This is a genomic window from Mesorhizobium sp. M1295 (assembly GCF_040318135.1).
Lineage (GTDB): Bacteria > Pseudomonadota > Alphaproteobacteria > Rhizobiales > Rhizobiaceae > Mesorhizobium.
The window spans coordinates 113,957-171,627 of the sequence record NZ_JAMYLU010000001.1 but is presented as its reverse complement, the minus strand read 5'-3'; the positions used below and the strand labels follow the sequence as shown (position 1 = coordinate 171,627).

The following is a 57,671-nucleotide window of genomic DNA, read 5'->3' as shown; positions in this document are numbered from 1 at the left end:
CCCAAAACGCCAGCCGCGCCAGCGCGCCGCCCGTCATGCCACTCATCGCCGCCCCCTATGAATGATGCCCCCGGGATCATACCATCCCCGGTGCAAAGCGACAGTCGCGTACGGCCTGTTTACTGGAACCCGACGGCATCGACCGCGCCCTTCGGGCAGCCAGCCTTGGCTGTCGGCGCCGAGGCAAGCAGCAGGGCACCGAGCGAAGCGTTCGAAGCGATCGGGCCGGTCAGGCCGAGCGTCAGCTCGTCGATCAGCCGCCTGCCGCTCGAGGGATCGACCACGCAGGATACGCGGACCCGGTCGCCCGCGCCTTTGCCGAAGGCACTGTCGAAGGTGCTGCGGATCTGATCGGACGTGAGCTGCTTGCCGACGCTCTTGGTGAAGAGATCGCGCACCGGCGAAGCGTTCACCGCGTGCATCAGGTTCAACGCGTCGGCGAAATACTCCTGCTGGCTCTTGCCGTAGCAGGTGCCGTGCTTGATCCATTCATGCCTTTCGAGGGCGGATGCGGTGCCCGGCATCACCTGGTCGAGTTCCGCTCGCGTTTTCGGGTCCAGCGTGACCGGCGGCAAGTCTCGCCAGTGCGCCGGATCGTCGTTCGCCTTGTCGCTTGCGGCGACCTGGCAATAGAAATTTCCGTTCGGCTGCGGCCACAACCCATGCAAGGTGAAGTGGGTCGCATCGAAACCGGCGGCGGTCTGCGCCCGGCATTCGGTCTTGCTGGATTTGGTCTCACAGAAAGCCGGCTGCCAGCTCAGCGCGAAGACATATTCCGGCTTTCCGGACGCCGATGGCTTGTTCGGCTCGGCAGGCGCCGGTGCAGCCGGTATCGTCGACGCGCTGCCGCCCGAAACGTGACCGCAGCTGATCTTAACCCAGCGGCGCTCCGGATCGGCGCCCGGAACGCGGATGAGATAGTGCGTGGGCGCGTCCTTGTTGCCGGCCAGCAGATCGTAACTCTGGCCAGCCGCGGTCGAGACGTTGCGGGGATTCTTGCCGCTCTTGATCGCCTGCGTTGCCGGACAGGCGGCATCGGCGACGAAAGAGCCGGTCATCTTCACATCGGCCCGCGCCGCGCTTGCGCCAGCAAACGCAAGAAACACCGCCCCCCATATCGCCCAAATCCGCATTCCGGCACTCCTCGTATTCACGCCGCAAGCTAGAACTTGCGACATGTCAGAATTACGATTTCTTTCGTCGGCCGTAAAAACAATCGCCAGCGCATTGAGACGGTTCCCGTGTGGTCGATCAGGATCCGCCCGCCTCCACGCGTTCTGTCAAGGTGCGCAGCAGATCAAGCGAGGCTTTTAGCGCGTCGGCGTCCATACCCTCCGAAACGCGGTTCGCCCAAACATGCTGGCGTGTGCCGATATTCTTGACCGCTGCCCGGCCGGCATCGGTTATCGACAACAGCTTGGCGCGGCGATGCGCTGGGTTGTCGGCATAGGCGGCAAGCCCCTCCGCAGCCAGTATGTCGGCCAGCCGCTGTACGCTCTGACGGGCGAGACCCATGTCGCGGGCGACGTCGGCCACGGATTTCGGCTCCTTCAAAACCGCACCCAAAACCTGCCAGCGCGCTGCCGTCAGCCCGGTTGGAGCGGCCAGCCGGTCGGCCGCATCCAGAAAACTGCCGTTCATCCTGAACACGGCAAGCACGAGTTCCGTGAACACATTTGCCGCTTCGGTCCTGGTCGTCATTTCTGGCCGGCCTCGATGGTCGCGACGAAATTATTGACGGCTTCGGCTACGACCTCGGGCTTGTCAAGCATCACCCAATGGCCGCTGCCCGCCACGATCTGGCGCGGAATGTCCGTGCGCAGCCGGTAGAGCGCGGCTGGAGTGTCACTGGCCTCGGTAGCCAATACGAACATAGGCCCGCGATACGCATTGAGTGCCGGCTCCGGGTTCCATTCGGCCAGTGCCTTGCCGACACCTGCCCTCGCCGCCGGATCGACCACTGCCACATCGGCCAGAACACGCTGGCGAACAGCCGCGTTAGGGCCGGCAATCGACGTGTAATAGGCGTTCAGGACATCGCGGCCTTGCGGACCGGCCAGATCGCGGACAAAGCCGTCGCGAATCGCCTGCGGCAGCGCACGAGGATTGGTCGCCGGGTCGACGAGCAAGACACCTGCGACCCGGTCGGCATGGCTGGCGGCATAAGCGAGCGCCACACCACCGCCGCCGCTGTGCGCGACAATGAGAAACCGCTTCAGGCCAAACGCGTCGGCCACGGCACCGACATCCATTGCACGGCCGTCATAGCCATAGTCACCGTCCTGCGCCGGCGCGGAGGCGCCATGGCCGCGAAAATCGAAGGCTACCGCCTCGCGGCCTTCGACGGAGAGCTGCATCACCCGGTCCCAGTGGGAAGCGCGGCTGCAATCTCCATGCAGGAACAGGATCGGCAGGCCATTGCCGGCGTTGATCCTATAAGTGGCAAGCTGGCCTTGCGGGCCTGGAACGGTGGACGTCATCATGGGTCATCTCCCTGGTTTCCTGACTGAACCGCAGCAATCCCTGGCAACAGGGTGGCCGTCGTGAAGGCGAAGCCCGCCAGCAAGATTGCACGCCGCGAAATGGCCCCGGTGGTTTTCATAGTTATACCCCCAATCTGCTACTGACCAATTGACAGTAAGCTGTCATGTAATCATATTGACAGCATACTGTCAACTAGCGTCGAATGGGTACCCTACGTCTCTTGACGTCGATCGCTGCGTCGCCCAACAGTCGCCGAGGGGAGCGAGACATGCCATTTGACAAGCAGAGGATGCTGGCATCGCCGACCGGCGCCGAGCTCAACCTTTATGTGAAACACGCCACAGGCCAGCCGCGCGCCATTGTCCAGATCAATCACGGGTTGGCCGAGCACGCGGCGCGCTATGCCCGCTTCGCCGATTTCCTCGGCGCGCGCGGCTACCAGGTCTACGCGCACGACCACCGTGGCCACGGCGTCACCAAGGCGCCCGACGCGCCACCTGGCAGGTTCGCCGATGCGGATGGAAGTGCCAAGGTCATCGCCGATGTCGCTGCCGTCCATGATCTGATCGCCAGGGAACAGCCCGGCCTGCCGGTCATCGCCTTCGGTCACTCCTTGGGCGCGTCGGTCGCGCTGAACTTTGTCCTCCGCAACTCGGCGCGCATCCATGCCGCCGCGATCTGGAACGGCAATTTCTCTGCCGGACTGCTCGGCCAAATCGCGCTGGGCATGCTTGCCTGGGAAAAGTTCCGGCTTGGCTCAGACGTGCCGTCGCGCATGCTGCCCCGGCTGACGTTCCGGGCTTGGGGCAAGGCAGTGCCCGATCGCCGGACGCCCTTCGACTGGCTGTCGCGCGATGCCGCCGAAGTCGAGAAATACATCGCCGACCCGCTCTGCGGCTGGGACGCATCGGTGTCGATGTGGCAGGACATCGTCAAGATGACGCTGCATTGCGGCCGCGACCGCAATTTTTCCGGCGTGCGGCGCGACCTGTTCGTCAATCTGGTCGGAGGCGAGCAGGATCCGGCCTCGGACGGCGGCAAGGCGGTCAGCCATCTTGCCGTCCGGATGCACATGATGGGCTTTTCGAATCTCGTTTCAAAGGTTTACGCCGAAACCCGCCACGAAAGCCTGAACGAGATCAACCGAGACATCATAATGGAGGATTTTGCCGCCTGGGCCGACCGCGTGCTGAGGGTGCCGTAACGGTTGGCCCATCGCAAGGGCCGTGACAGCGGCGCGCGGGGTTGATAGAGGCTGCGCTTTCGATCAACCAGGTGATCCATGACTGAGCCTCCGCTCAAAGGCATCCGCGTCATCGAACTCGCACGCATCCTTGCCGGGCCATGGGCCGGGCAGTTGCTTGCCGACCTCGGCGCCGACGTGATCAAGGTCGAGAGCCCGGACGGCGGCGACGACACCCGCAAATGGGGACCGCCCTTCGTCATCGGCCATGACGGCGAGAACCTTTCGGCCGCTTATTACCATTCCTGCAACCGCGGCAAGCGCTCCATCGCCATCGATTTCTCGACGCCCGAGGGCGCCGAGACGGTGCGCCGGCTGGTCGCGACATCGGATGTGCTGATCGAAAACTTCAAGGTCGGCGGGCTTAAGAAATACGGCCTCGACTATGACAGCCTGAGGAAAATCAACCCACGGCTGATCTATTGCTCGATCACCGGTTTTGGCCAGTCGGGACCGTATGCGCCGCGCGCCGGTTATGATTTCATCATCCAGGGCATGGCCGGCATGATGTCGATCACCGGCGAAGCCGGCCGCGAACCGCAGAAGGCGGGCGTGGCTATTTCAGATGTCTTCACCGGGCTTTATTCGGTCGTTGCCATCCAGGCGGCACTTCGCCACGCCGAGAAGACCGGCGAAGGCCAGCATATCGACATGGCGCTCTACGACACCCAGATCTCAACGCTCGGCAACCAGAACCTCAACTATCTCGTCTCCGGACAATCGCCGGTGCAGATGGGCAATGCGCATATGAACATCGCGCCCTACGAGGTGGTGCCGGTGAAAGATGGCCACATCATCCTGGCGGTCGGCAATGACGGCCAATTCGCAAAGTTTTGCGCTGCCGTCGGCCTCGATGAGCTGGCTTCGAACCCTGACTTCGCCACCAATCCCGCCCGCGTCGCCAACCGGGCAAAGCTGCGCGAGCACATGGTCGAGGCGCTGAAGGTCTTCGATCGCGACCCGCTGCTGGCCAAGCTGGAGACAGCCGGCGTGCCGGCCAGCCCGATCAACAATATCGGCCAGATGTTTGCCGACCCGCAGACCATCGCGCGCGGCATGCGGCTCGACCTCGATGACGGCCATGGCAATCTCTTGCCCTCGGTGCGCGCGCCGATGGTCATGTCCGGCACGCCGCTGGTCTATGAACGGCCGTCGCCGCGTCTCGGCGAACACACCGAAGAAATCCTTGCCGAACTGGAGAGGTCAGGAAAATGAAGACTGGCGGACAACTCATCGTCGATGCGCTCGAAGCCAACGGAACGGACCGTATCTATTGCGTGCCCGGCGAATCCTATCTGGCGGTGCTCGACGCGCTGCATGATTCGCCAATCCGCACCATCGTCTGCCGCCAGGAGGGCGGTGCCGCAATGATGGCCGACTGCCATGGCCGCCTGACCGGCAGGCCCGGCATCTGCTTCGTCACCCGCGGCCCAGGCGCCACCAATGCCTCGGCCGGCATCCACATCGCCATGCAGGATTCGGTCCCCCTCATCCTGTTCATCGGCCAGGTCGCCAGCCACGCCAAGGGGCGCGAGGCCTTCCAGGAGGTCGACTATGTCAGGTTCTTCGGCGATATCGCCAAATGGGTGGTCGAGATCGACGACGCCGCGCGCATCCCCGAATTCGTCACACGGGCATTTGCAGTGGCGACGTCCGGCCGCCCGGGCCCGGTCGTCATCTCGCTGCCCGAGGACATGCTGACCAGCCTTGCCGAGGCACCGGAAGCCCGGCATTACACCCCTGTCGAGACGCGGCCTGGCGAAGCCGAGCTCGACGCGCTGGACGAGCTGCTCAACAAGGCAAAGCGGCCGTTCGTCATCCTTGGCGGTACGCGCTGGGATGCGCAGGCCGTTGCACGGATGCGGACGATAGCCGAAGCCTGGTCGCTGCCGGTCGGCTGCTCCTTCCGCCGCCAGATGCTGTTCGACCATCTCCACGCGAACTATGCCGGCGATGTCGGCATCGGCATCAATCCCAAAGTGGCAACCGCCATCAAGCAGGCCGACCTTGTGCTGCTGATCGGCGGCCGCATGGGCGAGATGCCGTCATCCGACTACACGCTGCTGAAGAGCCCCTACCCCGACCAGACGCTGGTCCATATCCATGCCGACGCCGGCGAGCTCGGCCGCGTCTACCGGCCGGCGCTGGCGATCAATACCTCGCCTGCCGCTTTCGTCGAAGCCTTTGCCAAACGCAAGCCGGCCGCAACGCCGGTGTGGGCGGCGGAGGCAGCGAAGCTGCACACCGCCTATCTCGACTGGTCGACGCCTCCGGAGAGCGGCCCCGGCGCCGTGCAGATGGGGCCGATCATGAATTATCTCGAAACGATGCTGCCGGACGACGCCATCCTCACCAATGGCGCCGGCAACTACGCCACCTGGGTGCATCGCTACCATCGCTTCCGGCGTTTCGGCACGCAGGCAGCACCCACATCCGGCTCGATGGGCTACGGCACGCCGGCGGCGGTCGCCGCCAAACAGCTTTTCCCCGACCGCGACGTGATCGCCTTCGCCGGCGACGGCTGTTTCCTGATGAACGGGCAGGAATTCGCCACCGCCGTACAATACGGATTGCCGATCATCGTCATCGTAGTCAACAACGGCATTTATGGCACCATCCGCATGCATCAGGAGCGCGAATATCCCGGCCGTGTCGTCGCCACCGATCTGAAAAACCCCGACTTTGCTGCTTTGGCCCGTGCCTATGGCGGCCATGGCGAGACGGTGGAAAAGACCGCCGACTTCGCGGCGGCCTTCGAGCGCGCGCGTGCTAGCGGCAAGCCGTCGATCGTCGAGATCAGGCTCGACCCCGAAGCCATCACGCCGACCCGCACGATGACCCAGATTCGCGACAAGGCCTGACAAACAGGGTGGTTGCCCTGTTTTGTCGTCTTGATCTGCCTATTTGACCTTTTCGATCTGGCCGCGGATCTCGCCGTCGGCGTGGGCCGCGGTGTGGATGTTGACGTAATATTTGCCCGCCTCAAGATCGGTCGCCTGGGCATCGGTCAATGTCGCCGAACCCTTGATCGGGCTCTTCAGCTTGCCTTCGAACGGCACCACTGGATCGGCGTTTTGACCCTCTGCCGCCGGGCCGTGAATGTGCCCGGCCTTCGCCAGCCCGCTGAGGCCGGAATATCTCACCGTCCAGCTGAGTTTCTTGGTGGCGGTGTTGAATCTGAGCGTGGCGGTACCCTTGCCCTTCGTGGTGACGGGCGGGCTCTGCTGAGCACCATCGAGCGTCGCGGTCATCTTTACGGTTTCGGCCAGAGCCGGTGACACCGAGAAGATGGCGGCAGAAATGGCCAGCGCCGAAAGCATCGGCGTGAAGGACTGGATGCGCATGGAAACCTCCGTTGTGGCACCCTTGAGTTGGATGCATCGGCACAACGATTTTGCGAGCGGATGTTTCCGCGGGTAACGTTCATTTTACATCCCACTAAAAAGGGGCGGTCGCCCGCCCCTTTTCGTCTTCCAACAGAGCCTGCTTGATAGCTCTATTTGATCGCCTTGTCGGTGATCGCGGTCGTGTAGGCGCCGGTCGGCTCCTTGGTGATGATCTTCTGGTCGAGCAGCGCCTTGGCGGTGCGCTCGTAGGTCGCCGGATCGAGCTTGCCGTCGGCATTGTCGATCAGCTTGGCGACTTCGCCCATCATCCGCTTCTGGTGGTTCTCGTCCTGGCCGCCATTGTCCATGACGATGCCGGCCGCCTCGTCGGAATTGTCGACGGCGTATTTCCAACCCTTCATCGAAGCGCGCACGAAACGCACCATCTTGTCCTCGAAGGCCGGATCCTTGAGCTTGTCCTCCAATGCATAGAGCCCGTCTTCGAGCAGATCGTTGCCCATGGCGGAATAGTTGAAGACGGTCAGCTCTTCCGGCTTGTAGCCGGCGTCGATGAGCTGCCAGTATTCGTTATAGGTCATGACCGAAATGCAATCCGCCTGCTTCTGGATCAGCGGCTGCACGTCAAAGCTCTGCTTGAGCACGGTGACGCCGTCCGGCCCGCCGTCGGTCTTGAGGCCAAGCTTGTTCATCCAGGCATAGAACGGATACTCGTTGCCGAAGAACCAGACGCCGAGCGTGTGGCCCTTGAAGTCGGCTTCCGTCTTGATCGGGCCGTCCTTCGGGCAGACCAGCTCCATGCCGGCCTTCTTGAACGGCTGGGCGATGTTGACCAGCGGCACGCCCTTTTCGCGTGCAGCCAGCGCGCCGCCCATCCAATCGACGATGACGTCGGCGCCGCCGCCGGCAATGACCTGCTCGGGTGCGATGTCCGGGCCGCCGGGCTTGATGTCGACGTCGAGGCCTTCGGCGTCATAGAAGCCCTTGGCCTTGGCGACATAATAGCCGGCGAACTGTGCCTGCGTGACCCATTTCAGCTGCAGCGTCACCTTATCCGCGGCCATCGCCTGAAACGCGGCAAGCGACATCGCGCCGGCCAGCATCGAAACAACAAGTCTTTTCATGTTTTTACCCTCTGAAGTTAGCGCCCTAAACCCACCGCCCCTATCCACCACGGACAGAGGGATGCCAAAACGTGATTGCTCTCTCGAAAAGAGCGACCACGCCATAAAAGACCGAACCCGCAAGTGCTGCAACTGCGATTTCGGCCCACACCATGTCGATGTTCATCCGCCCGACTTCCGTCGAAATGCGGAATCCCATGCCGACCACCGGCGTGCCGAAGAACTCGGCGACGATGGCGCCGATCAGCGCCAGCGTCGAATTGATCTTCAACGCATTGAAGATGAACGGTGCCGCCGCCGGCAGCCGCAGCTTGAACAGCGTCTGCCAGTAGCTCGAGGCATAGGTGCGCATCAGGTCGCGCTCCATATGGCCGGAGGCGGTAAGCCCGGCGACGGTGTTCACCAGCATCGGGAAGAAGGTCATGATTATGACCACGGCTGCCTTGGATTGCCAGTCGAAGCCGAACCACATGACCATGATCGGCGCGACGCCGATGATCGGCAGCGCCGACACCATATTGCCGATCGGCAAAAGCCCGCGCCGCAGGAACGGCACACGGTCGGCGGCGATGGCAACGAGGAAGCCGGCGCTGCTGCCCACGACATAGCCGAAGATCACCGCCTTGAAGATGGTCTGCCTGACATCGGCCCCCAGCACCGGCAGCGAGCCGACGATGCGTGCACCGATGGCGCTTGGCGGCGGCAACAGGATGAAGGGAATGCCGGCGCCACGCGTCACCGCCTCCCAGATGATCAGGATCCAAGCGCCGAAGATGGCTGGAATGATCAGGCGCAAGGCGGTTGACGCCCAGCGCGACGTCGGGCGAACCGACGACAAGACCGTTACGCAGCGCCAGGCCAAAAACCACGCCGCGACGAGCAGCAGATAGAAGGAGCCACGAGCGCTGCCCTCATTGCCGGTTATGCCGGCGAGCAACATCCACGCCGCGCCGTGCGCGCCAAGGAACAGCAACACCACCCCGATCATCGGTGGAAAGTTGTCGGCCTCGATTGCCATGAGCAGCAAAATGAAAATCAAAACCGTAGTCGCCATGCCGTAACCGGGCGTAGCACTGACGAGCGGCCAAAGAAGCAGCGCGCCGACAAGCAGGATAAGCGCGGCATATCCTTGCCAGGATCGGGGGGTGATTGAGGAAAGGCTCAGGAGCGAGCTCATGCCGGCCTCCCGCCCATGGCGCGGTCGACAAGGCGCCCAGCAATGCCGACCAGCATAACCAGCAGCGCCGCCACCACCGAGCCGGCGACCAGCGCCGACCAGATGTCGATCGTCTGGCTGTAGTAGGCGCCGGCGAGCAATTTGGCCCCGATGCCGGCGACGGCGCCGGTCGGCAGCTCGCCGACAATGGCGCCGACCAGGCTGGCGGCCACCGCCACCTTCATCGAGGTGAACAGGAACGGCACCGAGGCCGGCACCCGCAATTTCCAGAAGGTCTGCGAGGGACTGGCATTATAGGTATGCATCAGGTCGAGATGGGTGAGCTCGGGCGAGCGAAGCCCCTTCACCATGCCAACCGCCACCGGGAAGAACGACAGATAGGTCGAGATCAGCGCTTTCGGGATCAGCCCGGTGATGCCGACCGCCGCCAGCACGACAATGATCATCGGCGCCACCGCCAGGATCGGAATGGTCTGCGAGGCGATGATCCACGGCATCATGCTGCGGTCGAGCGTCGTCACATGCACGATGCCGACGGCGATGACGATGCCGAGCGCCGTGCCGAAGGCAAAGCCGAGCAGCGTCGACGACAGCGTCACCCAGGCATTGTAGACAAGGCTGCGGTTCGAGGTGATGCTGCGCAAAAAGGTGTTTTCGAAAAAATTCACCGCCACCTGGTGTGGCGCCGGTAGCGTCGGCTTCGGTTGTGCCAGCGTCTTACCGATGAATTCCACAATGCCCGGTGTCAGATTGGCGCGGCGGTCGAGATCGCGCTGGAACGGCGCGTTGAGGACAACGGCCATGACGTACCAGACGACGACCACGCCCAGGAGGATCGAGGTCACGGGAACGATCTTGTCGCGAAACGAGTCCATCTAGCGATCCTCGGGCGCTTGGCGCCCTCCTCTCCCCAACGGGGAGAGGGTGGCCGGAGCGAAGCGGAGGCCGGGTGAGGGGGTAGAAATCTTTCCGTCGAGGCAAGCCAATATCGTATCAAGGACCGCTCGACGTTCGGCCAGAACTTCATGGTTCCAGAACCGAAGAACGGAATAGCCATAGCCATTCAGCCAAGCAGTTCTCGCCGTATCGGTTGGAGAATCCGCATGCTGACTGCCGTCGACTTCAACAATCAGACCCTTCTCGCGACAAACGAAGTCCGCGATGAAAAGGCCAAGCGGCACCTGCCTCACAAATTTGTAGCCGTTGAGATGACGTCCTCTCAGTTCCCCCCAAAGCCGGTACTCAGCCTCGGTCTCGTCAAACCGGAGCTTTCGGGCACGAGCGGTTGCCCCAACATTTCTTTTAGTTGGATCTGTCGGCGCCGCCCCCTCACCCGACCTCCGCTTCGCTCCGGCCACCCTCTCCCCGTCGGGGAGAGGAGGACCCTCATCCCGCTCAATCATCATAGCTGTGCCCTGCCCTCAGCCCGTCGCGCACCCGTGCCGCGATGGCCAGGAACTCCGGCGTCTCGCGGATATCGAGCGGCCGCTTCTTCGGCAGCGTCGATTCTATGACATCGCTGACACGCCCCGGGCGCGGCGACATGACGATGATGCGCGTCGACAGATAGACCGCCTCGGGGATCGAATGGGTGACGAAGCAGATGGTCTTGTTGGTCCGCTCCCAAAGCTCCAGCAGTTGTTCGTTGAGGTGGTCGCGCACGATCTCGTCCAGCGCGCCGAACGGTTCGTCCATCAACAAAAGGTCGGCATCGAAGGCGAGCGCCCGTGCGATCGAGGCGCGCTGCTGCATGCCGCCCGAAAGCTGCCAGGGGTATTTCTTCTCGAAGCCGCTGAGGTTGACGAGGTCGAGGGTTCGCTTGATGCGCGCCGCCTGCTCCGCCCTGGACAGGCCCATGATCTCCAGCGGCAGCGCCACATTGCGCTCGATCGTGCGCCACGGATAAAGTGCGGCCGCCTGGAAGACATAGCCATAGGCGCGGCGCTGGCGCGCCTGCTCGGGCGTCATGCCGTTGACGGAAATGGCTCCCGATGTCGGCTTCTCCAGATCGGCGATGACGCGCAGCAAGGTCGTCTTGCCGCAGCCGGAGGGCCCGATGAAGGACACGAATTCGCCCTTGCCGATGGTCAGGTCGACATTCGACAGCGCCTGCACCGGACCGTCGTTGGTCTGGAAGGTCAGGCCAAGCTTGCTTGCCGAAACAACGGCTGGCGATGCTCCCGTCATCGGCCGTAGCCTGTCGCTTCCGGCCACTGCGCCACCGGCCGGAATCCGATTGATTTTACCCCGATGTTGCTTTCCACTCGCCCAGTCCTACTCGCGCCAGTTCTACGCGCCCCAGTTCTACGTGCCCTTGTCCCATCAGATAGACGCCCGGAGTTGCCCCGATGTCGCCCAAACCGACGTGCCATCTTATCCGCCCTGAAAGCTCTTATGAAGGCAAGCAGGGCCTGAGCTATTTCGCCGGTATCGCCGCCGAAACAGTCGGCTCCTCCGGTATCTGCATGCATCTGCTGACCATGCCTCCGGGCGCCCGCGCCAAGGCGCATATGCACGAAAACCATGAAACCGCGATCTATGTGCTCTCCGGCGAAGTCCATACCTGGTATGGCGACCGGCTCGAACAGCATATCGTGGTCAAGGCCGGCGATCTTTTCTATATTCCCCCCGGTGTGCCGCATCTGCCGGCCAATCTGAGCGACAGCCCCGCCTCGGCGGTTATTGCCCGCACCGATCCCAACGAACAGGAAAGCGTCGTCCTGCTGCCGGAACTGGACGGGTTGGTCGCCTGAGGACTGGGTCGAGGCGGCGGCCGTCATCGGCACCGTCACGAACATGATTTCAGCGGCCCTATCTCCTCAAGGCCGGGAATGGTCACGAAGAAACCGTCCCCTCCTTTGTTGATGACCTTGACGACATCTGTGGTCGTCCCCTCCTCGCCCTCGGCGAAACAGGTGGAGCTCAACAACTGGGTGCCAGGCGTCGTCGTCAATGGCTGTGCGAACTCGCAGCCGCTGCCATAGGTTTCGACGCCCTCGGCGGTCAGCACGACATAATCGTCGCGGTCCTGATAACCGAGCCGTACACCAGCGCAACCGACCTCATTGCCAAAGGAGCCGGCAAGGACGTCCGCCGCCGGCCCGGCGGCAAGGATCACCGCGGCCATTGAGATGATCGCTCCGTGGCTCGCCAAGCTCAAACGCCCGTCGCCGGGATGCCTGTACGCTCCACCTTGCGCGGCGCGGAAATTTCCTTCCAGGTCGACAGTGCCCGGTTGACCGCCGCGTTCGGCTCGCGAGCGACGAACTCGCCATGGCCGGGCTTTGCCTTAACCTCGTTTTCCTCGATCGACAGTTCGCCGCGCGAGAAGACGTAGCGTGGCAGGCCGGTCACCTCGAAACCTTCGAAGACGTTGTAGTCGATGACCGACTGCTGCTTCTTGGCCGTGATTTTCTTCTTGCGCTTCGGGTCCCAGACAAGGATGTCGGCGTCCGCGCCTTCGACGATGGCGCCCTTCTTCGGGTACATGTTGAGGATCTTGGCGATGTTGGTCGAGGTCACCGCGACGAACTCGTTCATCGTCAGCCGGCCGGTGTTGACGCCGGTCGTCCACAGCACCGGCAAACGATCCTCGAGCCCGCCCGTGCCATTCGGGATCTTGGTGAAGTCGCCGACGCCGTTGCGCTTCTGCTTGGTGGTGAAGGCACAATGGTCGGTCGCCACCACTTGCAGTGACCCAGCCTGCAGGCCGGCCCACAGCGAATCCTGATGCCATTTGTTGCGGAAGGGCGGGCTCATAACGCGCCGCGCCGCATGGTCCCAGTCCTTGTTGAAATATTCGCTCTCGTCCAGCGTCAGGTGCTGGACCAGCGGCTCGCCGAATACCCGCATGCCTTTCTGGCGCGCCCGGCGGATGGCCTCGTGGGCCTGCTCGCAGGAGACATGCACGACATAGAGCGGCACGCCGGCCATGTCGGCGATCATGATGGCACGATTGGTCGCCTCGCCTTCGACTTCCGGCGGGCGCGAATAGGCGTGTCCCTCCGGACCACTATTGCCCGCCGCCAGCAGCTTCTGCGACAGTGCCGCCACCACGTCGCCATTCTCGGCATGGACCAGCGGCAGCGCGCCGAGATCGGCACAGCGCTGGAACGACGAATACAGCTCGTCGTCATCGACCATCAGCGCACCCTTGTAGGCCATGAAATGCTTGAACGAGGTGATGCCCCTGTCGACGACGGTGGCCATCTCGTCGAACACCTGCTTGCCCCACCAGGTGATCGCCATGTGGAAGGAATAATCGCAGGAAGCCTTCGAAGTCTTGTTGTCCCACATCTGCAAGGCCTCGAGCAGCGACTGCTGCGGCGCGGGCAGGCAGAAATCGACGACCATCGTCGTGCCGCCGGCGAGCGCGGCGCGGGTGCCGCTCTCGAAATCATCGGCCGAATAGGTGCCCATGAACGGCATTTCGAGGTGGGTATGCGGGTCGATGCCGCCCGGCATGACATAGCAGCCGCTGGCGTCGAACTCATGGTCGCCATGCAGATCCGGCCCGATGCCGACGATCTTGCCGTGCCTGAACAGCACATCGGCCTTCCATGTCCGGTCCGCGGTGACGATGGTGCCATTCTTGATGACTTTGGACATTTTCTTGTTCCCTTATTCTTTTCGCGCTTCTTGCGAGCGGCGTTGCGAGGTGGCAGCTATCCCATCATTCGACAATCACCGCCGTATCGACCACCGCGTGGAACAGCACGTCGGCGCCGGCCGTTGCCCATTCCTTGGTGATCTCCTCGGCCTCGTTGTGGCTGAGCCCGTCGACGCAGGGACACATCACCATCGCCGTCGGTGCGACGCGGTTGATCCAGCAGGCGTCGTGGCCGGCGCCGGAGACGATGTTGCGATGCGTATATCCCAGGCGCTCCGCCGCATCCCGCACCGCCTTGACGCAGCCCGCGTCGAAAGTGACCGGATCGAAATGGCCGACCTGCTCGATTTGATATTTAATGTCGAGCGCCTCGCAGATCGTGTCGATGCCTTCCCGGATGCGGCCGTCCATGGCGTCCAGCACTTCCTTTTCCGGTGAGCGGATGTCGATGGTGAAGACGGTGCGACCGGCGATGATGTTGCGCGAGTTCGGATAGACCTCCATATGGCCGACCGCGCCAACGGCGTCCGGCTGGTAGTCCATGGCGATCTCGTGCACCAACTCGATCACCCGCGCCATGCCGAGCCCGGCATTGCGCCGCTTCGGCATCGGCGTCGAGCCGGTATGCGCCTCCCTGCCGGTCAGCGTCACCTGCAGCCATTTCAGTCCCTGGCCATGGGTGACGACGCCAATGTCGATGCCCTCGTCCTCGAGGATCGGGCCCTGCTCGATATGCAATTCGAAGAAGGCGTGGATCTTGCGCTCACCGACTTTCTCGGTGCCCTTCCAGCCGATCCGTTCGAGCTCCTCGCCGAATTTCTTGCCGTCCTTGTCGACATGCGAATAGATTTCGGCCTGATCGAGCACGCCGGCGAATACCCCGGACGCCATCATCGCCGGCGCAAAGCGCGCGCCTTCCTCGTTGGTCCAGTTGGTGACGACGATCGGGTGCTTGGTCTTGATGCCGAGATCGTCGAGCGAGCGCACAACCTCCAGGCCGCCGAGCACGCCGAGCACGCCGTCATACTTGCCGCCGGTCGGCTGCGTATCGAGATGGCTGCCGACATACACCGGCGGCAGGCTGGGATCGGTGCCTTCGCGACGGGCAAACATCGTGCCCATCTCGTCGACGCCCATTTCGAGCCCCGCCTCATCGCACCAGCGCTTGAACAGATGCCGCCCTTCGCCATCCTCGTCGGTAACGGTCTGGCGATTATTGCCGCCGGCAATGCCGGGGCCGATCTTCGCCATCTCCATTATCGAATCCCACAAACGGTCTGAATTGATTCGCAGATTCTCGCCGGGGGCGGCCATTCAAGTTCCTCTCATTTACTCACATTAGGACGACGGTTCCCGTCGTCGCCCTACATGTTGGGGAGCATCTAGTCCACCGCCCTCAGCACTTCGCGCACATGGTCGATCAATTCGTTGATCTGGCCCTTGGTAATGATGAGCGGTGGCGACAGAGCGATGATGTCGCCGGTGGTGCGGATCAGCGCACCGCGCTCGAACGCCTTGACGAAAGCCGAGAAGGCGCGCTTCGTCGGCTGGCCTGCGATCGGCGCCAGCTCGATCGCGCCGATCAGGCCGATGTTGCGGATGTCGATGACGTTCGGTTCGCCCTTCAGCGAGTGCAGCGCGTCCTCCCAGTACGGCGCCAGTTCCTCGCCGCGCGTCAGCAGCCCCTCTTCCTTGTAGGTGTCGAGTGTGCCCAGCGCCGCCGCGCAGGCGATCGGATTGCCCGAATAGGTGTAGCCGTGGAAGAACTCAATCATATGCTCGGGCCCGGTCATGAAGGCGTCGTGGATTTCCTTCTTGACGAACACCGCGCCCATCGGGATGACGCCATTGGAGACGCCCTTGGCCGTCGTCATGATATCCGGGGTGACACCGAAATAGTCGGCGGCAAACGGCGTGCCGAGGCGGCCAAAACCGGTGATGACCTCGTCGAAGATCAGCAAGATGCCGTGCTTGGTGCAGATCTCGCGCAGCTTCTGCAGATAGCCCTTCGGCGGCAGGATGACGCCGGTGGAACCGGCAACCGGTTCGACGATGACTGCGGCGATGGTCGACGCGTCGTGCAAGGCGACGATGCGTTCCAGCTCGTTGGCCAGTTCCGCGCCATGCTCGGGCACGCCTTTCGTGAAGGAGTTCCTTTCCGGCAAATGCGTGTGTGGCATGTGATCTACGCCGCCGAGCAGCGTGCCAAACATCTTGCGGTTGGTGACGATGCCGCCGACCGAGATGCCGCCGAAATTGACGCCGTGATAGCCGCGCTCGCGGCCGATCAGCCGGGTGCGCGAGCCCTCGCCTTTTACGCGGTGATAGGCGATCGCCATCTTCAGCGCCGTCTCGACTGATTCCGAGCCGGAATTGGTGAAGAACACATGGTCCATGCCCTTCGGGGCGATGTCGACCAGGCGATTGGCCAGCTCGAACACGATCGGGTGGCCCATCTGGAAGGCCGGCGCATAGTCGAGCTCTGCCGCTTGGCTCTGGATCGCCTCGGTGATCTTCGGGCGGCAGTGGCCGGCATTGACGCACCACAGGCCGGCGGTGCCGTCGAGAACCTTGCGCCCGTCGCTGGTCGTGTAATGCATGTCCTTGGCCGACACCATCATGCGCGGCGCCTGCTTGAACTGCCGGTTTGCCGTGAACGGCATCCAGAATGCGCTGAGATCGTTCGGCGTGACTTTCAGCCGGTTGGACATGACCAAGACTTCCCCTTGTAACCTGTTTCGGTGCGGCTAACGCTTGGTCTTTCCAACACTTGGTCTTTGCTGCGTTTTCGTGCTACGCAAATTTTTGACCGGTTGGACAAACGTTAGCACCGCCTTATCAGCGGTCAAGGGATTACTAGCGGAAATGCGGCTTTCGAAGTGCGCTCCACAGGGCGGGGAAAAACTGGTCCAGAGAATTGGTCCAGACGCTCCTCACAGCGAAGGTTGTTCGAGGTGACGGGGGCGGTCGAAAGCTCCGCTCCACGCCGCACCCGCATCCAGCTGGAAAAGCGCGAGCTCATTCTGGAGGCGGCGCTCGAAGTCTTCTCCACCAACGGTTTTCGCGGTTCGACCATCGACCAGATCGCCGAAGCCGCCGGCATGTCGAAGCCGAACCTGCTCTATTATTTCCGCCGCAAGGAGGACATCCACGAGACGCTGATGCAACGGCTTCTCGACACCTGGCTGGCGCCGCTGCGCGAACTCGACGACATTGGCGATCCGCTGACCGAACTGCGCAACTACATCAGGCGCAAGCTCGAAATGGCGCGCGATTTCCCGCGCGAGAGCCGGCTATTCGCTAATGAGATCCTGCAGGGCGCGCCGCGCATCATGCCGATGCTGGAAGGTGAGTTGAAGACGCTGGTCGACGAGAAAGCCAACGTCATCAAGGGCTGGATGCGCGCCGGCAAGATTGCCCGCACCGACCCCTGGCACCTGATCTTCTCGATCTGGGCGACGACGCAGCATTATGCCGATTTCGACGTCCAGGTCCGCGCCGTGCTCGGCCCCGACCGCGGCGGCGACGGCCGCTTCGAGGATGCCGCAAGGTTTCTCGAGCAACTGTTCATCGACGGGCTGAAGCCGAAAGACTAGCCTTGATGGTTCACGCGCTGCGCCGCGCGGCCGGCAGCGCATCGAGCAGCTTCTGCAGCTTGGCGATCGAATTCTGCTCGGCGAGCGGCGTGTAGACGATCAGCTTCATGTCCGAGCCGTCGTCGATCGACAGGCTCATATGTTCGAACGCCATGGCGCCCGCTATCGGATGCCTGACATGCTTCACACCCGATAGGTTGCGGGCCACATCGCGCAGCGGCCACCAGGCGCGGAACTCCGGGCTTGAACGCGTCATCAGCGCAATCAACCGCTCGAAATCCGGATCGCCGACATACTTCGCGCTTTCCGCCCGGAATGACGCCAGCACGGCGCGCGCCAGTTCCTCCCAGTCGGCGAGCAGGCGCCGATGCTGCGGGCTGGTGAAAACCATATGGACGATGTTGCGGGCATCGCCCTCCAGCAGGCCATAATCGCCGAACACGGCTGCCGCCGCCGGGTTCCAGGCCAGCACATCCCAGCGCCGCCCGACGACATAGGCCGGCTGCAGGACCAGGCTCTGCAGCATGTGCAGCAAGGGGCCGTCGATCTTTTCCGGCGCGTCGACGCGACGCTCCGGCTGCGGCCGGCCGGCGAGAATAAACAGATGCCGTTGCTCAGCCGCGTCCAGGCGCAGCGCCTGGCTGAGTGCGGTCAGCACTTCCACCGACGGCCGAACGTCGCGGCCCTGCTCCAGCCAGGTGTACCAGGTCGTGCCGACGCCGGCGATCATCGCCACCTCCTCGCGCCGCAGCCCGGGCGTGCGCCGGCGTAAGCCGGTCGAGATGCCGGTGGCCGAAGGCGTCAGCCTTTCGCGCCGCGAACGCAGGAAGGCGCCGAGCTCGCGGCGGCGGCTGTCTTCGGCGGAATGCGCGGTGGAATCCATGGCCGCTATTATAGCAGTACCGATACCAGGATAAAGTTTGAACTGTTTGGCAAGTGGCTGGTGCCCCATCTTTCCGCTCAGAGCGATGAGATGGAGGCTCTGAACATGGAACTGAAAGACAAGACAATCCTCATCACCGGTTCGACCGACGGCGTCGGCCGCGTCGTCGCGCAAAGGCTCGGCGCCGGCGGCGCCCGCATCCTGGTGCATGGCCGCGACGCGACCAGGGGCAAGGCGATCGTGGCCGAGATCGAAGCCGCCGGCGGCAAAGCCGAGTTGCTCGTGGCCGATCTCTCCTCCCTGGCCGAGGTCCGCCGCCTCGCCGAGGCTGTTCGCGCCCGCACGGGCCGACTCGATGTCCTCATCAACAATGCCGGCGTCGGCACCGCCGGCCCCAACGCCAAACGACAGGTCAGCGCCGACAGCTACGAACTGCGCTTTGCCGTCAACTATCTCGCCGGTTTCCTGCTCACCACGGAGCTGCTGCCGCTGCTCAAGGCCAGCGCGCCGGCGCGCATTGTCAACGTCGCCTCGGCCGGCCAGCAGGCGATCGATTTCGACGACGTCATGCTGACCCGCTCCTATGACGGCGTCCGTGCCTACTGCCAGAGCAAGCTGGCGCAGATCATGTTCACCATCGATCTGGCGGAGCAGCTGAACGGCATCGGCGTCACGGTCAACAGCCTGCATCCGGCAAGCTACATGAACACCACGATGGTGCGGCAGGCGGGCGTCACACCCTGGAGCTCGGTCGAAACCGGCGCCGAAGCCATCATCAACCTCGCCGCATCGCCGGCCCTGGAAGGGCGGAGCGGCCTCTATTTCGACGGCCAAAAAGAATCCCGCGCCGATGCGCAAGCCTATGACGCTAAGACACGACGTCGATTGCGGGAATTGAGCCTCGGTCTTGTCGGGCTCGCACCGGCTTCCGCAACATCGAAGAGAGAAAATTCATGATCGAGAAAGCGCAACACACTGTGGTCGTCGGCGGCTCCTCCGGCATCGGCCTCGCCACCGCGAAAAAACTGCTTGGCCCGGGCATGAAGGTGACGATCACCGGGCGCAGCCGGGAACGGCTCGACAACGCATGGCAAAGCCTTGGCGGTGCCGTCGGAAAAGCTGCCTTCGATGCCGCGAAGCCGGACGAGGTTCGCCGGTTTTTCAGCGATCTCGGCCCTTTCGATCACCTGGTGCTGGCCGCGAGCGGCGGCAAGGGGCTCGGCCCGTTCGAAACGCTTGACCTGACCGACATCGGCGGCGGCGTCGACGAGAAGGTCCGGCCGCAGCTCTCCTGCCTGCAGGCCGCCTTGCCGACGCTGAACAAGAGCGGCTCGGTGACTTTCATCTCGGCGGTGTCGGCGCAATTGTCGGCGCCGGGTGTCGCCGGCATCGCCGCCGTCAACGGCATGCTGCTGACCGTAGTGCCGATCCTGGCAATGGAGCTGAAGCCGTTACGCGTCAATGTCGTGGCGCCGGGCGTCATTGACACGCCCTGGTGGGATTTTTTGCCTGATGAACAGCGCCATGCGGTGTTTGCCGATTATGCAGGCAAGACGCCGGTCGGCCGCATCGGCCGCGCCGAGGACGTTGCTGAGGCGATCGCGTTCCTGGTTTCGAACAGCTTCGTCACCGGCCAGATCCTGACCTGCGACGGCGGCTTGCGGTATGCGGCGTAACGCGGCTACATCTACGCGGCAATCGCTTTCAAAGCGACTGCGCGATCAGCGCCAGAAATCCTCCGGTCAGCGCGACGTTGCCGACAAAGCCATTGATGCGGGACGCGCGCTCGGGACCCTGATGATCCCAGAAATTATGGAACATCGGCGTAGCAACGACAAGGAACAACACCAGGCACAGAGCGGCGGCAGCGGTCCAGATGCCCGCGATCACCAGTGCTCCGGTGACGGTCTGCAGGACGATCCCCAGCCAGAGCACCAGCCGCGCCTGCGGCACGCCGCGCGTCGTCATCAATTGGGTCAGGAACGCCGCGTTTTGGATGTTGCGCAGGCCGGCAAAGACAAAGGCGCCGCCGAGCAGCAGGCGGGCCGCGAATAGAATCTCACTATCAAAGCTTGAAAACATGCTGTTGGTCCTTGGGCAGAAAAGAGGCGCGCGACGCAGGCCGCGCGCCTGGTCCATGCTCAAGCGGCCATGACCGCCGGCATCGGATGGATTGCATGGAACGGAACGCAAAGTCGGTTCCAGGTGTTGATCATGCCGAGTGCAACCGACAGCTTGACCAACTCCTGCTCCGAAAAATGCTCGAGCGTCCTTGCGTAGAGTTCGTCCGAAACACCGTTGTCGGCGATCCTGGTCAGCGCGTCGGTCCAGGCAAAGGCTGCGCGTTCGCGCTCTGAAAATAGCGGCGATTCCTTCCAGGCGGAGACGAGATAGAGCCGCTGCTCGCTCTCGCCGTCGTGGCGCGCCTCGCGGCTGTGCATCTCGACGCAATACGAGCAGCCGTTGATCTGCGACGCCCTGAGCTTGATCAGATGCAACAGGCTTTTTTCGAGCCCGCATTCGTCGACTGCCTTGTTGAGCACCGACACCGCCTTCATGATCTCCGGCGCCGCGCCGAAAAATTGCAGCCTCTCTTTCATCGTTTTTAGCCTTTCATGCTTGCTTGGTTGAACTTGATTTCTGCGGACGCTGACGGCGCTCGACGAAGGCGCAGTTGGCGGCGACCGAACGGGGATCGGCATCGGCCGTGTATTCTGCAACGATGTCGGACAGCCGGGCGTCGGCGAGCGCTGCGCGGTAGGCACGCTCGGCCTTCAGCATCGCCACCTTGATGCCGCAGGGTTTGACATAAACCGAGGCATCGAGCCTGGCGGGGCCGCGCTGGCGGATTTCGGCGCAGCGAAAGGCCGGTTCTCGCCCTTCGACGGCCAACACGATATCGAGCAGCGTAATGCGTTCCGCCGGCCGCGCCAGCCGGTAGCCGCCGGACGGCCCCGGAACCGATTCCAGAATGCCCGACACCGTCAGCATGTTGAGATGCTTGAGGAGATAGCTCGGCGACAGCCCGAACGCTTCCGCCATGGCAGCACCCGGCATGGTCGCGGCGCCATCAACGCCAGCAAGCATCGCGGCGCAGTGGATGGCCGCTTCGACGCCCTCACCCAGCTTCATTTCGCTCTCCTAGTCATGGATATAGATTATCGTGGATAATCTTTGTCCGCAATAGGGAAATTAAAAAAGCGGCGCCCGTGAACGCCGCTTTTTTTTCGCAATGCTATTCCGCCGCCACCTTGGCCATCGGGTTGTTCGGATGCGTCGTCCAGTTGGCGTAGATCGGTGACACCGGCTTGCCGGTGCGCTGGTCCATCACGCCGACCGCCAGCGGCTCCATGGTGATGCAGTTCTCGACCGGGCAGACATTGACGCAGAGATTGCAGCCGACGCATTCGGCCTCGATCACCTCGAAATGCCTGACGCCGTCCACCATGCTGGTGATCGCCTGGTGCGAGGTGTCCTCGCAGGCGATGTGGCAGCGGCCGCATTTGATACAGGCGTCCTGGTCGATATGCGCCTTGGCGATATAGTTGAGGTTGAGATACTGCCAGTCGGTGACGTTGGGCGTGGCGCGGCCGACGATGTCGTCGAGCGAGGCATGGCCCTTCTCGTCCATCCAGTTTTCCAGGCCGGCGATCATCTCCTGCACGATCTTGAAGCCATAGGTCATTGCCGCCGTGCACACCTGCACATTGCCGGCGCCGAGCGCCATGAACTCGGCGGCGTCGCGCCAGGTGGTGATGCCGCCGATACCGGAGATCGGCAGGCCATGCGTTTCCGGGTCGCGCGCGATCTCGGCCACCATGTTCATCGCGATCGGCTTCACCGCCGGACCGCAATAGCCGCCATGCGAACCCTTACCGTCGATCGTCGGCTCCGGTGCGAAATTGTCGAGATTGACGCCGGTGATCGAATTGATGGTGTTGATCAGCGACACCGCGTCGGTGCCGCCGGCAAGGGCAGCGCGTGCCGGCTTGCGTATGTCGGTGATGTTGGGCGTCAGCTTGGTGATGACCGGCATGCGGGTGTTGGCCTTGCACCAGCGCACCACCATTTCGATGTATTCCGGCACCTGGCCGACCGCCGCACCCATGCCGCGTTCCGACATGCCGTGCGGGCAGCCGAAATTGAGCTCGATACCATCAGCGCCGGTCTCCTCGACCACCGGCAGGATAGCCTTCCAGGCATGCTCCTCGCACGGCACCATCAGCGAGACGACGATCGCCCGGTCGGGCCAATCCATCTTGACCTGCTTGATCTCGCGCAAATTGACCTGCAGGTCACGATCGGTGATCAGCTCGATATTGTTCAGGCCAAGCAGGCGACGATCGGCGCCCCAGATCGCGCCGTAGCGCGGGCCATTAACGTTGACCACCGGCGGACCCTCTTCGCCGAGCGTCTTCCAGACAACGCCGCCCCAGCCCGCCTTGAAGGCGCGGATGACGTTGTAGGCCTTGTCGGTCGGCGGCGCCGAGGCCAGCCAGAACGGGTTCGGCGATTTGATGCCGACGAAATTATTGCGGATGTCTGCCATGCTCATGCCCTCCCGTTCGAGGCAAGTGCCCGATGAATGCTTTCCGCCGCGTCGCGGCCTTGCGCGACGGCCGAGACGGTCAGGTCGTCGCCGCCAAAGATGCAGTCGCCGCCGGCCCAGACGTTTGGCAGCGAGGTGCGGCCTTCGGCGTCGACCTTGATGCGGCCGGCTTCCAGGTCAAGCAAAGCCCCGCTGCCGTTGAGCGCAGCCGGGACAAAACTCTGGCCGATCGCCTTGAACACCTGGTCGGCGGTCAGTGTCAGCCGCTCGCCGGTGCCGACGAGCCGGTCGCCGTCCATCGCGGTGTATTCGAGCTCGATCGCCGACACCTTGCCGCCATCGGCAATGACCCGCTTCGGCTGCAGCCAGTGCCGGATGATGACGCCGTTGGCAGCGGCCAGGTCCTGCTCGAATTCGGAGGCGTTCATGTGCTCCGGGCCGCGCCGATAGCAGATCGTCACCTCTTCGGCCCCGAGCAGCTTCGATTGCACCGCCGCGTCGATCGCCGTCATGCCGCCGCCGATGACGACAACACGCCGGCCGACCGGCAGGCTGGCCAGATCACTGGCCTGACGGAGCTCGGCAATGAACTCGACAGCATTGGTGACGCCTTGCGCCTCCTCGCCATCCGCTCGCAAGGCATTGACGCCGGCAAGCCCCATGCCGAGGAACACCGCGTCGTAATTCCGGGTCAGGTCCGACAGCTGGTAATCACGGCCGAGCGCCTTGCCGTTCTGGATGTCAATGCCGCCGATCGACGTGACATAGTCCACCTCGGCTTGGGCGAAATTGTCGACGCTCTTATAGGCCGCGATACCGTATTCATTAAGGCCGCCGGCCTTCGGGCGGGCTTCCAGGATGGTCACGTCGTGGCCGTAGCGGGCGAGCCGATGCGCGGCCGCTAGCCCGGCCGGACCGGCGCCGACCACGGCGACGGTCTTGCCGGTCGGTTCGGGGCGCTTGTAGAACTGCTTGTTTTCGGCCATGGCGACATCGGTGGCGTAGCGCTGCAGGCGACCAATCTGCACCGGCTTGCCTTCGGCCACTTCGCGCACGCAGACCTCTTCGCACAGCGTCTCGGTCGGGCAGACGCGGGCGCACATGCCGCCCAAGATGTTCTGGTCGAAAATCGTCTTGGCTGAGCCGATCGGATTGCCCGTCGAAATCTGGCGGATGAACAGCGGGATGTCGATCGAGGTCGGGCATGCATTCATGCACGGCGCGTCATAGCAGAAGTAGCAGCGGTCGGACTCGACCAGCGCCTCGTGGTGATCGAGCGGCGGATGCAGGTCGGCGAAATTATCGGCGTATTGTTCCGGCGAAAGCCGCCCGCCGGCAATGCCTTGCTTGAACTGGCCTTCTGCCATCGTCAGTTCCCCATGTTCTTGTTTTGGGGAAGGCTAGCACGTTTTATTTTTTTATCAATTGGTCAATTTTCGGCGCAAGCGACTGAAAAGCTTCAACAAACATGACTGTAATAATCATGTTTTTCCAAACGGCCATATACGTCACGAAGCAGGTACGGAACCGCATTCAGGAGCGTTGCCATGGATCAACCTGATCTCGTCGCACAGCGCGACAAGTTCGGAAGTGAGCGACATCCGGCGCATGGATCAACAACCCCTCGTTGACTGCAAGCAAAGTCGAAAACCACAGGGCGCGCAACCCGGTAACATTTCCGGTTTGCCGTCATCTTTTTTGGTTGGCTGTCGGATTTTCGTCGTGAAGATCGTCCTAGAATGGATCGCGCATGATCGAAAAACCGCAAGGAGCACGACAATGCCACAGTCCCCCATGCCCTTCTTCTGGTACGAGCTGATGACCACCGATCTCGACGCCGCCGAGGCGTTCTACACCGCCGTGGTAGGCTGGCGGGGGCAGCCTTTCGACGGGGCGCCGGGCATGCCGCGCTATATCGTCATGAATGTCGGCGAGCGCGGCGTCGGCGGGCTGATGACGCTGCCCGATGACGCGCGCAAGATGGGAATGCCGCCGGCCTGGATCGGTTATATCCTCACCAGGGATGTCGATGCCGCAACGGCCTCCCTCAAGAAGGCTGGTGGCGCGGTTCACCGCGAGCCAGACGACATTCCGGGCGTTGGCCGCTTCGCCGTCGTTGCCGATCCGCAAGGCGCGATGTTCAACTTCCTGCAGCCCAGCGGTCCCGACCAGCCGCCGCTACCATTGGCGACACCCGGCAACATCGGCTGGCATGAGCTCTACACATCAGACTGGAAGGCGGCGTCCGATTTCTATTCCAGTCAGTTCGGCTGGGAGAAGGGCGACGCCATGGATATGGGTCCGATGGGCGTCTACCAGCTTTTCGCCTTCGGCGGCGAGCCCGTTGGCGGCATAATGAACAAGCCCGAGCAGATCCCGATGCCGGTCTGGCAGTTCTATTTCAACGTGCCCGGCATCGACGCGGCAGCCAAGCGCGTCACCGACAATGGCGGCAAGATCCTGATGGGTCCGATGGAGGTCCCCGGCGGCAGCTGGATCGTGCAGTGCACAGACCCGCAAGGCGCCCATTTCGCGCTAATGGCACCGGTGCGGTAGCAACGTCGCGTCGCGATTGGCGAAACCGGCAGCAAAAACCGATCTCCCCCCTCGTGGGGGAGATGTCCGGCAGGACAGAGAGGGGCGCTGTCCCTCCAACCTTACGCTCTTTGAGAACTATTCCGGCGTCAGCACGGAAACTTTGAGATCGGGCTTCTTGGCGCCGCTGAGCTGGATGGTCGCCGGGCCGGCGGCTAGCTTGAAGCGCACGCTCTTGCGGATCCCCGGACAGGTTTTTATACCACTGAAAGCCGCCGACTTCACGGCTTTACCGTCCTGAACGACATCGATCCAAGCCTCATCAGACAGGCTGATCTGGAGCTCTCCCTCCGGGGGCACGGCCACGCTCGCCATCGCGCCGAATGTACCGGCTGCCGGCGCGCGTTCCGGCGGAACGGTGAAGCTGATCGTGCCGACCGGCGCCAACGCCACATCTGCAGCCTCGCCGACCGAAAGGTCAGCGCCGGACTGCGCGGCGGGCGCCGCCGCAAACAGGGCCTCCTCGCGCGTCACCGGCCATTTGAAGGCAGCACAGCCGGCATCGTCGGCCGTGGCGACGCTGGTGCCTGCAAGGATGGCGAATAGGCTGACGACGACTTTTCTCATGGCAAACGGAACCCACATGGTTTGGAGTGTCTGGATATCACTACAACTATAGCATTTAAAATACAACCCTGGAGAGAAAAATATTAAAAGAACGAGGAACATTTCCAATCACTGATTGTGGCTGGCGGGCCATGCGAAGTGAATGGTCCCCTGTCGGGCGATGATCTATGGCCGGTTCGGGGGTAAAATGGAGTCTTAGATGAAGCTTTTCGACGGTCTTGTCAGATATCAGCTGCAGGCTCTGGCCGCATTGCGCTTCGTGACGGCACTGCAATTCATCGAACATGGTACGCAAAAGCTGTTCAATTTCCCCGTCGGCGACCATGCCGGCGCCCTGAGCGGGCTATCGCTGACCGCGGCCATCCTGGAATTCGCCGGTGGCATCCTGCTGGTATTGGGGCTTTTCACTAGGCCGGTGGCATTCCTTCTCAGCGGTGAGATGGCGATCGCCTATTTCATGGCGCACATGCCGCGCGACTTCTTCCCGGTCAACAATGGTGGCGATGCGGCAATATCGTTCTGCTTCATCTTCCTCTATCTGGTATTCGCCGGCGCCGGCGCATTGGCGCTGGATAACCGCCGCAGCGCCTGAAACCTCACCCACGCATCCGCTCGAAGTTCGCGTCGAACAGTGGGACCGGCTGCATGCGCGCAACATGGCGTTTGCCCAGAAGCTCGATCTCAAAACCGTCGACTTCGTCGGCAATCTCTTTCGGCACATAGCCGATAGCGACGGATTTTTTCGAATGATGCGCATAGCCGCCCGACGTGACCCAGCCGCGCACGGTGCCGCCATGCCAGATTGGTTCGTCGCCGATGACGTCGGCATCGACAGCATCGACGACAAAGGCCCGCAGCCGCAGTCTGCCGCCTTGCTTGCGCTCTGCCAGCGCCGCCTGCTTGCCGATGAAATCGGCCTCCTTGGCATAGGCGACGAAGCGATCGAGGCCGGCCTCCAGCGGCCCATAGATCGGCCGGTATTCGCGCGCCCATGAGCCGTAATTCTTTTCCAGCCGCAATGCGTTGAGCGCTCGCGAGCCGAACAGGCCGATGCCGAATTCTTCGCCCGCCGCCATCAGCGCCTGATAGGCGGCGCGCTGATATTCCGGCGCCACCCAGATCTCGTAGCCGAGATCGCCGGTGTAGCTGACACGCCCGACCAGACACGGCGCCATGCCGATGTCCATCTTGCTGATGGCCATGAACGGAAAGGCCGTATTCGACACATCAGATCGTGTGACCTTTTCAAGAAGGTTCCGCGTGCTCGGCCCGGCGATCGATAAGCCGGTGAGTTTTGCTCCCAGCGCTTCGATACTGACCGAGCCGTCCTTCGGCAGATGCGCTTCGAACCACCGCATATGGTACTGCTCGGCGACGCCGGAGCCGGCCAGGAACCAGCCGTCCCTTTCCGAATTTGGGCTGCTGAGATTGGCTAGCGTGAAATCGCCAATCAGCCTGCCGTCTTCCTTCAGCATCGGCGCCAGCGTCATGCGGCCGGGCCTTGGCAGCTTGCAGGCAAGCAGGCGGTCGAGCCAGGCTGCAGCGCCCTCGCCCGTCACCTTGTATTTGGCGAAGCTCGAAATCTCCGACAGGCCAACGCCTTCTCGAACGGTCTTGACCTCATTTGCGACATGCTCGAAATCGCTCGAGCGCCGCCACGAGAACTCGTCCCTCACGCCTTCCGGCGCATACCATAGCGGCACTTCCAGCCCATAGGCGACGCCCCATTGCGCGCCTTTGGCCGACAGGAGATCATAGACCGGTGTGGTCTTGAGCGGCCGTCCAGCGGGCAGTTCCTCGTTGGGGAAGCGGATCGAAAACCGCCGCGAATAGTTTTCGCGCACCTTGGCGTTGGTATAGGCCATCGTGGCCCAGTCACCGTAGCGCGACACATCCATCGCCCAGATGTCGGCGCCGGGATCGCCCTCGATCATCCAGTTCGACAGCGCCAGCCCGACGCCGCCCCCCTGTGAGAACCCGGCCATGACACCACAGGCCACCCAGAACCCCGGCAGGCCGCGCACCGGCCCGACCAGCGGATTGCCGTCCGGCGCGAAGGTGAAGGGCCCGTTGATGATCTGCTTGATACCGGTGTTCTGGAAGGCCGGGAAATGCCGGAAGCCGACCTCCAGCGATGGCGCGATGCGGTCGATGTCGGGCTCGAGCAACTCGTGGCCGAAGTTCCACGGCGTCTGGAACTCGGACCATGGCTTGTTGGCCTTTTCGTAAGTACCCATCAGCATGCCGCCGCGCTCCTGACGCAGATAGAGCTCGCCATCAAAGTCGACTGCATGGATGATTTCCGTGCCGGTCTTCTGGTTCCAGGCGGCGACTTCCGGCATGTCCTCGGTGATCAGGTACATGTGCTCCATCGCCAGCACCGGCAGCTCCAGCCCGACCATGCGGCCGACCTCGCGCGCCCACAGGCCGCCGGCGTTGACGACATGCTCGGCCACCACCTCGCCCTTGTTGGTAATGACGCGCCACAGCCCGTCGGCGCGCCGCACGATGTCCTCGACCTTGGTGAAGCGCTCAACCTCGGCCCCAAGCTTCCTCGCGGCCTTGGCGTAGGCGTGGGTAACGCCGGATGGATCGAGATGGCCATCCTCCTTGTTGCGGACGGCACCGACGAACTGCTTGGGATCGAGCAGAGGCATCAGTTCGGCGGCTTCGGCCGGCGATATCTCCTCGAGCTCGATGCCGAGATAGCGGCCCTTGGCGACAACGCCGCGCAGCCAGTCGAGCCGCGCCTCGGTCGCCGCCAGCAGCACACCGCCGGTCAGATGCACGCCGGTCGCCTGGCCGGACAGTTCCTCAATCTCCTTGTAGAGCGAGATCGTGTATTTCTGCAGCTTGGCGACATTGGGATCGCCGTTGATCGTGTGCATGCCGCCGGCCGCGTGCCAGGTCGAGCCGGAGGTCAATTCATCGCGCTCCAGGAGCACGATGTCGGTCCAGCCGTGCCGGGCCAGATGGAACAGCACGGAGCACCCGACGACGCCACCGCCAATAACCACGACCTTTGCATGTGATTTCATGGGATTCTCGTCATTTCAAAGAGTTGGATGGGTTTCATGATTCTGGAAGAGAAGAAGATGAATCCGAGAAGAGTGGTGCTTAAGGCTCGCTCTGCCCGATCGCTTCCTTGCGCTTGGCTAGGTACGCCTCCAGCGCCTCGCGCCTGGAGATTTCCATCACCGGCTCGGCGTAGTCCTCCAGCGCCTTCTTCCACAGCCTGGTCGCACGCGACGTGGCGTCGAGCCCACCGGCCTCCTGCCAGGCCTCGTAGTTCTGCCAGTTGGACAGTATCGGCTGGTAGAAGGCCGTGGCGTAGCGCTCCAGCGTGTGTGGCTCGCCGAAGAAGTGGCCGCCGGTCGGAACCGCACCCAGAGCCTCGACGGCAAGCTCGGCCTCGTTGACTTCGATCGGGCGCAAAAACTCCATCATGTGCTGGATCATCTCGACGTCGATGATGAACTTTTCGAACGATGCAGTTAGTCCGCCCTCCTGCCAGCCGGCGGCGTGATAGACGAGGTTGCCGTGGCCTAGCACCGCGCCCCACAGCGCCATCAGCGTCTCATAGGCGCCTTGCGCGTCGGCGGCATTGGAGGCTGAGCCCGGTGTCGTGCGATAAGGCAGCTTGTAACGCCGCGCCAACTGTCCGGACGCGATGTTCGCCTTGGTATTTTCAGGCGTGCCGAAGGCCGGCGCGCCCGATTTCATATCGACATTGGAGGTGAAGGCGCCATACATCACCGGCGCGCCGCGACGGACGAGCTGCGTCAGCACAACGCCAAACAGCGCCTCGGCATTCTGCTGGGCGAGCGCGCCGGCAAGCGTCACCGGGCTCATCGCTCCCATCAGCGTGAACGGCGTCACCGCCACCGACTGGCCGAACTCGGCCATCGTCATCAGCCCCTCGGCCATCATCTCGTCGAAGCGGCGCGGCGAGTTGACCGAAATGATCGTGGTGACCCCGGGATCGTCGCGCATCTCGTCAAGCGTCAGTCCGCGCGCGATTGCCATCATCTTGATGCCGTCGAGCGCCCTGCCACGGCCGATGGCCGAGACGTGAAAGCTTTTGTCCGTCAGCGTCAGATTGGCGAAATAGGTGTCGAGATGACGGGAATTCGCCGGCAATTCCACCGGCGCGCAGACCTGGTTGCCGAGCATGTGGATGCAGTTGAAATGCTGCGCCAGGCGGACGAGATCGGAATAATCGCGCAAATTGCCGGCACGGCGGCCGCGCTCCATGTCGTGCACATTGGGCGGCCCGGCGACGAGCGTGAAGTTGATGGTATTGCCGCCGAGGTGGACGGCATGGGCGGGATTGCGCGGCGTCAGAGTGTAGCTGGACTGTGTCGTCTTCAGCGCTTCCTCGATCATGCCGCGATCGATGCGGACGTTCATCGAGGCATGATCGACCTTGGCCCCGGCCTTCTCGAACAGCGACAGCGCCCGCGGGCTCATCACCTCGATGCCGAAATTCTCCAGGATATGCATAGAGGCTTCATGGATCGCCTCGATCTGGTCGGCCGAGAGCATCGCCATCGGCGGATAAGGGTTTGTCACCCGCCTGAGCGGCAGTTGCGGGATGGCGGTCGGTCCCCTGTTGCTCGTTCGCTCGGCGCCGCGCTTGCGTCTTGGTTCGCTCATGCGGCGCATCAAAGCGCCGGCACGAGGATCGAGCTGTCAAGAATCCGCCACCTGCGGGCGTGATTTTAGCCAAGGCGCCATTCCGGGAATTGCATATCGGTAAAAGCGACAACAAACGTCGGAATCTTCATACTTCCTCAGCGCCTGCCAAAGCGGCCGACGAGCCGTTAAGGAACGCCGCAAGATTCCTTTTATGTTTTCGGCCTAATGCTCTTCCAATGCGTAGGTCGAGTTTTAGTAAAATTGTAGCGATTGCCGTGCCGCTGACGCTTTCGGCATGCGCGACGCCGCCGAACCACATCAACGATGTCTGCGCCGTTTTCGACCAGAACGATGGCTGGTTCGACAACTGGCAGGCGGCGGCACAGCGCGCCGAGCAGAAATATGGGGTGCCGGTCCCCGTGCTGATGGCGACGGTGCGCAAGGAATCCGGCTTCAAGAGCAACGCCAGGCCGCCGCGCACCAAGCTGCTGGGCTTCATTCCCTGGAAACATATCTCCAGTGCCACCGGCTTCTCGCAGGCGCTCGACGGCACCTGGGCGCAATACCAGAACGAGACCGGCAGTTGGGCGGCGCGCCGCACCAGGTTTGCCGATGCCGTCGATTTTGTCGGCTGGTATCATTCCAAGACCGCCGACACGCTCGGCGTCGCCCGCAACGACACCTACAATCTGTATCTCGCCTACTATCTTGGCTGGAATGCCTATAAGCGCGGCAATCGCGGCGGCGCCGACGTGCAGCGCTATGCGCACGCCACCGAACAGATGGCGCAGGACTACGCCGCGCAGCTACGGCAATGCGCGCCCTAGCATATCAACGGTATTTCAGCCGCCCTTGGGTTTGCGCGGCTTGCGCGTGGCGTTCTCAGCTTGGCGGCCGTCGCCGACTGTCGGCGGCGTGATTGGTGCCACCGCGCTATCGGCAGAGCTTGAGATGCCGCCGGTCTCTGAAACCTCGTCGCGAACCTCGTGACGGCGGGCTTTGGCGACCGCTTCGGCATTCTCCGCTGCCTGACCCTCGGCATCGGCTTCAACGCTGCCAGTCTTGCCATGCGGGCGCTTGGGCGGATCTCCAGCAAAGCCCGGGCCAACACCGTGGTTTGCATCATCCGGCACGCCCTCATTCGCCGCGTGTTCCTTGTCGAATTTAATCACCGGCTCCATTTTTGCCAGCACGTCGTCGGCCAGCCAGCACAGGCTCATATGACCGTCGCCGAGATTTTTGACCGGCGGCACCGTAGTTTCGCAAAGATTGTCCGGCACAAGTTTCTTGTAGCCGCAGCGCGTCTGGAACGGGCAGCCCGAGGGCGGGTTCATCGCCGACGGAATGTCGCCTTCGAGCACGATATGCCTTTTCACCACGCTGGTATCGGCAATCGGGATCGCCGACAGCAGCGCCTCGGTATAGGGGTGATAGGGCGGCGAAAATATCTGGTCGGTCGTGCCTTGCTCGACGATATAGCCGAGATACATGACGACGACGCGGTCGGCGATGTAGCGCACCACCGACAGATCGTGGCTGATGAACAGCATCGTGGTCTTGTTCTTGCGCTGGATGTCCATCAAGAGTTCGGTCACCGCCGCCTGGACGGACACATCCAGCGCCGAGACCGGCTCGTCGGCCACCACCACCTTGGCGTCGCCGGCAAAGGCCCGCGCCACGCCGATGCGCTGTTTCTGGCCACCTGAAAGCTGGCGCGGCTTGCGCGTCTCGAATGCCCTTGGCAGCTTCACCAGATCGAGCAGTTCCAGCATCCGCTTGCGGCGGTCGGCCACCGTGTCGCCGACATTGAACTTTTCCAGCGTACGGATGATCTGCGAACCGACCGAATGGCTGGGATTGAGTGTGTCGAACGGATTTTGGAACACCATCTGGATCGACGACACGGTGTCGACGCTGCGCTTCTCGATCCCGGTCGACTGGATTTCCTTGTTGCCCAGCTTCACGCGGCCGGAGCTTGCCGTTTCGAGGCCGAGCAACACCTTGGCCAGGGTCGATTTTCCGCAGCCGGATTCGCCAACGATAGCGACGGTCTCGGATTCGCGCGCCATGAAAGAGATCGTCTCGTTGGCCTTGACGACACGTCCTTCGCTCGAGCCGAACACTTCGCTGCCGCCGACTTTGTAGTACTTCCTGAGGTCTTCGATCTGGAGCACCGGCGCACCGGGCACCACGCGCTCGTTGACTTTCTTGGCGCCAGGCGGCAGCGCCTCCCAGTCGATCTCGTTGAAGCGTACGCAGCGCGAGAAATGCCCGTCATGGCCTTCGACCGCGATCATCGGAATTTCGGCGGCGTTGCAGACGCCCTCGACGAAATGGTGGCAGCGCGGGCCGAAATTGCAGCCCTTCGGCCGCTCGTGCGGCAGCGGCAACTGCCCCGGAATGGATATCAGAGGCCGCGAATTCTTGTCGGCGCCCGGCAACGGGATCGAGCGGAACAGGCCTTGCGTGTAGGGATGGCGCATCCGGTCGAAGACGTCCTTGATCTTGCCCGTCTCCACCGCTTCGCCCGAATACATCACCGTGATGCGGTCGCAGGTCTCCAGGATCAGGCCGAGATTGTGCGACACGAAGATCATCGAGGTCCCGAACTTCTCGCCCAGCCCCTTGACCAGATCGACGATACCGGCCTCAACCGTCACGTCGAGCGCTGTCGTCGGCTCGTCGAGCAGAAGCAGCGCAGGCTTCGACAGCAGCGCCATGGCAATGACGATGCGCTGCTGCTGGCCGCCGGAAAGCTGGTGCGGGTAGGAACGCATCATGCGCTCGGGATCCGGCAGCTTCACCGCGCGCACCATTTCCAAAGCGCGTTTATGGGCTTCGTCCTTCGACACCTTGTCGTGGATCAGTGGCACTTCCATCAGCTGCTGGCCGACCTTCATCGCCGGGTTCAGACTGGCCATAGGCTCCTGGTAGATCATCGCGATCTTGTTGCCGCGGATGGCGCGCAGTTCCTCGTCGGACAGTTCTCCCATGTCCTTGCCCTGGAACTTGATCTTTCCGCCGACGATCTTTCCGATGTTGGAGAGGTCGCGCATGATGCCGAGCGACACGGTCGACTTGCCGCAGCCGGATTCGCCGACGATGCCCATCGCCTCGCCGGGCATGACCGTGCAGGAAAAATCCATGACGGCCGGGATCTCGCCCTTGCGGGTGAAGAAGGAGATCGACAGGTTCTCGATCTCGATGATCGGCCCACTGGTCGGCCCATTGGTCGGCTTGGCGGGATTTCGAACTGCCTCATTCATGGGTCGCTCCAATCCTTGTTCTGCAGGCATGTCGGGCCGAACCCGGCATCGATCTTTCCCGGTTCAATCTTTCCCGGCATCAATCCTTCATCGACTGTTCGCGCAACGAATCCGCCAGGAGGTTGAGGCCGAGCACGAACGACATCAATGCGATCGTCGGCGGCAGCGCCGGGTGGATGAACGAGCGCAGCAGCCGGCTGGCATCCTTGATCGCCGTGCCCCAGTCCGGGCTTTCCGGCGCCAGTCCCAGCCCGAAATAGCCGAGCGTGCCGAGCAGGATCGTGGTGTAGCCGATGCGCAGGCAGGCGTCGACGATAAGCGGCCCGCGCGCATTGGGCAATATCTCCCACAGCATGATGTACCAGGGCGATTCACCGCGCGTCTGCGCCGCCGCAACATAGTCGCGCGTTTTGATATCCATGACCAGGCCGCGCACGATGCGGAACACGCCCGGGCTGGAGGCGAACACCACTGCCACGAAGATGTTGAGCTGGTTAGGATCGATGTGGATGATCTTGAACGGATCGGCGTCGAAGACAAGGCCGGCATAGATCCAGCCGCCAACGACCAACGTCAAGCCAAGCAGGATATAGAGGCGGTCGGGGCGGTTCTTATAGCGCGTCCAGAACAGCACACTGAAGAAGATGATCGGAAACAGGAAGAACAGCCCGGCCATCGCGTAGGGGATCGGCGTGTCCATGATGCCTGGCGTCACCAGCAGGTAGAACAGCAGGATCACCGGGAAGGCCAGCACAAGGTTTGCGAGGAAGGACAGCACCGTATCGATCCTGCCGCCGTAATAGCCAGCCGGCAAGCCGAGCGTGATGCCGACCATCAGCGCAAAGCCGGTTGCCGCCGGCGCGATGATCAGCACGATCTGGCTGCCATAGACCATGCGGGAGAACACGTCGCGGGCGAGCTTGTCGCCGCCGAAATAGTATACAAGTTTCGACGCCGGCTCGATCGCGCCCGGCAGCGCGTCCTTCATGATCGGCACCTGGGCGAGCGGATCGAAGGGCGCGACGGTCGATGCGAAGATCGCCGTGAACAGCCAGAACAGGCAGATGCCGACGCCGACGATGCCGACGCCGCTGTCGAAAAGCTGGCCGTAAAGGCCAAGCTTCTTCTTGTAGCCGAAGCTCGCCCCCATCACCAGGGCGAGAGCGATCCAGACCGGCCAGAAGCGGGTAAGCACGCCGAGTACGACGTTGAAGGCGCTGAGATATTCGACCTGCATCCGCCCGGTCTCCTATTGAACTCTGATGCGCGGATTGAGGAACGCGTAGCCGACATCGGAGATGAGCTGTGTGATCAGGACGATAAACACCGAGACCAGCGAGCAGCCGAGCAGAAGATCGATGTCGTTGTTGCCGGCCGCCTCGACCAGCGTGTAGCCGAACCCCTGGTATCGGAACATCACCTCGACGATGACGACGCCGGTGAGCAGCCAGGGGAACTGCAGCATGATGACCGTGAACGGTGCGATCAGCGCGTTGCGCAGAGCGTGCTTTACCACCACGCTGCCGAAGGAGAGGCCCTTCAGCCGGGCGGTTCGGATATATTGCTGCGTCATCACCTCGACCATCGAGGCGCGGGTCATGCGGGCGATGTAGCCGATGCCGTAGATCGCCAGCGTCATCACCGGCAAGGTGAAATTGTAGAAGGTGATGCCCTGGCTGGCCGAGGCCGCCGAGCCGTTCAGCACGCCGAGCCAGGAGGCGAAGATGACGGTGAAGATGACGCCCGAAACATATTCGGGCGTCGCCGTCGAGGCGATCGAAGCCACCGACAATGTGCGGTCGGTGCGTGAGCCCTCGCGCATGCCGGCAAGAATGCCGATCAGGAGCGAGACCGGCACCATAACCGCAAGCACGCAGAGCATCAGGATGCCGGTGGCGCTGAGCGCCGGAAAGAGTTTCGAGGCGACCGTCGTCTTGAATTTGGTCGAGCAGCCGAAATCGCCTTGCAGGATGCCGGAAAATGTCGGCACGACCGGATCGTTGCAGAAGGAGAAACGCTGCGCTGGCTTGCCTGTCGCCGGGTCGGTCACCGGCTGCTTGGGCACGACGCCCAGCCATTGTCCGTAGCGGACAAAGAAATTCTGCCGATAGCCATGATTGACCAGCCAAGCCTCGAGCTGCTCGGCCGATGTGTGCATTTCGGTTTGGCTGATCGCGAGCTTCTTCAGATTGGGCCCGAGATTGACCAGGAAGAAGACGATCATCGTCAGGCACAGCATCGTCAATGCCATGGTGCCGAGACGCCTGATAACGAAAGAAAGCATGGCGGTCCCCTGCCGGTCGGGTTGGGGGGTGGAACCGGTTTGCAAGCCGTGCCCTGCCGCCAGCGGCAGAACAAGCCTTCAGACCAGTCCCAGATGCAATACCCTTTTTATTGCAGACCCCGGCCGAAGAGTCCGCAACTTTTTCCTGCGCCGACTTCCGGTCCAAGGACCATGCAACGAGCGAGAGAAAGGGGCCAGACGCCCCTTTCCGGATCGTCCGGTCAGGCCTGGTCGAGCCAGACCTTACCGTAGTCGCGCTCGAAGGTCGGGTGCATCTTGTAGTTCTGCACCGCCTTGACCGAATGGCTGTAGAGCTTGCGCCAATAAGGCTGGATGATAATGCCGGAATCCTGCAGGATCTGCTCGATATCCTTCATCATTTCCTTGCGCTTGGCGGCGTCGGCAACTGCCAGCGCAGCGTTGAGCTTGGCATCCCACTCGGGATTCGACCAAGCCGTCTCGTTCCAGGCTTCACCTGTACGATAGCCGATCGCCAGAACCTGGACGCCGAGCGGCCGCATGTTCCAGTTGGTCATCGACAGCGGATACTTCGTCCAGTCGTTCCAGAAGGTCGAACCCGGCAGCACCGTACGCTTTACCTTGATGCCGGCGTCGCGCATCTGCGCGGCGATCGCATCGCCGGTGTTCTTGTGCCAGTCTTCGTCGACCGTGATCAGCTCGTGCTCGAAATCGGCTTGGCCGGCTTCCGCCATCAGCGCCTTTGCCTTGGCCGGGTCGCGAGCAACCTTCGGCAATTCGTAGTATTCCGGATGGATCGGCGCGACATGGTGGTTCTCGGCAACCGTGCCGGCATTGCCGTAGCCGAGCTGGAGGACGACAGCGTTGTCGACCGCGAGCTGCAGGGCGTTGCGAACCTTCTGGTCGCCGTAAGGCTTGTTGGTCACATTGGTGCGGCAGACGATCGTCGAGGCGGTGACGACCTCGGACTTCGCCAGGTCCATGCCGTCGAGGATCGACACATAGTCGGCCGAGGTTTCGAAATTGGTGTGCACTTCGCCAGCTTCGAAAGCGCTGACCATCGCCGCCGGATCGGTGCCGTAGTCGATGAACTCGATGCCGTCGAGGAAGACCTCGCCATCCCACCACTTGTTGTCTTCACGACGCTTGTAGACCACTTTCTGGCCGACATCGTAAGAGACCAGCTCGAACGGCCCAGTGCCGATCGGGCAGGACTTGAAGTCGCCGCCTTTTTCGTCGAACGTCTTGTGGACGATGAGGCCGGGATAGTCGCACACGTTGGGAATGAGGGCGATATCGGGCTTGCTGAGCGTCAGCTTGATCGTGTGGTCGTCGACCTTGGTTACCGCGCTCTCATCCAGCTTGTCGTCCTTGACCAGCGAACCGAGGCGACCGGGCATAGAATTGCCTTCGGCCTTCTTGTCGGCCCAACGCTTGAGGTTGAAGATGACGTCGTCTGCGGTGAACGGATCGCCGTTGTTCCAGGTGACGCCTTTGCGCACATGCAGCGTGTATTCGGTAGCGTCGTCATTCACGTCCCAGCTCTCCAGCAGATAGGGGCGGAATGTGTATTCGGTGGTATATTTGACCAGCGGCTCGAGCGCCTGACGCTCGGCATTGGCGATTTCCGACCAGTCGGACTTGCGCGGATCCTTCGGATCCTTGATCCACTGCGCGACCTTCAATACGCCGCCTTTCTTGCCCTGGACCTCTTCCGCCTTGGCCGGCGTGGGGTCTGCAAGGCCAAGTATGCCATATGCCATCGCCGTCGACGCACCGAAGACGCTGGCGAGAGCCAGAAATTCGCGACGATCCATCTTGCCTGCCTTGGCGTCTTCGGCCATGGCCAGGATGTGATCGGGAACGCGGTCGCCGTTACTCTTGTAGATCGTCATGACTAACTCCCATTGTTGGCTTTCTGCCTTTTAACATTCCGCATTCGCGCCATGATGTCAAAGACGGCACGGATTGGGAACATGCCAAGGAATGTGCAACTTTGAAAGCAGGGCGGTTCGCGCGATAACGACAGTCTTGGCGCAAATTTGCTACTGCGCCAGGGATTTCGCGCGAAATCTCCACGGACAATTAAACCGGGACATTTGCTGCTGCGCCGCTCGTTCTTCGGGCAACCAACTGTTCTGCGCGAACAGCCGTTTCAATATTCCCGTTCATAGAAAACACCGCCTTTGGCTTCGCCGGCGTCGGTTGCCTCACCACGCAGCTTGACGCCGCGCCCGACGTCGAGATCGACGGTTGCCTTGCCCGAGCCGGGCCTATCGCCCTTCTGGATCGTCACGTAAGTGCGGTCGTTGAGATACTTGCCCGCCGAGACGGCGGTGCCGCCCTCTTCGTCGGTGATTACGTCGAGATCGTCGACGCCGATCGCGCTGCGCAGGTTCTGCAGCAGGGAGGTCGAGCCGCCGACGCCGGCCAGTTGTCCGGCAGCCTCGGCAAGCTGCGCGATCTGCAGCGGCGACAGGTTCGACATCGAACGGCCGAAGATCAGCTGCGCCAGCACCTCGTCCTCCGGCAGCGCGGGTACCGAGGAGAAGGTGAATTTCGGGTTGGTCGCCTCGCCCGACACCACGATGGTCACGGTGGCGCTGGTTGTCTTGGATTGCGCCGTAAGGTTGAGGTAGGGCACCAGAGAGCCCGAGAAGCCGACCGTGCCTTCGGTGAAGGTCAGCCGCTTGGCAAGGATCGTCAGCCGCCCGCGCCGCAAGGTGAAGGTGCCGACCGCCTGGGGTGACGATGCCGGACCGGTCAGCCGCAGCGAACCGCCGAGCTCGGCGTCGACGCCCCTGCCCTGGATGAAGATCTGGCTCGGCGCATTGATCGTGACGTCGAGGTTGAGGCCACTGCCGCCGCCACCGCTGCTTGCAGCGGCCGGGCGCAACGCCTTGTCCTGCGCACGCACGGCTGCCGGCGCATTCTTGTGCTTGACGTTGAGCTCGGCCAGCGAGCCGGGCAGCTTTTCGGGTACGGTGATGACGGTCTTGGCCAGGTTGGCGGTACCGGAAATCACCGGCCCGGAGGTGAGCGGTCCCTTGATGGTCAGGTCGCCGCCGAGGTTAGCAGTGACCACCTTGCCGTCGGTATAACGGCCGTCGACCAGTTTGACCGACAGGTCGGCTGGGAAACCCTTAGCCGGATCGATGCCGACGGTGCCGCTGGCCGAAAGGCTGCCACGCGTCGACAGCGTGCCGGTCAGGCGGTTGATCCTGGCCACGCCACCACCGATAGCGACATCGGCGGTGATGTCGTTGATCGCAAGCCCCGAGCGCGCGTCGACCAGGCGGGCGCCTGACGTACGGACCGTGCCTGAGATCACCGGCGACGTCGCCGGGCCGCGCACCTGCACATCGACGTCGGCCGTGCCGCTCAAGGACAGGCCTTGCGCGGCGAGTGTCCTGGTGAGGAAGGCGAACGGCACCTTGCCGGAAAAGTTGAGATCAAGGGTGGGCGCGCCTGATGTCGTCATCGTGCCGCCGCCCTTGAGGCCAAGGCCGGCGGCATCGCTCATGTTGGCGTCGAAGGTCAGTCTGTTGCCCGAATACGTACCTGAAGACGAAACGCCCATGCCGCCGAAACCTGCACCGCGGGTCTGCGACGTCTGAACGCCTGCGGCGTCGATCTTGAAGGCGACGGCCGGATTGGCCGGCGCGCCCGTCACCTTCACCGTGCCCGAGACGGAGCCGGCGGCATCGAGGCCAGGCGAAAAACTGTTGGCTATCGAGATCGGGACGCGGGCCAGCGTCGCGTTGAGGTCGAGCGCCTGCCCAGCCTTGCCCGTGACCGTCGCCGTTCCGCCGCCGAGGTTGAGCACCAGCCTGTCGAGGCTGGTCACTCCATTGGCGATGTTGATGGTCGAGGCCTGGGCGATAGCCGCCTTGATGCCGCGAATGGTCGCCTCGCCGGAGGCAAGTTCGACCGTCGTCGTGCCCTTGACCGCCCTGACCCGGCCGCCGGCCTTCAGCGGAATATCCTTCACGGTGGCGCCACCGGAGAAACCGGTCCATTCGCCGTCGCGCTTGAGATCGACGTCGACACCACGGATAACCGTGCCGCCGGAAGTGACGCTGTCGGCACGGATTTTTCCGGAGATCACCGGTGCCGCCAGGTAGTTGGCGATCAGCGCATCGATGGTCACGGCCTTGGCCGAGACATCGCCGCGCGAGATCGAGCCCGTCGTCGCCTTGATGGCGACCTGCGGCACGGCGCCAGCCTTGGAGAAGGCGATCGTGCCGCGCACATCGCCATCGGCCTTTTCCAGTGCCAGGGCAGCAAGCGGACCGATATCGGGCAGGTCCAGTGCTACCGTACCGACCGGCACGAAGGCATCGTCGAGCGCCAGGTCGCCGGAAATACGGTTCTTGCCCAGCGACAGCAAAAGCCCGTTGATGGCGCGTTTGCCGTCCGATGTCGCCAGCACGGCACTACCCTGCAGCGACTGGCCCGCGACATTTCCGGTGAGTTGTACATTTGCCGCCGGGTTGGCGGCATCAGCCTTGCCGGTGGCGGTGAGCTTCAGTCCGGTGATCTCACGCGCCGCCACCGAAAGCCTATCGCTGTTGACAGTCAGCGACAGATCCGGCGCGGTGCTGGCGCCTTGCGCATTCAGCGCGAAAGAAATAGCGCCTTTGGCATCCTTGGATAGCAGCGAGACGTCGCCCAGCGCGCCTTTGACGTCGGCGCTCAGCTTGTTATCGGCAAGGCTCGCCTGCCCGTCTGCGGTCAGCGCGCCTGATGACAGCCTGATCGCGTTGGCGGTGACACTGCCGTTGGCGTCCCGCTTCAGCGCGGCACTGAGTTGCGTCCGCTCGGCGAGCATGCCACGCGCCGCTACCGGCAGCGCCGCCGACGCGGCATCCGCCTTGAGATTTAGATCGATGGCGCCGTCGGCCAGCGAGACCCGCCCGTTGAAGCCGCTGTTCAACGCGTCGCTGGTCACGGTGCCGCTATCGATGATGACAGCGTCGGCGGCAAGGCTGCCGGCGACTTTGGCAGTGACCTTGCCGGCGATCAGCGGCGCGACGGTCGGATTGTCGAGGCCGATTTTTTCGGCGGTCACCGAGCCGGAGATCGGCCCGCTCCGGGCTTTCACGTCGAAGCGGTCGGAGTGCAGCGCAAGCGTGATGCCCTCGATCTTAGCTAGATTGGTGGCGGCCGATGGCAGCGTCGCGGAGATGTCGAGCTTCGGCTGGGTGCCCTGCCCGGCCGCCTTTAGCGACAGCGTCTGCAGCTCGAGCTTGATCGGGCTCTCCTTGCTGCCGAGCGAAAGCGGCAGGCTCGGGCCGGTGGATGCGAGGTCGAGCGAGAAATCGCTGGCACCGTTCGGATTGATGGTGCCGGCTGCCTTGCCGGAGATTTTCTCGCCGGCAAGCGTCGCATGCTCGATGGCGACGCCGCTGGCCGACGAGAAACGGCCAGCCGCATCGAGATTGAGCGGCCCGAGCCCGGCCCGCCGGGTCTGGCTGGTTTCGCCGCCGCTGAGCCGGGCGTTGAAGCGAATGTCTGGGGCAGCCGACGATCCCGTGACTTGCGCGGTGCCGCTGAGCGTGCCCGCGGCATCGAGGCCCGGTGAAAAATCATTGGCAAGTGCTGCCGGCACCGCCGACAAGGTGGCAGCGAGATCGAGCGTCTGGCCAGCCGTACCCGACACGGCAACCGAACCACCGCCGACACCGAGCGCCAGTTTCTCTATGCTCACCATGCCATTGGCGATTGTCAGCGCCGATGGCTGCGCGACCGCTGCCTTGATGCCGCGGATGGTCGCCTCGCCGGAGGCAAGCTCGATGCTGGTGATGCCGTTCGCAACCCTGACCCGCCCGGCCGCGCTGGCCGGAATGCCGGCGACCGTGGCGCCGCCGCTAAAGCCGGTCCAGTCGCCATCGCGCTTCAGGTCGACGTCGATGCCGCTGATCACCGTGGTTCCGGAGGTGATCGTGTCGGCCTTGATCTTGCCGGAGATCGCCGGGGCTTTGAGATAATTGGCGACCAGAGTGTTGACGGCGATTGTCTTCGCCGCCAGTTCGCCGCGCGAAATCGCGGCGCTCGTCGCATCGATCGCGACCGTCGGCGCACCATTGTCATTCGCGAAACGGATCGTGCCACGCACGTCGCCGGCTACCGTTTGGCCGGCAAGTCTGGCCAGCGGAGCAATATCCGCGGCATCGAGGTTCAACGTGCCGAGCGGCAGCAGGTTGTCGTCGAGCCCGAGGTCGCCGGAGACCTTGTTGTCGGCCAGTGAGACGGCAAGCCCATTGATGGAGCGCTTGCCGTCGGTGGTGACCAGCGATGCCTTGAGGTCGAGCGGCTGGTCGTCGACCGAGCCGGTCAGCGAGACATCGGCGGCAGGGCTGGCAATGTCGGCCTTGCCGCTCGCGCTCAACTTGATCTGCTTCACCGCATGGCCGGACGCCGTCAGGCTGTCGCTGTTGGCCGAAACCGAGAAATCCGGTGCGCTGCGCGCGCCGCTTGCCGTCAGCGCGAAACCGACGGCGCCGCCGACCTTCGCGCCGACCAGCGGCGACAGTACCGACACGTCGCCGAGCGTGCCCTTGATATCGGCCCGGATATCGGTGCCTTGCGCACTGGCGATGCCGCTGGCACTAAGCGTACCGGAGGTGAGCTGCAATGCGTTGGCGGCGAACGCACCGTCCGGGTCGCGTGTCGCGGTTGCGGAAAACTGCACACGCTCGCCGAGAACCGAGCTGATCTGCGGCGGCAGCGCCGCCGAAGCCGCGTCGGCATTCATCTTGAGCGTCATCGACAGATCGGCCAGCGCCACAGTGGCCGTCACGGACGCATTGAGCGCGTCGCTGCGCAGCGTGCCTTGGTCGACAACGACCTGTTCCTTGCTGACCGAGCCGGCGAGACCGGCGCTGACCCTTCCCGTTATCAGCGGCGCCAATGTCGCAACGTCGGTGTTCAGGCCGGCCGCCGTCAGCTTGATGGTGACGGGCCCGCTACGGTTCTGGATGTCGAAGCCATCAGAATGCACTTGCCCGATCAGGTCGTCCACCCGCGTGCCGCCCGCCACCACGGAGACCAGCGACGCGCCGATATCCACCATCGGCGCCTTGCCATAGCCGAAAGCGCGGGCCGTGGCGTCCTTGATCGCCACGGTTATCGGCTGTGCCTCGCTGCCGAGGCTAAGCACGATCGGCGGTCCTTTCGCGGCGAGTTTCACAGAAAGATCGCTGACGCCGTTCGGATCGACAATGCCGGCGGCGGTCGCGTGCACGGCGCCGCTGTCGATATTGGCGCGCTCGACATCGACGCCGCCGGCCGCGGTCGCTGTGCCGGCAAGGTCGAAGGTGGTCTTGCCGGCAAACAGCGGTTTCAGGGTTTCGGGCAGGAAGCGCTCGAATTCGCCATCGCCGTTGGCCTCGACATAATGGCCCTTATCGGTGAGCTGATGGCGACCGGTGAGTTGGGTGACGATCCGGCCGTCGACAACGAAAGTCCCAATACCATTCCAGTTGGCGAGCGGTCCTGTGCCGGAAACGACAATGTCGACTGGCGGCGCGCCCGGCAGCTTGAGCAGGTTGGCGATGATGCCGCCGGCCGGCTCGGATGCCTTAAGGTCTAAGTCGAGCTTGTTGTCAGCCGGCGCGAAATGGGCTTTGGCGTCGACCGTGCCTTGCTTGCCGTCATGGCGAACGATGTTGAGGCTGCTCTCGATGGCCAATGGCGAGGCGTCCGCCTTGAGCGCTCCCTTGGCTGCAAGTTCGGCGACACCGCTGCCGGCCAGAGCCTGCCCGAGCGCGATTTCGGGAAGGTCGAGCTGCTTGACGTCGATGGAAACCGGCAGCGTGGTCGCTCCGCTTTGGCTCGGCTGTGTGCTGGCCACCGGCAGCCTTGCCAACTCGATACGCTCGGCCCCAATACGATCGGCGCTGAAGCTCTTCGACAGGAGTGCCAGCGGCGACCAGTCGACAGCCACCTTGCGCGCCACCATCCAGGCGCCTTCGCGATCCTCCAGAACGAGATGATCGACCCTCAGCGCGCCCGACCAGATACCGTCGATGCCGACGACAGTGACCTTGCGATCGCCGGTCGAGGCCATGGTCGAGATGATGCCGGCAAGGTTTTCGCGGCCGCGCTCGGTTTTGGTCAGCACGACGAGTGCCCCCACCGCCGCTGCCACCACGATGAGCAGCGTGTAGAAAAGGATACGGAGGATGCGCCTGAATATTGCCATCAGAATGCCTGGCCGATGCCGGCATAAATGCCGAAATGAGGATCGTCGGGGCCGCGGTTGAGCGGCACTGCCGCGTCGATGCGCAGCGGCCCGAACGCCGTCAGATAGCGCAAGCCTACACCCGCGCCGACCTTCATGTCCGAAAAATCGGGGACCTGCCTGGTGGACACCGTGCCGGCATCGACGAACGGCACGACGCCGATCTTGTCGGTGACAGCGATGCGCATCTCGACCGAGGTCTCGAAGAAGGAAAGCCCGCCGATCGGCTCTCCGTTGCTGTCCTTCGGGCCGATGCCCTGATAGGCATAACCGCGCACCGAGCCGCCGCCGCCGGAGTAGAAGCGGCGGTCGGCCGGAACATCCTGAAGACCGGCGCCGATGATCGAGCCGATGGCGACACGTTCGGCGAAAACGAATTTCGAGGCCGAATCGAGCGACTGGTAGGCCGACCCCTCGCCCTTCAGCTTGACGAACGCAGCCCCGCTCAAAATGTCGTAGCTCGGCTCGGCATAGGCCAGCACCCTGAAGCCCCTGGTCGGATTCAGCTTGCTGTCGCGATTATCGTAGACATATTGCAGCGGAATGCTGGCGATCAGATAGGTGTGCTTGCCGAAAGCGTCGTGGATCCTGGAATAGTCGAGCGCGACTTGCGCGGAAACCGTCTGCTTCTTGTCGAGTTCGTAGGACAGGCCGGTGCTGCCCTTGATCGAGAAATGGTCGTAGGCGTCGGGGTGCTCCAGCACGGTATTGACGCTGGCAATGAATTTCGACGCCGGCCCGACCACGCCCGGCTTTTCGAACATGACGCCGGCATTATAATTGAGCTGGGTCAAGTCGTTGCTGCCGATGCCGCTGATCTTGCCGTCGATGCGCAGCTTTTCGGCGCGGCCAAACAGATTGCGGTGCCCCCAATAGCCTTCGAGGCCCAGCCCTTCGGTGTTTGAGAAACTGCCGCCAATGCCGAAATAGCGCGGCTTGCGTTCGCTTACCTGGACACCGATCGGGATGTTGCCGTCGGCGTCGAGCGCGTCGGCTTCCTTCACCGTCACGCTGTTGAAGACCTCGAGCCCGAGCAGCCGGTCGCGCGCATCGTCGATCTCATCGGGCGAATATTGGCGGCCGCGCTTCAGGCCGGTCATATATTCGGTGAAATCGCGGTCGACCTTTTCGGTGCCCTCGACAGTGGTGTCGCCATAGCCGGCGACCGGCCCGGCCGCGACGGTGAGCGTCACGTCGAGCGTCGAACCGGCGTGCTCGGCGACGATCTCGCGGCCCGTCACCTTGGCCAGCGGCCTGCCTTCTTGCTTGAGTGCCCGCACGATCGCCGCCTCGGCCTTGAGCACGGCGCCCGAACTGGCGTCACCGCCGGCGATCAGACCGAAGTCGGCACTTGCCAGCCCCGCTGCATCGCCTTTCAGCCTGATGTTGCCAAGCGTGAATTTGGGTCCGGCTGCTATGCTTATCACCACCGGAATCGGCTGCGGGCCGGAAAACTCGGCATCGGGCGGCAGATCGTCGAGCGGCTTGCCCTGAATAGTGATGGTGACGACACCCTCGTAGCGCGCGTCCGCGTAGAGCGCGGCGACAAGTTGCTCACGGTCGCTGCGCGCCTTGGCCAAAAGACCCAGCGAACCTGATACCGGGTGTTCCTCGTCGGCTTTCAGCGCCGAGGCGTTTTCGAGCTTCTCGGCAAGATCCTCGTCGGCGTCGGGCGCTTCTATCGTCACGGCATAGCGCAGTGGGTCGACGATGTCGGCATCTTCGTCCTTTGACGACCCCCACAGCTTGATGCCGAAAATCTCGAAGGCTGCCGCACTTCCGGTTTCGGCAACAAGTGCCGTCGAGCACAACAAAGCGAAAAGCAGGGCGCGCGAAAGCGCGCGCTGTGGCGCGGTTCCTCCCGACATCTGCCTTTCATACGCCGGCATTATGCTCCTAGCCTAGCTCGCAAACCTAAAATTGGAATGAAGTTCTGAAGCACTCGTAAAGGGGCCACAATCCAATTGCTGAAATAGACAGGGCTTGGAACTCACACCTTCTGCGTCGCCGCAAGAAAGCGTGATCCCCTGTCCTATGGAGCAACTACCGGTCACCGACCGGAAAGCAAACCGTTGGCAGGCGGATCCTGCCGCGTCCTGATGTTGACAAGCGCGACTGAAGCTTGAAGATTTCTGGACGTAAGCACTTGTCTGGAGGGGTTTATGGCAATGCGCGCGGCTCGTGGTCTATCGATTCTTTTCCTTCTCTTGTTCGCCTGGAGCGGTGTCGCGCAAGCGGCCGAAGCCCGGCGGGTGGTGACATCGGAAAATTCCGACTATTTTGGTTTCGATCTCAGATCCGACCAGAATGTCAGCCTCGACCAGTGCAAGACCACCTGCCTCGGCGATCCGGCCTGCCGCGCCTTCACCTACAACCTCAAGGCCAAATGGTGCTTCCTTAAATCCGATTACAACTCGTTGAAACCCTTCGGCGGCGCCGTCGCCGGCAAGGTCGTCAACATCGATGGCGATCCCGACATCGGCGCGCCACCCGAACTCGCCTTCTTCCCCAACTGGATGGCCGACCAGGCCCAGCAATACCGCAACAAGCTCACCGGGCCGACCTACACCAAGCCGACAGAGGGGCTGACGGCGCTGAGGGCCGCCGCCGAACAGTCGGCGCTGACGGGCGATCATCGCTCGGCCATGCACAAATACGAAGCGGCGGTTTCGGTGTTGCCGGATGATGGCCAGCTCTGGCTCGAGCTGGCGCGCGAAACGCTTGCCGTCCATCCGACCGCCAACAGTTCGGAGCCGTCGACCCTTCCGGCGAACGCCACTTCCGCCGCCTTCAACGCCTACAAATTGCTGCGCACCACCAAGACGCGCGCCGACGTGCTGGCGCTGCTCGGCGACGGCCTTGACCGCCGCGACCTCTACAGGCCGGCCCTGCAGGCCTACGAGGCGAGCCTCGCTTTGGTCAATTCGCCGGCGGTCAGGGCCGCTTATCAGGATCTCAAGGCCCGCAAGGGCTTCCGCGTCATCGATCATACCGTCGATGCCGACACCAGCGCGCCGCGTATCTGCGCGCAGTTCTCCGAGGAGTTGGTCAAGACCGGCGTCGATTATTCCCAGTTCGTCACCGTCGACAACGCCGCTCCCAAGGGCGTCGAAGCCGAGGACAAGCAGATCTGCGTCGAAGGGCTCGAGCACGGCCAGCATTATGACGTGACCTTCCGCGCCGGCCTGCCGGCCGCCATTGGCGAGGTCACCGCGGCACCGGTGGTACTGTCGATCTACGTGCAGGACCGCGCGCCTTCGGCCCGCTTCACCGGCGACAGCTTCGTGCTGCCCGCCGGCGCACGCCGCGGCATACCGGTCGTCACCGTCAACATGAATGCCGCCGAAATGAAGCTCTTCCGCATCGGCGACCGCTCGCTGGCCCAGCTTCTGTCGGGGTATCAGTTCCTGCGCCAACTTGACGGCTACGACATTTCGAACATCTCCGAACAGATGGGCGAGCCGGTCTGGCAAGGCCAGCTCGACATCGCCAACGACCTCAACAAGGAAGTCACCACCTCCTTCCCCATCGACGAGGCGTTGCCGAAGCGCAAGCCCGGCGTCTATGTGCTGACCGCACAAGCCGTCAACGATCGCAGCGACGACTATGATTCGCACGCCACGCAATGGTTCGTCGTCTCCGACATCGGCCTGTCGACCTATACCGGACAGGATGGGCTGAACGTCTTTGCCCGTTCGCTCGCAACCGCCAAGCCGATTGCCCGCGCCGAGCTGACGCTGCTGGCCAGGAACAACGAGATCCTTGGCACCGCGACCACCGACGCGGAAGGGCGGGCGGTGTTCAATCCCGGCCTGACGCGCGGCGACAGCGGCATGGCACCGGCGGTGCTGATGGCCAAGCAGGGCGACGACGACTTCGTCTTCCTCGATATGGGCCGCGCCGGGTTCGACCTGTCCGACCGCGGCGTCGCCGGACGTGCGGCGCCGGGCGCGCTCGACGTCTATGCCTGGACCGAGCGCGGCATCTACCGCGCCGGCGAGGACGTCCACGTCTCGGCTCTTGCCCGCGACAGTGCCGCCAAGGCGGTCGAGAACCTGCCGCTCACCTTCATCTTCTCGCGGCCCGACGGCGTCGAGGACCGCCGCATCGTCAGCGACGGAGCATCGGCCGGCGGCCACGCCGTCGACCTGCCGCTGGAACCCAACGCCATGCGCGGCACCTGGACAGTGGCGATCCACACCGATCCCAAGCAGGCGGCGGTCGCCAGCCAGATGTTCCTGGTCGAGGACTTCGTCCCGGATCGCATCGAGTTCGACCTGTCCGCCGACAAGCAGGAGATCGCCCAGGGCGAGACCGCCAACATCACCGTCGACGGCCGCTTTCTCTATGGCGCGCCGGCCGCGGGCCTCGCGCTCGAAGGCGAATTGACGCTGTCGACCGGCCGCGACTGGGACCGCTTCAAAGGCTATTCCTTCGGTCTGGCCGACGAACAGTCGGCCGAACCAACGGTGACGCCCTTCACCGGCCTGCCGGTGGTCGGCGACGACGGCAAGGCGACCTTCCCGGTTTCCGTCGATCAATTGCCATCCACCACCAAGCTGGTCGATGCCAAGGTCACGGTCCGGTTGCGCGAGACCGGCGGCCGTGCGATCGAGCGCTCGCTGAATATCGGCATCCGCCCGCAGGGCCACATGATCGGCATCCGCCCCGATTTCGACGGCGACGAGGTGCCGCAAGGCGGCACGGCCAAGTTCAGCCTGATCGCCGTCGACCCAGACGGCAAGCGTGAAGCGCTGAAGGGCGCGCAGTGGTCACTGGTCAAGGTCGAGCGCAGCTACCAGTGGTACCGCTCGAGCAATTCCTGGAACTATGAGCCGGTCATCTTCACCAAGGCGGTGGCCAACGGCCGGGTCGACCTGAGCGCCGATGGCGAGGCTACCATGTCGCTGCCGGTCGACTGGGGCCGCTACCGGCTCGAGATCGAGACATCGGATCCGGAAGGTCCGGCGACCAGCTACGAGTTCGACGCCGGCTGGTACGTCAGTTCCACCACGACCGAAACGCCCGACGGGCTCGAGATCGCCCTCGACAAGGAAACCTATGCGGCGGGCGAAGTAGCCAAGCTCAAAGTATCGCCGCACTTTGCCGGCGAATTGCTCGTCACCATCGGCGCCGACAAGCTCTTGAGGACGGTCACGGCCAGCGTGCCGGCCGGCGGCAGCACTGTCGACATCACGGTCGGGGACGATTGGGGTGCCGGCGCCTACGTCACGGCAACGCTGTTCAGGCCGGGCGATGCGCAAGAGACGCGCATGCCGGCGCGCGCCATCGGCGTCAAATGGCTGAAGCTCGATCCCGGCTCGCGTAAGCTTGCCGTCAGCTTGGCGCCGCCGGACAAGACCATGCCGCGCCAGCAGCTGTCGATCCCGGTCGCCGTTGCCGGCGTGCAGCCCGGCACCAACGCCTATGTCATGGTCGCGGCCGTTGACGTCGGCATCCTCAACCTGACCAACTACAAGGTACCGGATCCGGAGAACTGGTTCTTCGGCCAGCGCATGCTCGGTCTCGAGGTTCGCGACATCTATGGCCGGCTGATCGACGGCTCGCTGGGCACGACCGGCAAGCTGCGCACTGGCGGCGATGGCGCCAACATGCAGTCGCAAGGCAGTCCGCCGACCGAAAAGCTGGTCGCCTTCTTCTCCGGCCCGGTCCAGCTCGACGCCGACGGCAAGGCGCGGATCGACTTCGACATACCGCAGTTCAACGGCACCGTGCGCGTCATGGCCGTCGCCTGGACAAAGGAAGCGGTCGGCCATGCCCAGTCAGACGTCATCGTGCGCGATCCGGTGGTGATCACCGCCGGCCTGCCGCGCTTCCTGGCGCCCGGCGATTCCGCCGTCATGCGGCTCGACGTCGCCGACACCGATGGCCCCGCTGGCGACTACAAGCTGACCATCGACACGACGGGCGACCTGTCTACCGGCAGTGCCGCCTTGCCTGAGAAGCTGACGCTCGCCAAAGGCAAGCGGCAGACGCTGACCGTGCCGTTGATTGCGCAGACCGCGGGCAACGCCTCGATCACCATCAAGCTTGCGCATGCCGATGGCACCGCCGTCGAGCAGACGCTCTATGTGCCGGTGCGCCCGGCGCAACTGCCGGTGACCACCCGCATGGTCGTCGACCTCAAGGGCAATGGCGGCGCGCTGCGCGTCGACAAGGAACTGTTGGCGGCAAGCCTGCTCGATGGCGCTTCGGTGAGCGTCGGCGTTTCACAGTCAGCTGCCTTCGATGTGCCGTCGCTGCTGATGACGCTCGACCGCTATCCCTATGGTTGCGCTGAGCAGACCACCAGCCGCGCCATGCCGCTTCTATACGTCAACGAGATGGCTTCCGGCATCGGCATGGCCAGCGACCCCGATCTGCATGGCCGCGTCCAGGACGCCATCTACAAGGTGCTGAGCTACCAGGCCTCGGCCGGCAGCTTCGGTCTGTGGGGTCCGGGTTCCGGCGATCTGTGGCTCGACGCCTATGTCACCGATTTCCTGACCCGGGCGCGCGAGCAGAAATACGACGTGCCGGCCCTGGCGATGAACCAGGCGCTGAGCAATCTGCAGAACGCGATCGGCTACGACCAGGACGTCCAGGATCGCGGCAGTGAGATCGCTTATGCGCTCTATGTGCTTGCCCGCAACAAGAAGGCCTCGGTCGGCGATCTGCGTTATTACGCCGACACCCAGCTCGAAGCCTTTACCAGCCCGATGGCCGTCGCCCAACTGGCGGCCTCTCTCGCGCTCTACGGTGACACGCAGCGCTCGGAGGCAACCTTCCAGGCCGCGTTGCAACTGGCCAAGTCGACGCCGGAATATGACTATTACCGGTCCGACTATGGCTCGCCGCTGCGTGACGGTGCGGCGATCCTGGCGCTTGCCGCGGAAAGCAAGCCGGTGCCGACCATCGTGCCGGCGCTGATCCAGCTGGTGACCAGGGAACGCGCCGACGCCAGGTGGACCAGCACCCAGGACGAGTCCTGGATGCTGCTGGCGGCCCGCGCGCTGAAGGCCGGCAATGATTCGATCGCGCTGACCGTCAACGGCGCACCGCATGCCGGCGGCTATTCGGACCAGATCGCCGGTGGCGAACTGGCCGACAGTCCGCTGACCATCGTCAACACCGGCAGAAATCCGCTGCAGGCGGTCGTCACCACCGTGGCCTCGCCGATCCAGCCTCTGCCGGCCGGCGGCAACGGCTTTACCATCAGCCGTACCTACTACAAGCTCGACGGCACAGAGGCCAACGTGACGGAGGTCAAGCAGAACGAACGCTATGTCGTCGTGCTCAAGGTTTACGAGCAGAACACCTGGCCTTCGCGGCTGCTGATCACCGACCTGTTGCCGGCCGGCTTCGAGATCGACAATCCGGGCCTGGTCTCCAGCGCCCAATTGACGAACTTCTCTTGGCTGGCGCAGACCGATGCTGCCCATCTCGAATTCCGCAACGACCGTTTCGTCGCGGCCTTCAATCCGAACGACGGCGACGGCGACCGCAACATCACGCTCGCCTACGTCGTACGCGCGGTGACGCCGGGCACCTATGCCCACCCGGCAGCAACGATCGAAGACATGTACCGGCCGCAATATTCGGCCCGCACCGCCACCGGCATGATGGAGGTCAAGGCGCCGTAACGATGGAGAGGGACGCAAACTGGTTGGCTGTAGCTAACGACGTGACGCCGCGCCGCCCCTTACCCTTACCCTCTCCCCGTGAAGGACAGGGAGAGGGGGTCGCCAGCGTTGCGGCCATTCACCTTCTCCCCGTCCTCCACGGGGAGAGGGTGCCGGCAGGCGGATGAGGGGCGGCGCCGTGCTCTCCAAAAGATTCCTCCGCCGAGCGGCCATTGCGGGCATTTCCTTCGCCGCAATCACCGCTGTCGCCCTCTGGCAGCTCGACCGCGCTTTTCCGCCGCCGCTGCCGGCTGCGCTGACGGTCTCGACCGAGGTGCAGGACCGTGACGGCCAGCTGTTGCGGGCCTTCGCCACGCCGGACGGCTATTGGCGGCTTGCGACCAACCTGGACCAGGTTGACAACCAGTTCGTCGACATGCTGGTCACCTATGAGGACAAGCGCTTCTGGGATCATCAAGGCGTCGACGTGCTGGCACTGGCGCGTGCGGCCGGCCAGTTCGCGACCAGCGGCCATATCGTCTCCGGTGGTTCGACGCTCTCGATGCAGCTCGCCCGGCTGATCGAACCGCGCGACAGCCGCAGCCTCGGCTCGAAGATCAAACAGATGCTGCGCGCCGTCCAGATAGAACGGCGGCTGTCCAAGCGCGAGATCCTCGAACGCTACCTGACGCTGGCGCCCTATGGCGGCAATCTCGAAGGCGTGCGCGCCGCTTCGCTCGCCTATTTCGGCAAGGAGCCGAAGCCGCTGACGGTCTCTGAGGCGGCCCTGCTCGTCGCTTTGCCGCAATTGCCGGAAAAGCGACGCCCTGACCGCAACCTCGAAGTCGCTCATGCCGCCCGCGACCGCGTGCTGACCCGCATGGTGTCGGCAGGCCTGCTCGGCGAACGCGAGGCCGCGCGAGCCGCGCTCGACGATGTGTCGGGGCTGCGGCGGACCTTGCCGGCGCTCGCTGCTCATGCTGCCTATGCAATGCTGCCCAAGGCCATTCCCGGCCAGAAGCTGCAACTGACGATCCGCAAGAGTGTCCAGGAAGGGCTGGAGCAGGTGGCCAAGGATGCCGCCGCCAAGCTCGGCCCTCGCCTCTCGGTGGCCATGGTGCTGGCCGATGCCCGCACCGGCGATATTCTTGGCGAGGTCGGCTCTGCCGATTTCTTCGATGCCAGCCGTTCGGGCTGGATCGACATGACCAAGGTCGTTCGCTCGCCTGGCTCGACGCTGAAGCCGTTCATCTACGGCCTCGCCTTCGAGCAAGGCCTGGTGGCGCAGGAGATGCTGATCGAGGACAGCCCGGCCGATTTCTCCGGTTACCGGCCGAAGAACTTCGACATGGGCTATCAGGGCGATGTCAGCATCAGGCAGGCGCTGCAATTGTCGCTCAACGTGCCGGCGATCCGCGTGCTCGACGCGGTCGGCCCGGCCCGGCTGATGGCGCGCTTTCGCCAGGCAGGCGTGATGCCGATCCTGCCCGTCAACGAAGCGCCTGGCCTGGCGATCGGCCTCGGTGGCGTCGGAGTGACGCTGCGCGACCTCGTCCAACTCTATGCCGGCCTTGCCAATGGCGGCAAGGCACACACGCTGCATGACGGCACCGAGCCGGCGAACACCGAACGCTCGACCACCACCATCCTCGATGGTCAGGCGAATTGGCAGATCACCGACATCCTGTCGGGCGTCAAGCCGCCCCAGGGTGCCGCCCAACGCGGCATCGCCTACAAGACCGGCACCTCCTACGGCTATCGCGACGCCTGGTCGGTCGGCTTCGACGGCCGTTATGTGCTCGGCGTCTGGGTCGGCCGCCCCGATGCCGGCGCGGTGCCCGGTCTGTCCGGCTATGTCTCGGCCGCGCCCATTCTGTTCGAAGGCTTTGTCCGTTCCAGCCTAGCCGCCGTGCCGCTGCCAAGCCAACCGTCCGGCGTCCGCCGGCCAAAGCGCGAAGAATTGCCGGTGACGCTGACGCGCTTCGGCGCCGGCGTCGACGGGCTGGTGCAGGCGACGCCGACCGAACCTGCACCAACCATCGTCTTTCCGCCTGACGGCGCCCGTGTCGATCTCGGCACTTCCTCGGCCGACGCCTCGCCGCTGGTGCTCAAGCTGCAAGGCGGCCGCGCACCGTTCCGCTGGCTGGCCAACGGCAAGCCGCTGGTCGGCATCGACCGGCGGCGCACCGCGACCTGGCAGCCGGACGGCGCCGGCTATTCCACCCTGACCGTAGTCGATGCGGCGGGGCGCGCGGCCAGTGTGAAGGTTTTTGTCGAGTGAAAGTTTCCCTTGAATAGTTTCCGGCAGGTGATTCAGCGGATTGGGTTTTACGCCTTGCTTTCGGCCGCCGGTATTTCCTCGGCCTCTGCTGACGCCCTCCCCGCCGGCTTTGTTCGGCTGGCCGACATCGATCCCAGTATCCGGCAGGATATCCGCTATGCCGGCCTCGAAAACTTCCTGCATCGCAAGGTATGCGGTTACGATGCGCCGGTATGCGTCCTCACCAGCCAAGCGGCGCAAGCGCTTTCCGCAGTGCAGAAAGCGATTGCTGCCGGAGGGCTGACGCTGGTCGTGTTCGACTGCTACCGCCCTGCGCGTGCTGTCTCCGACATGGGTGACTGGACAAAAACGAGCGGACCACCGGACCCGCAATGGTACCCAAAGGTCAAGCGCAAGGATCTCATCGCCAAGGGCTATATCGGCGAACTGTCCACCCATTCGCGCGGATCGACGGTCGATGTCGCCATCACGCGAGCGGACCGCAAGAGCGCTCCGAAACCGGCCTGCGGCGCGACCGATGCCGACACGCTGGATTTCGGCACCGGTTTCGACTGTTTCGATCCGACGAGCGAAACGGCTCACCGACCGATCGCCAGTGAAGCGGCGGCAAACCGCAAAAAACTTGTCGAGGCGATGCGCGCCGGCGGCTTCAAGAATTACGCACGCGAATGGTGGCACTTCACGCTGGAAAACGAGCCGTTTCCAAGAGAGCGCTTCAACTTTCCCGTCACCGCCGAATAGTCCGCCAAAACCTCGTTCGGACGCGACGCCGCCATTGCCGAAGAGCTAGCCGTCTCTAGATAATCGCGTCGGGAGCGCAGGTCCCGTGCAAGGGAAAATAGTTCCTCCCATCGCCGAAAGTAGGCGAAAAATTGCTTCAATAGGCCAAAAAAGGCAACATTGAATGCATCTAAATTCTATCAATTCGGTAGATTTGGCGCGAGTTCAACGGAGGCGGAAATGACCAAACCTCATTTCAGGAAACTGCTCGGCGCACTGGTCGCCACATCGGTCCAGTTCGGCACGCTCGGTTTCGCGTTTGCCGACACCACCATTCTCAACGTGTCCTATGACCCGACGCGTGAGCTCTACAAGCAATTCGATGAGGCCTTTGTCGCCCACTGGAAGGCCGAGACAGGCGAGACGGTGACCATCCAGCAGTCGCATGGCGGATCCGGCGCCCAGGCGCGCGCCGTGATCGACGGGCTCGACGCCGACGTGGTGACGCTGGCGCTCGAAGGCGATATCAACGCCATTGTCTCGAAAACGAAGAAGATCAATCCCGACTGGCGGACGAAATTCGAAAACAATTCGGCGCCTTACACCTCGACCATCATCTTCCTCGTCCGCAAGGGAAACCCCAAGGGCATTCATGATTGGGGCGATCTGGTCAAGGATGACGTCCAGGTGATCACGCCCAATCCGAAGACCTCCGGCGGCGCGCGCTGGAACTATCTTGCCGCCTGGGCCTATGCCAGCGCCAAGGATGGCGGCGACGAGGCCAAGACCAAGGGATTCGTTGGCAATCTCTATGCGCATGTCCCGGTTCTCGACACCGGTGCGCGCGGCGCCACCGTGACCTTTGCGCAAAAAGGGCTAGGCGACGTGCTGCTCGCCTGGGAAAACGAGGCCTATCTGGCGCTCGACGAGTTCGGCGCTGACAATTTCGATATCGTCTACCCGCCGACCTCGATCCTGGCCGAGCCGCCGGTCGCAGTGGTCGACGCCAATGTCGACGCCAAAGGCACACGCAAAGTTGCCGAAGCCTATCTGAGCTACCTCTATTCCAAGGAAGGCCAGACGATCATCGCCAAGAACCATTATCGCCCTTCGAAGCCCGACCTGGTGCCGGCGGAGGACCTGGCCAAGCAGCCTGAGATCAAGCTGGTCACCATCGACGACCCACTTTTTGGCGGCTGGAAGAAGGCACAGCCTTATCATTTCGGCGACGGTGGTATATTCGACCAGATCTATAAGCCGGCCCAGTAGCATTTAGATCAGGACGACATGACCACAGCACCCGCCAAGGCGGGGTGGCGGTTCAGGCAGCCGAGCGTCATTCCGGGTTTCGGATTGACGCTCGGCTTCTCGCTTGCCTACCTCACCCTCATCATCCTCATTCCCCTGTCCGGGTTGATCTGGCGCTCGGCGGCGCTCGGCTGGACCGACTTCTGGGCGATCGTCACCGACCGCCGCACCATCAACGCGCTTGAAATCAGCTTCGGCACCGCCTTCATTGCCGCCGCCGTCAACGTCGTCTTCGGCACGATCGTCGCCTGGGTGCTGGTGCGCTACAGCTTTCCCGGCCGCCGCATCGTCGATGCCATGGTCGACCTGCCCTTTGCGCTGCCGACGGCGGTTGCCGGCATCGCGCTGACCACGCTTTACGCACCGAACGGCTGGATCGGCAGCCTGCTGACGCCGCTCGGCATCAAAGTCGCTTATACGCCACTCGGCATTGTCATTGCGCTGATCTTCATCGGGCTGCCCTTCGTCGTGCGCACCGTGCAGCCGATCATGGAGGAGATCGACAAGGAGGTCGAGGAAGTGGCCGCAACGCTCGGCGCCAATCGCTTCCAGATCATCAGCCGCGTCCTGCTTCCCGGACTGGCGCCGGCCATCGTCACCGGTTTCGCGCTGGCCTTCGCGCGCGGCGTCGGCGAGTACGGCTCAGTCATCTTCATCGCCGGCAACCTGCCCTATAAATCCGAGATCGCACCGCTTCTGATTGTCATCAGGCTCGAGGAATATAATTACGCTGCGGCGACAGCGATCGCGGCGATCATGCTGGCGCTGTCCTTCGTGATGCTGCTGGTCATCAACCTGGTGCAGACGTGGAGCCGCAAGCGCTATGGCTGACCCGGAGATCAAATCCTACGCGCCGCACCACGAAAGCCAGTCGCCGGCGGTGACCGAAAGCCGCACGGCGAGAACCGTGCTGATGATCGTGACCTTTGCCTTCCTCGGCATTTTCCTGCTCTTGCCGCTGATCATCGTCTTCAAGGAAGCTTTCGCCAAAGGCATCGAGGCCTACACACAGGCGCTGTCGGAACCGGATACGCGCTCGGCGATCCGCCTGACGCTTCTGGTCGCGGCGATCTCGGTGCCGCTCAACGTCGTCTTCGGCATTTCCGCCGCCTGGGCGATTGCCAAGTTCGAGTTCAAGGGCAAGGCGTTCCTGACCA

General features: G+C 63.3%; 45 protein-coding genes (2 of these 45 running past the window's edge). 16 read left to right on the top strand and 29 right to left on the bottom strand.

Annotated features, from left to right (window positions below; translation table 11 throughout):
* The 4 genes from NKH29_RS00765 to NKH29_RS00750 form a co-directional block, all read right to left on the bottom strand.
* Window positions 1-46 carry the beginning of a hypothetical protein gene (locus NKH29_RS00765; RefSeq protein WP_352998804.1) on the bottom strand. 569 nt of this gene lie to the left of the window's left edge, so only the first 46 of its 615 coding nucleotides appear in the window; its start codon is at window positions 44-46; the stop codon falls past the left edge of the window.
* A gap of 73 nt (window positions 47-119) precedes the next feature.
* Window positions 120-1,133, bottom strand: a complete 1,014-nt coding sequence (locus NKH29_RS00760; RefSeq protein WP_352998802.1) for a ribonuclease T2 family protein — start codon at window positions 1,131-1,133, stop codon at window positions 120-122.
* A 118-nt stretch (window positions 1,134-1,251) separates the two neighbouring features.
* Window positions 1,252-1,701 (bottom strand): MarR family winged helix-turn-helix transcriptional regulator, encoded by a 450-nt coding sequence (locus NKH29_RS00755; RefSeq protein WP_352482959.1) that lies wholly within the window; start codon window positions 1,699-1,701, stop codon window positions 1,252-1,254.
* On the bottom strand, window positions 1,698-2,483 hold the full coding sequence (locus NKH29_RS00750) for an alpha/beta fold hydrolase (RefSeq protein WP_023720840.1): 786 nt from the start codon (window positions 2,481-2,483) through the stop codon (window positions 1,698-1,700). The genes NKH29_RS00755 and NKH29_RS00750 overlap by 4 nt, the downstream gene beginning before the upstream one ends.
* Window positions 2,484-2,752: 269 nt before the next feature.
* Here NKH29_RS00750 and NKH29_RS00745 point away from each other — a divergent pair, with 269 nt between their 5' ends.
* From NKH29_RS00745 to NKH29_RS00735, 3 genes are all read left to right on the top strand, one after another.
* Window positions 2,753-3,688: an alpha/beta fold hydrolase gene (locus NKH29_RS00745; RefSeq protein WP_352495159.1), complete on the top strand. Its 936-nt coding sequence runs from the start codon at window positions 2,753-2,755 to the stop codon at window positions 3,686-3,688.
* A 78-nt stretch (window positions 3,689-3,766) separates the two neighbouring features.
* Window positions 3,767-4,942: a CaiB/BaiF CoA transferase family protein gene (locus NKH29_RS00740; RefSeq protein WP_352495158.1), complete on the top strand. Its 1,176-nt coding sequence runs from the start codon at window positions 3,767-3,769 to the stop codon at window positions 4,940-4,942.
* Complete coding sequence (locus tag NKH29_RS00735; protein ID WP_023720843.1) at window positions 4,939-6,588, top strand: thiamine pyrophosphate-binding protein; 1,650 nt, start codon at window positions 4,939-4,941, stop codon at window positions 6,586-6,588. Before NKH29_RS00740 ends, NKH29_RS00735 begins: the two co-directional genes overlap by 4 nt.
* 39 nt (window positions 6,589-6,627) lie before the next feature.
* On the opposite strand, the gene NKH29_RS00730 is transcribed toward NKH29_RS00735, so the two are convergent.
* From NKH29_RS00730 to NKH29_RS00705, 6 genes are all read right to left on the bottom strand, one after another.
* Window positions 6,628-7,071 (bottom strand): CHRD domain-containing protein, encoded by a 444-nt coding sequence (locus NKH29_RS00730; protein ID WP_352998800.1) that lies wholly within the window; start codon window positions 7,069-7,071, stop codon window positions 6,628-6,630.
* Window positions 7,072-7,223: 152 nt separating this feature from the next.
* Window positions 7,224-8,195 (bottom strand): ABC transporter substrate-binding protein, encoded by a 972-nt coding sequence (locus NKH29_RS00725; protein ID WP_352482954.1) that lies wholly within the window; start codon window positions 8,193-8,195, stop codon window positions 7,224-7,226.
* A gap of 40 nt (window positions 8,196-8,235) precedes the next feature.
* Window positions 8,236-9,372, bottom strand: a complete 1,137-nt coding sequence (locus tag NKH29_RS00720) for an ABC transporter permease (protein WP_031194513.1) — start codon at window positions 9,370-9,372, stop codon at window positions 8,236-8,238.
* Window positions 9,369-10,247: an ABC transporter permease gene (locus tag NKH29_RS00715; RefSeq protein WP_023720847.1), complete on the bottom strand. Its 879-nt coding sequence runs from the start codon at window positions 10,245-10,247 to the stop codon at window positions 9,369-9,371. The genes NKH29_RS00720 and NKH29_RS00715 overlap by 4 nt, the downstream gene beginning before the upstream one ends.
* On the bottom strand, window positions 10,248-10,775 hold the full coding sequence (locus NKH29_RS00710) for an endonuclease domain-containing protein (protein WP_023720848.1): 528 nt from the start codon (window positions 10,773-10,775) through the stop codon (window positions 10,248-10,250).
* Entirely contained in the window at window positions 10,768-11,559 is a 792-nt protein-coding gene (locus NKH29_RS00705) for an ABC transporter ATP-binding protein (RefSeq protein WP_023720849.1), read from the bottom strand. Before NKH29_RS00705 ends, NKH29_RS00710 begins: the two co-directional genes overlap by 8 nt.
* Before the next feature lie 161 nt (window positions 11,560-11,720).
* Between NKH29_RS00705 and NKH29_RS00700 the strand changes: the two genes are divergently transcribed.
* A complete protein-coding gene (locus NKH29_RS00700; RefSeq protein ID WP_023720850.1) occupies window positions 11,721-12,125 on the top strand; it encodes a cupin domain-containing protein in 405 nt (134 codons plus the stop codon).
* Window positions 12,126-12,160: 35 nt separating this feature from the next.
* On the opposite strand, the gene NKH29_RS00695 is transcribed toward NKH29_RS00700, so the two are convergent.
* The 4 genes from NKH29_RS00695 to aptA all read right to left on the bottom strand — a co-directional run bounded on the left by NKH29_RS00695 (window position 12,161) and on the right by aptA (window position 16,692).
* A complete protein-coding gene (locus tag NKH29_RS00695; RefSeq protein WP_352814703.1) occupies window positions 12,161-12,499 on the bottom strand; it encodes a hypothetical protein in 339 nt (112 codons plus the stop codon).
* 29 nt (window positions 12,500-12,528) lie between these two features.
* A complete protein-coding gene (hydA, locus tag NKH29_RS00690; protein ID WP_023720852.1) occupies window positions 12,529-13,980 on the bottom strand; it encodes a dihydropyrimidinase in 1,452 nt (483 codons plus the stop codon).
* Between the two features lie 64 nt (window positions 13,981-14,044).
* On the bottom strand, window positions 14,045-15,295 hold the full coding sequence (locus NKH29_RS00685; protein ID WP_352639733.1) for a Zn-dependent hydrolase: 1,251 nt from the start codon (window positions 15,293-15,295) through the stop codon (window positions 14,045-14,047).
* A gap of 68 nt (window positions 15,296-15,363) precedes the next feature.
* Entirely contained in the window at window positions 15,364-16,692 is a 1,329-nt protein-coding gene (gene aptA, locus NKH29_RS00680; protein ID WP_023720855.1) for an omega-aminotransferase AptA, read from the bottom strand.
* Window positions 16,693-16,935: 243 nt separating this feature from the next.
* On the opposite strand from aptA, the gene NKH29_RS00675 reads away from it, so the two are divergent.
* The gene (locus tag NKH29_RS00675; RefSeq protein WP_352482943.1) at window positions 16,936-17,577 is read left to right on the top strand and encodes a TetR family transcriptional regulator C-terminal domain-containing protein; all 642 of its coding nucleotides are present in this window, start codon (window positions 16,936-16,938) and stop codon (window positions 17,575-17,577) included.
* A gap of 10 nt (window positions 17,578-17,587) precedes the next feature.
* Here NKH29_RS00675 and NKH29_RS00670 read toward each other — a convergent pair whose 3' ends face one another.
* Window positions 17,588-18,460, bottom strand: coding sequence for a helix-turn-helix transcriptional regulator (locus NKH29_RS00670; protein WP_352963008.1), 873 nt, complete (start codon window positions 18,458-18,460; stop codon window positions 17,588-17,590).
* Window positions 18,461-18,565: 105 nt separating this feature from the next.
* Between NKH29_RS00670 and NKH29_RS00665 the strand changes: the two genes are divergently transcribed.
* On the top strand, window positions 18,566-19,417 hold the full coding sequence (locus tag NKH29_RS00665; protein ID WP_352998797.1) for an SDR family NAD(P)-dependent oxidoreductase: 852 nt from the start codon (window positions 18,566-18,568) through the stop codon (window positions 19,415-19,417).
* Entirely contained in the window at window positions 19,414-20,136 is a 723-nt protein-coding gene (locus tag NKH29_RS00660) for an SDR family oxidoreductase (protein ID WP_352855218.1), read from the top strand. The genes NKH29_RS00665 and NKH29_RS00660 overlap by 4 nt, the downstream gene beginning before the upstream one ends.
* 28 nt (window positions 20,137-20,164) lie before the next feature.
* Here NKH29_RS00660 and NKH29_RS00655 read toward each other — a convergent pair whose 3' ends face one another.
* From NKH29_RS00655 to NKH29_RS00635, 5 genes are all read right to left on the bottom strand, one after another.
* Window positions 20,165-20,542 (bottom strand): DoxX family protein, encoded by a 378-nt coding sequence (locus NKH29_RS00655; protein ID WP_023720860.1) that lies wholly within the window; start codon window positions 20,540-20,542, stop codon window positions 20,165-20,167.
* A 59-nt stretch (window positions 20,543-20,601) separates the two neighbouring features.
* Complete coding sequence (locus tag NKH29_RS00650; protein ID WP_352495150.1) at window positions 20,602-21,060, bottom strand: carboxymuconolactone decarboxylase family protein; 459 nt, start codon at window positions 21,058-21,060, stop codon at window positions 20,602-20,604.
* A gap of 13 nt (window positions 21,061-21,073) precedes the next feature.
* A complete protein-coding gene (locus NKH29_RS00645) occupies window positions 21,074-21,592 on the bottom strand; it encodes an RrF2 family transcriptional regulator (protein WP_352495149.1) in 519 nt (172 codons plus the stop codon).
* A gap of 103 nt (window positions 21,593-21,695) precedes the next feature.
* Window positions 21,696-23,009 (bottom strand): NAD-dependent dihydropyrimidine dehydrogenase subunit PreA, encoded by a 1,314-nt coding sequence (preA, locus tag NKH29_RS00640; RefSeq protein WP_352495148.1) that lies wholly within the window; start codon window positions 23,007-23,009, stop codon window positions 21,696-21,698.
* A 2-nt stretch (window positions 23,010-23,011) separates the two neighbouring features.
* Window positions 23,012-24,376, bottom strand: coding sequence for an NAD(P)-dependent oxidoreductase (locus NKH29_RS00635; RefSeq protein ID WP_352814708.1), 1,365 nt, complete (start codon window positions 24,374-24,376; stop codon window positions 23,012-23,014).
* A 412-nt stretch (window positions 24,377-24,788) separates the two neighbouring features.
* Here NKH29_RS00635 and NKH29_RS00630 point away from each other — a divergent pair, with 412 nt between their 5' ends.
* Window positions 24,789-25,565 carry a VOC family protein gene (locus NKH29_RS00630; RefSeq protein WP_023720865.1) on the top strand — a complete coding sequence of 259 codons (777 nt, stop codon included), beginning with the start codon at window positions 24,789-24,791 and terminating at the stop codon, window positions 25,563-25,565.
* A gap of 117 nt (window positions 25,566-25,682) precedes the next feature.
* On the opposite strand, the gene NKH29_RS00625 is transcribed toward NKH29_RS00630, so the two are convergent.
* The gene (locus NKH29_RS00625) at window positions 25,683-26,189 is read right to left on the bottom strand and encodes a hypothetical protein (protein ID WP_031194518.1); all 507 of its coding nucleotides are present in this window, start codon (window positions 26,187-26,189) and stop codon (window positions 25,683-25,685) included.
* 181 nt (window positions 26,190-26,370) lie between these two features.
* Between NKH29_RS00625 and NKH29_RS00620 the strand changes: the two genes are divergently transcribed.
* Window positions 26,371-26,763: a DoxX family protein gene (locus NKH29_RS00620; RefSeq protein ID WP_023720867.1), complete on the top strand. Its 393-nt coding sequence runs from the start codon at window positions 26,371-26,373 to the stop codon at window positions 26,761-26,763.
* 4 nt (window positions 26,764-26,767) lie between these two features.
* Here NKH29_RS00620 and NKH29_RS00615 read toward each other — a convergent pair whose 3' ends face one another.
* Both NKH29_RS00615 and NKH29_RS00610 read right to left on the bottom strand, forming a co-directional pair.
* Window positions 26,768-29,209, bottom strand: coding sequence for a GcvT family protein (locus tag NKH29_RS00615; protein ID WP_352998796.1), 2,442 nt, complete (start codon window positions 29,207-29,209; stop codon window positions 26,768-26,770).
* A gap of 79 nt (window positions 29,210-29,288) precedes the next feature.
* Window positions 29,289-30,827 (bottom strand): trimethylamine methyltransferase family protein, encoded by a 1,539-nt coding sequence (locus NKH29_RS00610; protein WP_352495144.1) that lies wholly within the window; start codon window positions 30,825-30,827, stop codon window positions 29,289-29,291.
* 218 nt (window positions 30,828-31,045) lie between these two features.
* Between NKH29_RS00610 and NKH29_RS00605 the strand changes: the two genes are divergently transcribed.
* The gene (locus NKH29_RS00605) at window positions 31,046-31,636 is read left to right on the top strand and encodes a transglycosylase SLT domain-containing protein (protein WP_352495143.1); all 591 of its coding nucleotides are present in this window, start codon (window positions 31,046-31,048) and stop codon (window positions 31,634-31,636) included.
* A gap of 15 nt (window positions 31,637-31,651) precedes the next feature.
* Here NKH29_RS00605 and NKH29_RS00600 read toward each other — a convergent pair whose 3' ends face one another.
* From NKH29_RS00600 to NKH29_RS00575, 6 genes are all read right to left on the bottom strand, one after another.
* Window positions 31,652-34,075, bottom strand: a complete 2,424-nt coding sequence (locus tag NKH29_RS00600) for a dipeptide ABC transporter ATP-binding protein (protein ID WP_352482930.1) — start codon at window positions 34,073-34,075, stop codon at window positions 31,652-31,654.
* A 79-nt stretch (window positions 34,076-34,154) separates the two neighbouring features.
* Entirely contained in the window at window positions 34,155-35,312 is a 1,158-nt protein-coding gene (locus NKH29_RS00595; RefSeq protein WP_352482929.1) for an ABC transporter permease, read from the bottom strand.
* Between the two features lie 12 nt (window positions 35,313-35,324).
* Window positions 35,325-36,359, bottom strand: a complete 1,035-nt coding sequence (locus tag NKH29_RS00590) for an ABC transporter permease (RefSeq protein WP_023720873.1) — start codon at window positions 36,357-36,359, stop codon at window positions 35,325-35,327.
* 221 nt (window positions 36,360-36,580) lie between these two features.
* Window positions 36,581-38,233, bottom strand: a complete 1,653-nt coding sequence (locus NKH29_RS00585; protein ID WP_352495141.1) for an ABC transporter substrate-binding protein — start codon at window positions 38,231-38,233, stop codon at window positions 36,581-36,583.
* A gap of 260 nt (window positions 38,234-38,493) precedes the next feature.
* The gene (locus tag NKH29_RS00580; RefSeq protein ID WP_352998795.1) at window positions 38,494-44,544 is read right to left on the bottom strand and encodes a translocation/assembly module TamB domain-containing protein; all 6,051 of its coding nucleotides are present in this window, start codon (window positions 44,542-44,544) and stop codon (window positions 38,494-38,496) included.
* Window positions 44,544-46,472, bottom strand: a complete 1,929-nt coding sequence (locus NKH29_RS00575) for an autotransporter assembly complex protein TamA (protein ID WP_023720875.1) — start codon at window positions 46,470-46,472, stop codon at window positions 44,544-44,546. Before NKH29_RS00575 ends, NKH29_RS00580 begins: the two co-directional genes overlap by 1 nt.
* 273 nt (window positions 46,473-46,745) lie before the next feature.
* Here NKH29_RS00575 and NKH29_RS00570 point away from each other — a divergent pair, with 273 nt between their 5' ends.
* From NKH29_RS00570 to cysW, 6 genes are all read left to right on the top strand, one after another.
* Window positions 46,746-52,226, top strand: a complete 5,481-nt coding sequence (locus NKH29_RS00570; RefSeq protein WP_352998794.1) for an alpha-2-macroglobulin family protein — start codon at window positions 46,746-46,748, stop codon at window positions 52,224-52,226.
* A 163-nt stretch (window positions 52,227-52,389) separates the two neighbouring features.
* On the top strand, window positions 52,390-54,486 hold the full coding sequence (gene pbpC, locus NKH29_RS00565) for a penicillin-binding protein 1C (RefSeq protein ID WP_352482925.1): 2,097 nt from the start codon (window positions 52,390-52,392) through the stop codon (window positions 54,484-54,486).
* A gap of 54 nt (window positions 54,487-54,540) precedes the next feature.
* Window positions 54,541-55,227: a M15 family metallopeptidase gene (locus tag NKH29_RS00560; RefSeq protein ID WP_352908870.1), complete on the top strand. Its 687-nt coding sequence runs from the start codon at window positions 54,541-54,543 to the stop codon at window positions 55,225-55,227.
* A gap of 219 nt (window positions 55,228-55,446) precedes the next feature.
* Window positions 55,447-56,475, top strand: a complete 1,029-nt coding sequence (locus tag NKH29_RS00555) for a sulfate ABC transporter substrate-binding protein (protein WP_023720879.1) — start codon at window positions 55,447-55,449, stop codon at window positions 56,473-56,475.
* Window positions 56,476-56,493: 18 nt separating this feature from the next.
* A complete protein-coding gene (cysT, locus tag NKH29_RS00550; RefSeq protein WP_023720880.1) occupies window positions 56,494-57,345 on the top strand; it encodes a sulfate ABC transporter permease subunit CysT in 852 nt (283 codons plus the stop codon).
* Window positions 57,338-57,671 carry the beginning of a sulfate ABC transporter permease subunit CysW gene (cysW, locus tag NKH29_RS00545; RefSeq protein WP_023720881.1) on the top strand. Its footprint extends 551 nt past the window's final position, so 334 of the gene's 885 nt are visible here — the first part of the coding sequence; it begins with the start codon at window positions 57,338-57,340; its stop codon lies off the right edge, out of view. The genes cysT and cysW overlap by 8 nt, the downstream gene beginning before the upstream one ends.

Coding starts and splice junctions, on each gene's coding strand:
- NKH29_RS00580 (WP_352998795.1), bottom strand. CDS start 44,544: ATGGCAATATTCAGGCGCATCCTCCGTATCCTTTTCTACACGCTGCTC.
- NKH29_RS00595 (WP_352482929.1), bottom strand. CDS start 35,312: ATGCAGGTCGAATATCTCAGCGCCTTCAACGTCGTACTCGGCGTGCTT.
- NKH29_RS00650 (WP_352495150.1), bottom strand. CDS start 21,060: ATGAAAGAGAGGCTGCAATTTTTCGGCGCGGCGCCGGAGATCATGAAG.
- NKH29_RS00620 (WP_023720867.1), top strand. CDS start 26,371: ATGAAGCTTTTCGACGGTCTTGTCAGATATCAGCTGCAGGCTCTGGCC.
- NKH29_RS00755 (WP_352482959.1), bottom strand. CDS start 1,701: ATGACGACCAGGACCGAAGCGGCAAATGTGTTCACGGAACTCGTGCTT.
- NKH29_RS00695 (WP_352814703.1), bottom strand. CDS start 12,499: ATGGCCGCGGTGATCCTTGCCGCCGGGCCGGCGGCGGACGTCCTTGCC.
- NKH29_RS00660 (WP_352855218.1), top strand. CDS start 19,414: ATGATCGAGAAAGCGCAACACACTGTGGTCGTCGGCGGCTCCTCCGGC.
- NKH29_RS00735 (WP_023720843.1), top strand. CDS start 4,939: ATGAAGACTGGCGGACAACTCATCGTCGATGCGCTCGAAGCCAACGGA.
- NKH29_RS00710 (WP_023720848.1), bottom strand. CDS start 10,775: ATGATTGAGCGGGATGAGGGTCCTCCTCTCCCCGACGGGGAGAGGGTG.
- NKH29_RS00610 (WP_352495144.1), bottom strand. CDS start 30,827: ATGAGCGAACCAAGACGCAAGCGCGGCGCCGAGCGAACGAGCAACAGG.
- aptA (WP_023720855.1), bottom strand. CDS start 16,692: ATGTCCAACCGGCTGAAAGTCACGCCGAACGATCTCAGCGCATTCTGG.
- NKH29_RS00725 (WP_352482954.1), bottom strand. CDS start 8,195: ATGAAAAGACTTGTTGTTTCGATGCTGGCCGGCGCGATGTCGCTTGCC.
- NKH29_RS00715 (WP_023720847.1), bottom strand. CDS start 10,247: ATGGACTCGTTTCGCGACAAGATCGTTCCCGTGACCTCGATCCTCCTG.
- NKH29_RS00720 (WP_031194513.1), bottom strand. CDS start 9,372: ATGAGCTCGCTCCTGAGCCTTTCCTCAATCACCCCCCGATCCTGGCAA.
- NKH29_RS00730 (WP_352998800.1), bottom strand. CDS start 7,071: ATGCGCATCCAGTCCTTCACGCCGATGCTTTCGGCGCTGGCCATTTCT.
- cysT (WP_023720880.1), top strand. CDS start 56,494: ATGACCACAGCACCCGCCAAGGCGGGGTGGCGGTTCAGGCAGCCGAGC.
- NKH29_RS00585 (WP_352495141.1), bottom strand. CDS start 38,233: ATGACGATCTACAAGAGTAACGGCGACCGCGTTCCCGATCACATCCTG.
- NKH29_RS00645 (WP_352495149.1), bottom strand. CDS start 21,592: ATGAAGCTGGGTGAGGGCGTCGAAGCGGCCATCCACTGCGCCGCGATG.
- NKH29_RS00615 (WP_352998796.1), bottom strand. CDS start 29,209: ATGAAATCACATGCAAAGGTCGTGGTTATTGGCGGTGGCGTCGTCGGG.
- NKH29_RS00705 (WP_023720849.1), bottom strand. CDS start 11,559: ATGACGGGAGCATCGCCAGCCGTTGTTTCGGCAAGCAAGCTTGGCCTG.
- NKH29_RS00555 (WP_023720879.1), top strand. CDS start 55,447: ATGACCAAACCTCATTTCAGGAAACTGCTCGGCGCACTGGTCGCCACA.
- NKH29_RS00745 (WP_352495159.1), top strand. CDS start 2,753: ATGCCATTTGACAAGCAGAGGATGCTGGCATCGCCGACCGGCGCCGAG.
- NKH29_RS00655 (WP_023720860.1), bottom strand. CDS start 20,542: ATGTTTTCAAGCTTTGATAGTGAGATTCTATTCGCGGCCCGCCTGCTG.
- NKH29_RS00750 (WP_023720840.1), bottom strand. CDS start 2,483: ATGATGACGTCCACCGTTCCAGGCCCGCAAGGCCAGCTTGCCACTTAT.
- NKH29_RS00605 (WP_352495143.1), top strand. CDS start 31,046: ATGCGTAGGTCGAGTTTTAGTAAAATTGTAGCGATTGCCGTGCCGCTG.
- hydA (WP_023720852.1), bottom strand. CDS start 13,980: ATGTCCAAAGTCATCAAGAATGGCACCATCGTCACCGCGGACCGGACA.
- NKH29_RS00670 (WP_352963008.1), bottom strand. CDS start 18,460: ATGGATTCCACCGCGCATTCCGCCGAAGACAGCCGCCGCCGCGAGCTC.
- NKH29_RS00625 (WP_031194518.1), bottom strand. CDS start 26,189: ATGTGGGTTCCGTTTGCCATGAGAAAAGTCGTCGTCAGCCTATTCGCC.
- NKH29_RS00590 (WP_023720873.1), bottom strand. CDS start 36,359: ATGCTTTCTTTCGTTATCAGGCGTCTCGGCACCATGGCATTGACGATG.
- NKH29_RS00760 (WP_352998802.1), bottom strand. CDS start 1,133: ATGCGGATTTGGGCGATATGGGGGGCGGTGTTTCTTGCGTTTGCTGGC.
- NKH29_RS00600 (WP_352482930.1), bottom strand. CDS start 34,075: ATGAATGAGGCAGTTCGAAATCCCGCCAAGCCGACCAATGGGCCGACC.
- NKH29_RS00575 (WP_023720875.1), bottom strand. CDS start 46,472: ATGCCGGCGTATGAAAGGCAGATGTCGGGAGGAACCGCGCCACAGCGC.
- preA (WP_352495148.1), bottom strand. CDS start 23,009: ATGGCAGACATCCGCAATAATTTCGTCGGCATCAAATCGCCGAACCCG.
- pbpC (WP_352482925.1), top strand. CDS start 52,390: ATGAGGGGCGGCGCCGTGCTCTCCAAAAGATTCCTCCGCCGAGCGGCC.
- NKH29_RS00740 (WP_352495158.1), top strand. CDS start 3,767: ATGACTGAGCCTCCGCTCAAAGGCATCCGCGTCATCGAACTCGCACGC.
- NKH29_RS00685 (WP_352639733.1), bottom strand. CDS start 15,295: ATGGCCGCCCCCGGCGAGAATCTGCGAATCAATTCAGACCGTTTGTGG.
- NKH29_RS00700 (WP_023720850.1), top strand. CDS start 11,721: ATGTCGCCCAAACCGACGTGCCATCTTATCCGCCCTGAAAGCTCTTAT.
- NKH29_RS00630 (WP_023720865.1), top strand. CDS start 24,789: ATGCCACAGTCCCCCATGCCCTTCTTCTGGTACGAGCTGATGACCACC.
- NKH29_RS00665 (WP_352998797.1), top strand. CDS start 18,566: ATGGAACTGAAAGACAAGACAATCCTCATCACCGGTTCGACCGACGGC.
- NKH29_RS00570 (WP_352998794.1), top strand. CDS start 46,746: ATGGCAATGCGCGCGGCTCGTGGTCTATCGATTCTTTTCCTTCTCTTG.
- NKH29_RS00635 (WP_352814708.1), bottom strand. CDS start 24,376: ATGGCAGAAGGCCAGTTCAAGCAAGGCATTGCCGGCGGGCGGCTTTCG.